At 45.0% G+C, this 57,671-nt stretch carries 49 protein-coding genes (2 of these 49 running past the window's edge); 29 read left to right on the forward strand and 20 right to left on the reverse strand.

The genetic code is table 11. From position 1 onward, the window contains the following. The 4 genes in view from K9J17_02000 to K9J17_02015 are tightly spaced (each overlapping or abutting the next) and all read right to left on the reverse strand, a layout consistent with a single transcriptional unit that may run on beyond the window. A protein-coding gene (locus K9J17_02000; GenBank protein ID MCF8275479.1) for a DUF3299 domain-containing protein crosses the window boundary here: on the reverse strand, nt 1–425 show its 5' portion. Its footprint begins 16 nt before the window's first position; only the first 425 of its 441 coding nucleotides appear in the window; it begins with the start codon at nt 423–425; its stop codon lies off the left edge, out of view. Then, nucleotides 422–862: a DUF3299 domain-containing protein gene (locus K9J17_02005; protein ID MCF8275480.1), complete on the reverse strand. Its 441-nt coding sequence runs from the start codon at nt 860–862 to the stop codon at nt 422–424. The genes K9J17_02000 and K9J17_02005 overlap by 4 nt, the downstream gene beginning before the upstream one ends. Beyond that, nucleotides 855–2,078, reverse strand: a complete 1,224-nt coding sequence (locus K9J17_02010) for an FtsX-like permease family protein (protein ID MCF8275481.1) — start codon at nt 2,076–2,078, stop codon at nt 855–857. The genes K9J17_02005 and K9J17_02010 overlap by 8 nt, the downstream gene beginning before the upstream one ends. Further along, nucleotides 2,075–2,701, reverse strand: a complete 627-nt coding sequence (locus K9J17_02015; protein MCF8275482.1) for an ATP-binding cassette domain-containing protein — start codon at nt 2,699–2,701, stop codon at nt 2,075–2,077. The genes K9J17_02010 and K9J17_02015 overlap by 4 nt, the downstream gene beginning before the upstream one ends. Before the next feature lie 65 nt (nt 2,702–2,766). On the opposite strand from K9J17_02015, the gene hemB reads away from it, so the two are divergent. The 18 genes from hemB (at nt 2,767) to K9J17_02105 (ending at nt 25,192) form a co-directional block, all read left to right on the forward strand. Further along, the gene (gene hemB, locus K9J17_02020; GenBank protein ID MCF8275483.1) at nt 2,767–3,750 is read left to right on the forward strand and encodes a porphobilinogen synthase; all 984 of its coding nucleotides are present in this window, start codon (nt 2,767–2,769) and stop codon (nt 3,748–3,750) included. Further along, nucleotides 3,743–4,750 (forward strand): amidohydrolase, encoded by a 1,008-nt coding sequence (locus K9J17_02025; GenBank protein MCF8275484.1) that lies wholly within the window; start codon nt 3,743–3,745, stop codon nt 4,748–4,750. The genes hemB and K9J17_02025 overlap by 8 nt, the downstream gene beginning before the upstream one ends. A gap of 8 nt (nt 4,751–4,758) precedes the next feature. Beyond that, the gene (locus tag K9J17_02030) at nt 4,759–5,685 is read left to right on the forward strand and encodes a glycosyltransferase family 2 protein (GenBank protein ID MCF8275485.1); all 927 of its coding nucleotides are present in this window, start codon (nt 4,759–4,761) and stop codon (nt 5,683–5,685) included. Then, the gene (locus K9J17_02035; GenBank protein ID MCF8275486.1) at nt 5,685–6,377 is read left to right on the forward strand and encodes a GNAT family N-acetyltransferase; all 693 of its coding nucleotides are present in this window, start codon (nt 5,685–5,687) and stop codon (nt 6,375–6,377) included. The genes K9J17_02030 and K9J17_02035 overlap by 1 nt, the downstream gene beginning before the upstream one ends. Continuing rightward, nucleotides 6,355–7,500, forward strand: a complete 1,146-nt coding sequence (gene rffA, locus K9J17_02040; GenBank protein ID MCF8275487.1) for a dTDP-4-amino-4,6-dideoxygalactose transaminase — start codon at nt 6,355–6,357, stop codon at nt 7,498–7,500. Before K9J17_02035 ends, rffA begins: the two co-directional genes overlap by 23 nt. After that, nucleotides 7,501–8,607 (forward strand): DegT/DnrJ/EryC1/StrS family aminotransferase, encoded by a 1,107-nt coding sequence (locus K9J17_02045; GenBank protein MCF8275488.1) that lies wholly within the window; start codon nt 7,501–7,503, stop codon nt 8,605–8,607. Then, nucleotides 8,600–9,346 (forward strand): glycosyltransferase family 2 protein, encoded by a 747-nt coding sequence (locus tag K9J17_02050; protein MCF8275489.1) that lies wholly within the window; start codon nt 8,600–8,602, stop codon nt 9,344–9,346. Before K9J17_02045 ends, K9J17_02050 begins: the two co-directional genes overlap by 8 nt. 21 nt (nt 9,347–9,367) lie before the next feature. After that, entirely contained in the window at nt 9,368–10,738 is a 1,371-nt protein-coding gene (locus K9J17_02055) for a hypothetical protein (protein ID MCF8275490.1), read from the forward strand. 123 nt (nt 10,739–10,861) lie between these two features. Then, on the forward strand, nt 10,862–12,730 hold the full coding sequence (locus tag K9J17_02060) for a hypothetical protein (protein MCF8275491.1): 1,869 nt from the start codon (nt 10,862–10,864) through the stop codon (nt 12,728–12,730). Between the two features lie 209 nt (nt 12,731–12,939). After that, nucleotides 12,940–13,647: a glycosyltransferase family 2 protein gene (locus tag K9J17_02065; protein MCF8275492.1), complete on the forward strand. Its 708-nt coding sequence runs from the start codon at nt 12,940–12,942 to the stop codon at nt 13,645–13,647. 4 nt (nt 13,648–13,651) lie between these two features. After that, the gene (locus K9J17_02070; GenBank protein ID MCF8275493.1) at nt 13,652–14,542 is read left to right on the forward strand and encodes a sugar nucleotide-binding protein; all 891 of its coding nucleotides are present in this window, start codon (nt 13,652–13,654) and stop codon (nt 14,540–14,542) included. Beyond that, nucleotides 14,526–16,661 carry a S9 family peptidase gene (locus tag K9J17_02075; GenBank protein ID MCF8275494.1) on the forward strand — a complete coding sequence of 712 codons (2,136 nt, stop codon included), beginning with the start codon at nt 14,526–14,528 and terminating at the stop codon, nt 16,659–16,661. Before K9J17_02070 ends, K9J17_02075 begins: the two co-directional genes overlap by 17 nt. Nucleotides 16,662–16,724: 63 nt before the next feature. Continuing rightward, nucleotides 16,725–18,632: a hypothetical protein gene (locus K9J17_02080; GenBank protein ID MCF8275495.1), complete on the forward strand. Its 1,908-nt coding sequence runs from the start codon at nt 16,725–16,727 to the stop codon at nt 18,630–18,632. Between the two features lie 16 nt (nt 18,633–18,648). Beyond that, nucleotides 18,649–20,511 (forward strand): M1 family metallopeptidase, encoded by a 1,863-nt coding sequence (locus K9J17_02085; protein MCF8275496.1) that lies wholly within the window; start codon nt 18,649–18,651, stop codon nt 20,509–20,511. Then, nucleotides 20,508–21,035, forward strand: a complete 528-nt coding sequence (locus K9J17_02090) for a DUF192 domain-containing protein (protein MCF8275497.1) — start codon at nt 20,508–20,510, stop codon at nt 21,033–21,035. The genes K9J17_02085 and K9J17_02090 overlap by 4 nt, the downstream gene beginning before the upstream one ends. Before the next feature lie 66 nt (nt 21,036–21,101). Then, complete coding sequence (locus tag K9J17_02095) at nt 21,102–22,292, forward strand: hypothetical protein (protein ID MCF8275498.1); 1,191 nt, start codon at nt 21,102–21,104, stop codon at nt 22,290–22,292. Next, nucleotides 22,292–22,852 carry a HupE/UreJ family protein gene (locus tag K9J17_02100; protein ID MCF8275499.1) on the forward strand — a complete coding sequence of 187 codons (561 nt, stop codon included), beginning with the start codon at nt 22,292–22,294 and terminating at the stop codon, nt 22,850–22,852. Before K9J17_02095 ends, K9J17_02100 begins: the two co-directional genes overlap by 1 nt. A gap of 30 nt (nt 22,853–22,882) precedes the next feature. Beyond that, a complete protein-coding gene (locus tag K9J17_02105) occupies nt 22,883–25,192 on the forward strand; it encodes a M1 family metallopeptidase (protein ID MCF8275500.1) in 2,310 nt (769 codons plus the stop codon). Here the strand turns inward: K9J17_02105 and K9J17_02110 are convergent, their stop codons facing one another. Both K9J17_02110 and K9J17_02115 read right to left on the reverse strand, forming a co-directional pair. After that, nucleotides 25,193–26,479 carry a type II toxin-antitoxin system HipA family toxin gene (locus K9J17_02110; protein ID MCF8275501.1) on the reverse strand — a complete coding sequence of 429 codons (1,287 nt, stop codon included), beginning with the start codon at nt 26,477–26,479 and terminating at the stop codon, nt 25,193–25,195. Further along, the gene (locus K9J17_02115; protein MCF8275502.1) at nt 26,473–26,793 is read right to left on the reverse strand and encodes a helix-turn-helix transcriptional regulator; all 321 of its coding nucleotides are present in this window, start codon (nt 26,791–26,793) and stop codon (nt 26,473–26,475) included. The genes K9J17_02110 and K9J17_02115 overlap by 7 nt, the downstream gene beginning before the upstream one ends. A 212-nt stretch (nt 26,794–27,005) precedes the next feature. Here K9J17_02115 and K9J17_02120 point away from each other — a divergent pair, with 212 nt between their 5' ends. Next, nucleotides 27,006–27,449 carry a GreA/GreB family elongation factor gene (locus K9J17_02120; GenBank protein MCF8275503.1) on the forward strand — a complete coding sequence of 148 codons (444 nt, stop codon included), beginning with the start codon at nt 27,006–27,008 and terminating at the stop codon, nt 27,447–27,449. A 111-nt stretch (nt 27,450–27,560) separates the two neighbouring features. Next, nucleotides 27,561–27,935 carry a hypothetical protein gene (locus K9J17_02125; GenBank protein MCF8275504.1) on the forward strand — a complete coding sequence of 125 codons (375 nt, stop codon included), beginning with the start codon at nt 27,561–27,563 and terminating at the stop codon, nt 27,933–27,935. Nucleotides 27,936–27,939: 4 nt separating this feature from the next. Here the strand turns inward: K9J17_02125 and K9J17_02130 are convergent, their stop codons facing one another. From K9J17_02130 to K9J17_02170, 9 genes are all read right to left on the reverse strand, one after another. Continuing rightward, nucleotides 27,940–28,542 carry an HAD-IB family hydrolase gene (locus K9J17_02130; GenBank protein ID MCF8275505.1) on the reverse strand — a complete coding sequence of 201 codons (603 nt, stop codon included), beginning with the start codon at nt 28,540–28,542 and terminating at the stop codon, nt 27,940–27,942. Further along, complete coding sequence (locus K9J17_02135; protein MCF8275506.1) at nt 28,542–29,234, reverse strand: SDR family NAD(P)-dependent oxidoreductase; 693 nt, start codon at nt 29,232–29,234, stop codon at nt 28,542–28,544. The genes K9J17_02130 and K9J17_02135 overlap by 1 nt, the downstream gene beginning before the upstream one ends. Next, a complete protein-coding gene (locus K9J17_02140) occupies nt 29,231–30,559 on the reverse strand; it encodes an FAD-binding oxidoreductase (GenBank protein MCF8275507.1) in 1,329 nt (442 codons plus the stop codon). The genes K9J17_02135 and K9J17_02140 overlap by 4 nt, the downstream gene beginning before the upstream one ends. Nucleotide 30,560: 1 nt before the next feature. Continuing rightward, complete coding sequence (locus tag K9J17_02145; GenBank protein ID MCF8275508.1) at nt 30,561–31,430, reverse strand: UbiA prenyltransferase family protein; 870 nt, start codon at nt 31,428–31,430, stop codon at nt 30,561–30,563. A gap of 49 nt (nt 31,431–31,479) precedes the next feature. Then, complete coding sequence (gene hppD, locus K9J17_02150) at nt 31,480–32,637, reverse strand: 4-hydroxyphenylpyruvate dioxygenase (GenBank protein ID MCF8275509.1); 1,158 nt, start codon at nt 32,635–32,637, stop codon at nt 31,480–31,482. Between the two features lie 44 nt (nt 32,638–32,681). Then, the gene (locus tag K9J17_02155; protein ID MCF8275510.1) at nt 32,682–33,107 is read right to left on the reverse strand and encodes a four helix bundle protein; all 426 of its coding nucleotides are present in this window, start codon (nt 33,105–33,107) and stop codon (nt 32,682–32,684) included. A gap of 56 nt (nt 33,108–33,163) precedes the next feature. Then, entirely contained in the window at nt 33,164–33,736 is a 573-nt protein-coding gene (locus K9J17_02160; protein ID MCF8275511.1) for a pentapeptide repeat-containing protein, read from the reverse strand. Next, the gene (locus K9J17_02165) at nt 33,736–34,893 is read right to left on the reverse strand and encodes a homogentisate 1,2-dioxygenase (protein MCF8275512.1); all 1,158 of its coding nucleotides are present in this window, start codon (nt 34,891–34,893) and stop codon (nt 33,736–33,738) included. Before K9J17_02165 ends, K9J17_02160 begins: the two co-directional genes overlap by 1 nt. 91 nt (nt 34,894–34,984) lie before the next feature. Further along, nucleotides 34,985–37,594 carry a lamin tail domain-containing protein gene (locus K9J17_02170; GenBank protein MCF8275513.1) on the reverse strand — a complete coding sequence of 870 codons (2,610 nt, stop codon included), beginning with the start codon at nt 37,592–37,594 and terminating at the stop codon, nt 34,985–34,987. A gap of 83 nt (nt 37,595–37,677) precedes the next feature. On the opposite strand from K9J17_02170, the gene K9J17_02175 reads away from it, so the two are divergent. From K9J17_02175 to K9J17_02185, 3 genes are all read left to right on the forward strand, one after another. Then, nucleotides 37,678–38,667, forward strand: a complete 990-nt coding sequence (locus K9J17_02175; GenBank protein ID MCF8275514.1) for an aspartate-semialdehyde dehydrogenase — start codon at nt 37,678–37,680, stop codon at nt 38,665–38,667. Beyond that, nucleotides 38,624–40,300: a hypothetical protein gene (locus K9J17_02180; protein ID MCF8275515.1), complete on the forward strand. Its 1,677-nt coding sequence runs from the start codon at nt 38,624–38,626 to the stop codon at nt 40,298–40,300. The genes K9J17_02175 and K9J17_02180 overlap by 44 nt, the downstream gene beginning before the upstream one ends. Before the next feature lie 79 nt (nt 40,301–40,379). Beyond that, complete coding sequence (locus K9J17_02185) at nt 40,380–42,194, forward strand: T9SS type A sorting domain-containing protein (GenBank protein MCF8275516.1); 1,815 nt, start codon at nt 40,380–40,382, stop codon at nt 42,192–42,194. A gap of 421 nt (nt 42,195–42,615) precedes the next feature. Here K9J17_02185 and K9J17_02190 read toward each other — a convergent pair whose 3' ends face one another. The 3 genes from K9J17_02190 to ileS all read right to left on the reverse strand — a co-directional run bounded on the left by K9J17_02190 (nt 42,616) and on the right by ileS (nt 47,069). Continuing rightward, entirely contained in the window at nt 42,616–43,203 is a 588-nt protein-coding gene (locus tag K9J17_02190; GenBank protein ID MCF8275517.1) for a lipoprotein signal peptidase, read from the reverse strand. Nucleotides 43,204–43,266: 63 nt separating this feature from the next. Next, entirely contained in the window at nt 43,267–43,644 is a 378-nt protein-coding gene (locus K9J17_02195; protein MCF8275518.1) for a TraR/DksA C4-type zinc finger protein, read from the reverse strand. A gap of 17 nt (nt 43,645–43,661) precedes the next feature. Beyond that, entirely contained in the window at nt 43,662–47,069 is a 3,408-nt protein-coding gene (gene ileS, locus K9J17_02200; protein ID MCF8275519.1) for an isoleucine--tRNA ligase, read from the reverse strand. Between the two features lie 150 nt (nt 47,070–47,219). On the opposite strand from ileS, the gene K9J17_02205 reads away from it, so the two are divergent. From K9J17_02205 to K9J17_02215, 3 genes are all read left to right on the forward strand, one after another. Then, nucleotides 47,220–48,491 carry a M28 family peptidase gene (locus K9J17_02205; protein MCF8275520.1) on the forward strand — a complete coding sequence of 424 codons (1,272 nt, stop codon included), beginning with the start codon at nt 47,220–47,222 and terminating at the stop codon, nt 48,489–48,491. Beyond that, entirely contained in the window at nt 48,488–49,159 is a 672-nt protein-coding gene (rsmI, locus tag K9J17_02210; GenBank protein MCF8275521.1) for a 16S rRNA (cytidine(1402)-2'-O)-methyltransferase, read from the forward strand. Before K9J17_02205 ends, rsmI begins: the two co-directional genes overlap by 4 nt. Nucleotides 49,160–49,227: 68 nt before the next feature. Next, nucleotides 49,228–50,220 carry an SPASM domain-containing protein gene (locus K9J17_02215; GenBank protein MCF8275522.1) on the forward strand — a complete coding sequence of 331 codons (993 nt, stop codon included), beginning with the start codon at nt 49,228–49,230 and terminating at the stop codon, nt 50,218–50,220. A 20-nt stretch (nt 50,221–50,240) separates the two neighbouring features. On the opposite strand, the gene K9J17_02220 is transcribed toward K9J17_02215, so the two are convergent. Together K9J17_02220 and K9J17_02225 are read right to left on the reverse strand one after the other, a co-directional pair. Next, a complete protein-coding gene (locus tag K9J17_02220; GenBank protein MCF8275523.1) occupies nt 50,241–52,490 on the reverse strand; it encodes a helix-turn-helix domain-containing protein in 2,250 nt (749 codons plus the stop codon). Nucleotides 52,491–52,529: 39 nt separating this feature from the next. Beyond that, nucleotides 52,530–55,325: a gliding motility-associated C-terminal domain-containing protein gene (locus tag K9J17_02225; protein ID MCF8275524.1), complete on the reverse strand. Its 2,796-nt coding sequence runs from the start codon at nt 55,323–55,325 to the stop codon at nt 52,530–52,532. Between the two features lie 105 nt (nt 55,326–55,430). Between K9J17_02225 and K9J17_02230 the strand changes: the two genes are divergently transcribed. The 3 genes in view from K9J17_02230 to K9J17_02240 are tightly spaced (each overlapping or abutting the next) and all read left to right on the forward strand, a layout consistent with a single transcriptional unit that may run on beyond the window. Next, nucleotides 55,431–56,738 (forward strand): DNA/RNA non-specific endonuclease, encoded by a 1,308-nt coding sequence (locus tag K9J17_02230; GenBank protein MCF8275525.1) that lies wholly within the window; start codon nt 55,431–55,433, stop codon nt 56,736–56,738. Next, complete coding sequence (locus K9J17_02235) at nt 56,735–57,625, forward strand: alkaline phosphatase family protein (GenBank protein ID MCF8275526.1); 891 nt, start codon at nt 56,735–56,737, stop codon at nt 57,623–57,625. The genes K9J17_02230 and K9J17_02235 overlap by 4 nt, the downstream gene beginning before the upstream one ends. After that, a protein-coding gene (locus tag K9J17_02240) for a DNA alkylation repair protein (protein ID MCF8275527.1) crosses the window boundary here: on the forward strand, nt 57,622–57,671 show its start. The gene runs 622 nt beyond the window's last position; 50 of the gene's 672 nt are visible here — the first part of the coding sequence; it begins with the start codon at nt 57,622–57,624; the stop codon falls past the right edge of the window. The genes K9J17_02235 and K9J17_02240 overlap by 4 nt, the downstream gene beginning before the upstream one ends.

Consider the following 57,671-nt stretch of genomic DNA (forward strand, 5'->3'; position numbering starts at 1 on the left):
GCCTGAAACATTTGGTAAGGCACAGCATTCATTTCGCCTTGCGTGTTGATCTGTAAGATTCCTTTGAATGTGACCATCTGATCGGTGCTGAAGCGAGGGAATTTACCGTTAGGAAAAAGCTCGACAACTGTTTCTGGCCCTGCGTTACCGCAGAAAAAGCAATTGGCAAACGGATTGGCAGAAACCATGTACATGCCCAATTCCACATCAACTGGAATCACGTAGCCCTTCACTTTGATTTCCTTCCCGTTCAAGGCCATTAGTTCCTTGGAAAACTCTGGTGGTTTCACATTTACTTCAAACCCGAATGTTTCAGAATATTGTCGATGGAATTTCACTTGGGCAAACGTGTTCCAGCCGACTAGGGTTTGTCCTGAAACGGAGAGAGAACCAACTATGAGAAAAAACGAAAGAAGAAACCTCACTTGGGCGTAGCGTTTTGAAGAATGTAATTGCAGTGTTCCAGATCATCCCAATTCAGCTTCAATCTTCCTCGGAACGTCAGAATCTCATCTGTTTTATAAGCGCCCTTATTTCCTTCGATAAATTGAAGCTCCATCACACTTTCCGGCCCTGCATTTCCACAGAAAAAGCATGAGGCGAATGGATTGGCTGAGAGAACATAGTAGCCCGATTCAACATCAACTGGAATAATGTAGCCTTCGAGTTCAACGAGCGCGCCATCCAGCGCCAACACCTCTTTACTGAAATCGGGATAATAGACCGTTTCGTCATATTCCTCGAAGTATTTTTCGCCCCATACAACCTTTGCCAGTAACGACCATTCAATCTTTTTGTGCTGCGCCCTTCCTTCGGAGAAAAGAGAAAAAGAGAAAAAGAGAAAAAAGACCAGCCTACTCATTGCGCAAAATGCTTGAAATATCTGAACGATAAGCACGAATGGCCGGAATAATGGCCGCAATCAATCCAACACCCAGCGTGAATGGCAACAACCACAGTTCAACAGTTGAGACACCGCTTTGCATCACACTAAAGTGAAATTGTTCTTCGCCAAAAGATGAAAGCATCATAATTCCAACACGCCCTAAGATGATGCCAAAAGCGTATCCGACCAAGCACAGCAGCAAACTTTCCTGCACGACCAGACCGAATAATTTAGAAGGTGAAGCACCGAGCGAACGCATAAGCGCCAATTCGTATTTCCGCTCTTTAAGCGAATTGAGCAACGAAATGAAAACGCTTAGCGCGGCAATTAACATCATCAGCATTCCAATGGCTTGCAATGTGCTGAAACCAATTCCCATCAACTCATATAGACGATTGATTTCGATGGCAGGGAGCCCAGCCTGCATTGAGGTTTTTTCGTTCACCATGCGTGGTATTTGCATGATTCCCATCGGACTTTTAAACTTGACCAATAGAGCGGTTATCTCGCCTTTTTCTTCATCCAAGTGGTGTTCGTGCTCGTCTTTATGAGCATGCTCTTCGTGTGCCGGCTCATCATGATTGTGGATATCCCAAACACTTTCTGTGGATGTAAGAATGAGCCGGTCGACCACCGTTCCTGTTGGATTTAGAATTCCAACCACGTTATAATGCGATTCTTCGTGCGCGTGGCCTTCTTCGTCAAATCCATGGTTTCCATGAAAATGAGAACCTATTTTGAGACCAAGTTTTTCGGCAGCAGCGCTTCCCAAAACCACATCCATACTGTGGTTCCAAATTGTTCCATCAGAAAAAGTTGCCTCATAGTGACGGAGGTAAAGCGAGTCGGTTCCTACAATCCGAATGCCCTTGTAACTATCGCCATACGAAAGCGGGATGCTGTATTTGATAAGTGGATGTCGCTTCAGTTTATTTGCCTCAGCAAGCGGAATATTTCCGGTTGGGTTATCAATTTGATAAACGGCCGAAAGAATGAGTTGCAGCGGACTTCCTTTTGCGCCCACAACCATGTCAATACCGCGAATGTCACGCGTAAATCGATCATTCAGTTGTTCGCTTACGGTAACGATGAATGAAACCATTCCCACACCGATGGAAAGCAGCATAATGCTAAGCGCAGTGGTGAGGAAATGTTCCTTCAGATTGGCGTATGCGAGCTGCAGCGTCTTCATATTTCCACCGAATTCAGAAAGCGGTTTTTCAATCGTTGATCGTGTGTGACGATGACGAGCGCTGCGCCATGACCAGTGACGGTTTTCTGTAGCAGGTCTGCTACTAACTCGCAGTTTTCATCATCCAAAGCGGAGGTCGGTTCATCTGCCAGAACAACTTTTGGTTGCGTGATCAAAGCCCGCGCAATTCCCGCACGTTGACGTTCCCCGATACTCAACTCATTTGGTCGATTTTTGGCTTTATCGGCAATACCGAGTTCAGAAAGAAGCTCATTGGCAAAAGCCTCGTCATTGGGAAGTCCAGCAAGCGAGCGCGCCAATTGCAAGTTTTGCATCACGCTGATGGAGCGGATAAACTGCGCCTGTTGGAAAACCATTCCGATGTTTTTCCCTCGGAAAGCATCACGCGCTTTTCCTTTCAGTTTGGTGATGGACTGTCCATCGATGGTCACAGAACCTGAATTCGGCTCCATCAATCCGGCCAACAGATGCAAAAGCGTTGTTTTTCCTTTTCCTGAGCGACCTAGAACCAAAAGAACCTCAGTAGGTTCAACTGAAAGGTCAGAGAACGAGAAGCTCGGTCCGTTCGCGTAGCTAAAAGAAAGGTCTTTTGTTTGCAGCATTTCTTAATGATGCAAAACTAATGGGTTGACCGTAGGTTCGTACTTTTAGCCGACATTCTAAGAACATGCTTGAACGACCTAGACGAAACCGCGCCACCGAAACCATCCGAAGTTTGGTTCGAGAGACGCGCCTCGACCTTTCCAATTTGATTTATCCACTTTTTATGGTGGATGGAAAAGGAATTAAGGATGAGATTGGTTCGCTGCCTGGCATTTATCGTTTTTCGGAAGACAAATTGCTGAAGGAGGTGGAAGAGTCGATGAACCTTGGATTGCGTTCGTTTGTGCTTTTTCCTGCTGTAGAAGATTCGCTTAAGGACAAGGTTGCGAGCTACGGTTATGATGAGAAGAATTTCTACTTGCGCATTATCGCGAAGCTGAAAAAAGAATTTCCAGAAAGCTGCTTGATCAGCGATGTAGCCATGGACCCGTACAGTTCTGACGGACATGATGGATTGGTGGAAGACGGAAGAATATTGAATGATGAAACGCTCGATATTCTTGGACAAATGGCGGTTGCCCAGGCCGAAGCGGGCATTGACATCATCGGTCCGTCTGATATGATGGACGGCCGCGTGCAACACATTCGAGAAGAATTGGACGATGCCGATTTTGAGAACGTGGGCATCATGAGTTATACCGCCAAATATGCGAGTGCTTACTACGGTCCGTTTCGCGATGCGTTGAGTAGCGCGCCAAAATCGGGGGACAAAAAGACATACCAAATGGATCCCGCCAATAAATGGGAAGCGCTTCGCGAAGCAGAACTGGACGCTTCGGAAGGAGCAGATTTTCTAATGGTGAAACCAGCACTTCTGTACTTGGACATCATCCATCTTCTGAAAGAAAAGTTTGAATTACCGATTGCCGCCTACAATGTGAGCGGAGAATATGCCATGCTGAAAGCAGCGGCACAGAACGGTTGGTTGGATTATGATAAGGCGATGCCCGAAATGCTGTTGAGTTTCAAGCGTGCTGGAGCTTCGGCAATCCTTACCTATTTTGCCAAGGAATACGCCCAAATGCTAAAAGATGGGAAGCTTGCTTAAGATTGACATGCATACGCATATCATGCCGCGCGAAATGCCCGATTTCGCACGCAAGTTCGGCTATGGCGATTTCATCATGCTCAACCATGTGGAGCCAGGTAAGGCAAACATGATGCAAGGAAGACGGTTTTTCCGCCAGATAACGGAGAATTGCTGGAACCCCGAAATACGCATTGCCGAGTACGAGCAATTCAATACGCAAGTGCAGGTGGTTTGTACCATTCCGGTGCTGTTTTCGTATTGGGCAAAGCCCGAAGATGGTGCGGAGGTTGCCCGTTTTCTGAATGATGATATTGCGAGATCCATCGAGCCATTCAAAAAGAATTACATCGGATTGGGAACGCTGCCGATGCAAGACACTGATCTGGCGATTAAAGAATTGCAGCGATGTAAAGAACTCGGTTTTCCTGGCGTTCAGATCGGCTCAAACATCAACGATAAGAATCTGGATGAACCTGAGTTCTATCCAATATTCGAAGCTTGCCAAGACCTTGGAATGGCTGTTTTTGTCCACCCTTGGAACATGATGGGAATGGACCAGATGCGTAAGTATTGGCTTCCGTGGTTGGTTGGAATGCCAGCCGAAACCTCGCGAGCTATTTGCTCCATGGTTTTTGCTGGAATTTTTGAAAAACTACCAAATCTGAGGGTTTGTTTCGCGCATGCAGGCGGATCTTTCATTCCAACAATTGGCAGAATTGAACACGGCTTCAATTGCCGACCGGATTTAGTGGCTATTGATAATGACGTGAGCCCTAGGGAATATCTCGGCAAATTCTGGGTCGATTGCATTACGCACGATGCAGATGCTCTCAAGTTTATTATCGACAAAGTCGGTTCTGAAAAAGTTTGTTTGGGAAGTGATTATCCGTTTCCGTTAGGTGACCTTGAAATCGGTAAATTCATTGAAGAAATGAACTTGCCTCAACAAGACATCGACAATATTTTCTGCCATAGTAGTTTGGATTGGTTGGGGCTTAACGAAAACGAATTCAATTGAGTAGCGAGATAGAAATTTCAGTTGTAAGCCCCGTTTATCGTGCTCAGGCACTTCTGCCAGAATTAGCGTCTAGACTGGACCAAGTGTTAGGTGCAATGGGTGTTGCGTATGAGATTGTGCTTGTAGATGACCGCAGCCCTGATGATTCTTGGGTTGTTTTGAAAGAATTGGCAGAAAAGAGACCATCCATTAAGGCACATAGGTTGAGTAGAAATTTTGGTCAGCATTATGCAATTACCGCAGGCCTTGGGTTAGCAAAAGGCAAATGGATAGTGGTAATGGATTGCGACCTACAGGACAGACCTGAGGAAATCCCAGCTTTATATGCCAAGGCTCTAGAAGGTCCAGATGCGGTTGTTGCTAGAAGAGTGCAGCGACAGGATAAGTGGTCAAAGCGTATGTCTTCCAAGTTGTATTATTCTACGTTCAGTTACCTTACTGACACTGTTCAAGACCCAGCAGTGGCCAACTTTGGAATTTACGACAGGAAAGTGGTGGACGCGATTCTTACCATGAAAGATGCAATTCGTTATTTCCCAACGATGCTGCAGTGGGTAGGTTTCGACCGGGTTTATTTGGATGTGACACATGACGCTAGAGCAGAAGGAGAATCATCATATAATTGGACAAGCCTGTTTGCTCTTGCGTTCAACAACATCTTAGCCTTTTCTGACAAACCGCTCAGGCTGACAGTGCGATTGGGTTTTTACATTTCGGCTATTTCAATGAGTATCGGAGTCTTTTATTTGGTGCAGTATATTTTGGGAGAAATAGACGTCCTCGGTTTCGCCAGCTTGATTATCTCCATCTCATTCTTTTCGGGAATGATTATTATGATTCTTGGGATTATCGGACTCTATCTCGGAAAAGTGTTCGAAAAAGTGAAAGATCGGCCCAATTATATCATTAGCGAAACCACCGAAAGAAGCTCATAATGAAGCTAACCAAGTTGGAATGGGATTCTGGTTTTTTCGGATACCCGGTTGGCAGTTTAATCCTCGAAAAAGAACCATTCGATGAACATCAATTCATCCAAATGACACAGGAATTCAGACTCGTGTATGTGAATAGTTCGGATCCGATTGAATCAAGTTGGCTTTGCTACGGAGACTCAAAAATTCTTTTTGCCAAAGAACCGACAGACAGACTTGCCGAAGTTGATGTTGTGGAAGCACCCATATTAAGCTTGTTGCAGATGAAGGATATCGGGCAGCAAAGTGGGCTTTATTCACGTTTCAGATTAGATCCTCATTTTAAGAATAATGAATTCGAACGACTTTATGAGGTTTGGGTGGAGCGGAGCATGAAGAAGGAAATTGCATATTCCACATTGACCATATTAGAGGAAGACCAACCCACTGGAATCGTTACGCTATCAGAAGATAAAGAGGGCAATTCAAGCATCGGACTTTTTGCTGTTTCAGAAGGCTTTAGAGGCAAGGGAATTGGAGGAAAGTTGCTTCGTGCAGCAGACCGAATGAGCTTTTCGAAAGGAAATTCGAGTTTAAGAGTCGCAACTCAAGGGAAAAACCAAGCGGCACGTGCGGTTTACGAACACTTTGGTTTCAGAAAGCACAGTCAATCGTACATTTATAATTACTGGAATGAAGGATTTACCATTCAATAAGCCTCACTTAACAGGTAAGGAGGTCGAGTATCTGAACGATGCTGTTGCCACGGGAAAAATTTCTGGCAATGGCATTTTTACTAAAAAGTGTCAAGCCATTTTGGAAGAGATAACGGCTACGCCCAAGGCACTGTTGACCACGTCTTGTACCGATGCATTGGAAATGTGTGCCATTCTTATGGACATTCAACCAGGAGATGAGGTCATCATGCCTTCGTTCACATTCGTATCCACGGCAAATGCCTTCATACTAAGAGGAGCAAAGGTTGTTTTTGTGGATAGTAGGCCCGATCATCCTGGCATGGACGAGAACTTGGTGGAAGAGCTGATTACCGAACGTACCAAGGCCATTGTTGCTGTACATTATGCTGGCGTGGCCTGCAATATGGAAATGCTTAGTGCCATTGCAAAAACACACAACATCTATTTGATTGAAGATGCAGCCCAGGCCATTGACGCAAAGTTCAAATGGTCTGATGGAAAGGAATCGTTCCTTGGTTCAATTGGGGAGCTGAGCGCTTTATCATTTCACGAAACCAAAAATATTCAGTGTGGTGAAGGTGGAGCCCTGCTGATAAACCAACGGGAATTCGAAAAACGGGCGGAGATCATTTGGGAGAAAGGCACTAATCGCACCGCTTTTTGGAGAGGTGAAGTGGACAAATATGGCTGGGTGGATATCGGGTCATCATTCCTTCCATCAGAATTGAGTTCGGCATTTCTATTTGCACAGTTGGAAGACCTGAAATCGATTCAAGAACGAAGGCTGGAAATATGGAATCGATATTACGATGGGCTGAAATCTATAATTGATGACAAACAGGCACGACTTCCAAGTATCCCGAACTACGCAACAAATAATGCGCATATGTTCTATACGGTCTGTGCTTCGGAGGATGAAAGAACAGAGCTGATCTCACATTTAAAATCCGAAGACATTCATTCGGTATTCCATTATCAATCACTTTATGCTTCGCCATATTTCAAAGGCAAGCATGATGGAAGGCATTTGCCATGGTCCGATTTGTATAGCTCATGTTTAGTCAGACTGCCTCTTCATTTGCATTTGACCAACGAGGATGTTGATCGGATTGTTGCTTCAGTAGTTGAGTTTTACAGCTAAATGAAGGTTCCGTTCATCGACCTTCGGTTCGTTAACGATTCATTGAGGCCCGAGATGGAGAACGCGATAAACAGCGTTTTCAAAACGAGTGCATTTATATTGGGGGAAAATGTAGACTCGTTTGAAAAGGAATACGCTACGTTCAATCACACGCGAGACGCCATAGGTGTCAGCAGTGGTTTAGATGCGTTGATGCTTTCACTTCGAGCACTCAATATTGGACCCACAGATGAAGTCATTGTTCCCTCAAACACCTACATAGCAACCGCATTAGCCGTGAGTAATGTAGGTGCAAGACCTGTCTTTGTTGAGCCGAAAATGGACACGTTCAATATTGATCAAGGCCGAATTTCAGCTGCAATTAATTCACGGACGAAGGCAATCATTCCTGTTCATCTTTACGGACAAGCGTGTGAAATGAGCGCAATAATGGCGATAGCAAATAGCCATGATTTGTTTGTGATTGAAGACAACGCCCAAGCGCATGGAGCCGCTTTTGAAGAAAGGCTAACCGGAAGTTGGGGTCACATTAACGCAACAAGTTTTTATCCGACAAAAAATTTAGGAGCATTGGGAGACGCTGGCGCAATAACTACCAATGACCAAATGCTTGCCGATTCGGTTCGGTCTCTAAGGAATTATGGAAGCCGAGTAAAAAACATTCACGACCACCTTGGGTTTAACAATCGATTGGATGAAATTCAAGCTGCAATTCTCCGGATCAAACTCAAACGTTTAGAAGCTTGGACCAAACAACGTCAGGATGCAGCAGCATATTACCATACGCAGCTTTCGGGAATAGGAGACGTCATTCTGCCTTTTGTTCATCCAGAGTCAACGCACGTTTATCATCTTTTTGTCATAAGAACGAACAGTCGGGACGATATCAAGCAATCTCTCTTAGAGCGCGGAATTGAAACGGCCATTCACTACCCAACACCACCACATATGCAGCCGGCCTATTCTCATTTAGAACTCAGGAAAGGGGCATTCATGTTGGCTGAAGAACTAGCCACAACAAGTTTGAGCCTGCCTCTTTATCCTGGAATTACAGAAGCACAGCAAGAAGTGGTTGTAAACGGGATAAAAGCGTTTTTTGATGCCTAAGATTTCGGTAGTAATTCCGTGCTATTTCAACGAGGACAACATTCCGGTCACTACGGCTGCTCTTATTGCAAACGAAAGCACGCTTCCTTCGGATACGACATTGGAATATGTTTTTGTTGATGATGGTTCCGGTGATGAAACATTGGATAGGTTGCTCAACTTCAAGCGAAGCCATCCCAAGAAAGTAACGGTGGTAAAACTTGCTTCGAACGTGGGCTCGTACAATGCGATTTACGCTGGTTTGAAGCACGCAACTGGAGACTGTGTTGTTGTGATGGCGGCTGACCTGCAAGACCCACCAGAACTGATTATAGAGATGTATCAATTTTGGCGTGATGGATCAAAACTGGTCCTAGCAACCGGAACAAAGCAACGGAATGCTTTCGCAAATATTTTTTATTGGTTCATGAGGTCATTCGCCTTACCAACATTGCCGGCAGGCGGATTCGATTTTTGTCTTTTCGACAAAAAGGCAAAAGACCGGTTACTGACGCAGATGCAAGCAGATATCAATTCGCTTTACTTGCTGCTCACTATGAATTTGCCCCACGAAATCGTTATGTATCAAAAACGACAAAGAGTGATTGGCACTTCGAAATGGACAACGAAAAAGAAATTTAGACTTGCGTGGAAAACACTCGGATTTTTTATGGCCGAGCGAAGTGTGATTCTCGCGTATTTTTGGAGAAGTACAAAACCCGAAAACCCAGAACCGTTTATTATCGATGAAGTTTTCTGATCGTTTCCTCACAACTTACAAATGAGTGAATTTAAATTAAAAGAGGGCGTCTTCTTGGCTGTGTTTACCTTGCTTTTTGGGACAACATTTTTGTTGTATCATCTAGGATTGGACCAATACTATTGTTTGAGCGCAGATGACTTCGCTGGTATTGACAACTCCATTCACGGAATTCCTGGATTGAGCCATGCATGGCATTTCTATTGGAATTGGGAGGGACCATTCCTTTCTCATTTCATAAATGGATTAATTCTATGGACTGTTTCTTTTGGTGCGGCGCCAATGATTGTTTTTATGTTGGTTAAGTTGGCATTATTAGGGTCTACCGCTCTGCTGATTCGTTCTGTGTTTATTCGATTTCAATGTTCGTTGTCGTGGTCAAAGAGTTGGCTTGTTGCAATAACGTTCAATATCATCCTATATCTCATTTCACCGAATAAATCTGAAATCTGGCATTGGTTAACGGGCACGCTTTATCTGGTGCCGCTCATTTGTTTGCAACTTGGTGCGGCTGCAATTATGAGAGATAAGTTACTGTTGTCAGTTGTTCCGTTTGCGGTGGTAATGCAGAGTAAGGTCACCTATGCTGTCTTGGTTTTTGGGTTTCTTGTGCTGTTAACTGCACTAACCTGGATTCTGAATTCTGATAATCGGAAACGGGCGCTTTTCTGCCTTACTGCCTTGTTTCTTTTTTTGGCTGCCTACATTGTCGCACCTGGCAATTATGTTAGGCTGACAGATCACGGTAAATCAAATGAGGAACTCTTATGGCAATTCATTATCGGCCTGTATAATCTTTTCATTTCTTTCAACCTGGCTAAACTAGACAGGGTGATTCTCGGTCTTTTGATCGGGATTCCAATACTTGGAACGAAAACGAAATTGCTCAGACCAAGTAAATTTTGGTATTGGCTCGTTCCTGTGTTTCTTTATTTGGGTTTTTCTGTAATGCATGAGGTGCTTTTTGTATCCATTACCGGCTGCAGAGAATGGACTCGTGTTCTATCATTACACTCATATCTTTTTCTGGTCATGGTCTTCGTTTATGGCGTTTGGCTATTTGGTCTAATTCCTGAAAAGTGGCAGTTAAAAATTTGGCCAGCCTCAGTTATAGGAGTCGTGGGGATGTGTTTGCACCTTTTTAATGGACATCATGTACAACTTCAAATGGGCGAAGAGCTTAAATCGAATTATGACTCTCGTATGGCAACGATAATGAAACATGAAGAAATTGGCGATACTCTTTATGTAGAACCAATGAACTACGAGGGCGTACTTTACTTTCAAGATTTTTCCGAAGACCCAGGAAATTGGATCAACAAGGATTTTACGAAAGCCCATGAGATAGATTTCGAAATTGCCCTGAAGGCGGGGGTGTGTCAACTTGAATAGTCTCTAATTGAATTCAATAATCTAGCGAAAGAGCGTCTCAGCTAAGGTTAATGCCATGCGGTTATTGTAAATTTGAAGGATGAATCATTTGCGCAATAGACTTAACTGAAAAGATATCACGGTATGATTTCAATTCCGCAAATTATTCAAATTTATTTTTCTGGGATTACGGTTTTGTTGGTTTTGGCATTGTTTAGCTTACTGCTTTGCCGCCATGTGGGAGAACAACAAAGGAAAGTGCTGCCAATATTTGCCTTTGTGACCCTTGGGTTTTTAACGGCTGTATGGTTTACTCGAGGAAATACTTCTTTATGGCCAGCATTCATATTGGTAATTGTTGGGCTTTGGCATGGCGAAAAGCACATAAATAGTAGTGTGTTGGGAAAAACACTTGTTGAGGTTGCATATCTGTTTTTCTTATTCACAGGCTTTTTTATTTTGATGTTCATTCTGTCATCAAATAGAGATGGAGACTTAATTATATCGAATTACGACACACCCTTCTATGTGCGGTTGGTGGAACACCTAATGTTGACTGGAAACGAATCTTTTTATTTAGAGCGTTTGTATCCGGAAGAGAACGGTGTACTGCTGTATCATTATTTAGAACATTGGTTGGCTGCTTTTATAAAAATCATTACTCCGAATATTCCAACCATCTATTCTTTTGACCTGGTTCTTAACCCTTTGCTGTTCAGTCTTGCTACGCTGGGTTTTTTCCATCTAGTTGGCGCTGTGACGAAAAGAACAGACGGATTTGTCTACATGTTGGCCCCTATCATAGTTTTCGGAATTGCAACTCCAGAAATCGTTGATGCGCTGCCAAGCGGTATTCCTTGCAACCTTAATAGGTCATGGTCTCCTTTTGAGCAACCAAAAGCTGCGGTCGCCTATATTTTTCTTTCTCCTCTTCTGCTGGCGGTGCACATACGCCATCTTAAACAGCTATGGATTATGTCTATGCTATTGGGTGTTTGTTTTATTCCTACCATTCCAACAGTTACGCTTAGTGCAATGCTTATTACTGTTTTATGGGTATTGTTGCTGGAGGTAAATTGGCAAAAAGCATTGATAAGCGCAGCCACGAGCGTTTTAATTGCCTCCTTAGGGCTGGGAATTTGGCTTGTGTTTAACTATAAAGCAAAGTCCTTTGGTGGTCAAATAACCGCGGATGAAATTCTTGCGTTTTATCATCATTATGCGGTTGGTATAATTGGGGTTTCCGTTATTTCGTCTGTTGTGATTTTTCTACCCGCACTTATTTTATTGACCGCCATAAGGAGGTTGAATTTGGAAATTGTCGTTTTTGTTTTGTCGCTTTACGGTTTCGGCCTAATTTGCTATGCTTCACTGGGCTTTGAATTTGAATCATTTCAACTTTTTCAGACCATTTCTCTACCGGCTTTAACCAGCCTATTGCTTCTTTTGGCCGCTGTCATTTTGATTAAAAGCAATCACATTTTGTTAAGGGCCGTGGTTTTCGTCTTTTTAGTTCTGGTGGCGAACACACGAATAGTTAATTATGGGTTTATTATTGCCAAAGGACAGGAAATAATCGACCTTAAATCTTTTGTAACACAAGAGGATGTTCAGACAGCGTTTATTAGAAACCCTAAAGAGTATGAAGGCGCTGTGCAGGGAAAACAACCGTATTTGCATTTTCCTATAGAACAGTTGCACTCGACTTCATCAAGTTATCATTCGTTTAGTCTCAATGAATTGTCGTGGCAAGTTGTTTCCCCACTTTACCAAGAAGAATATCGATTTAAGGAATTTTCTAGTTTTTGCAGGTTTGTCAACCATGAAGGGGTTCAAGATTCTTCCCTAGAATCTCAGCAAAGGACTTTTTTAGTTAAGAATAATATTCATTATCTGGAGGCTTCAGCAATGTCGGACATTAGCGCGTTGAACCTTACAATTGTTGATAGCTTGGTGTTCCAAAATGGTTCTAGGCTCTACAGGTTAGATTACGATTCCCGTCAGTATAAGTAAGGGTCTAGCAATAATTATTAGGGCGTTAGGCCAGCAATTTTCTTATTAATTGATAGGAGTTGCACCCTCGATAAGTGACCATCAGTTTTTAGCAAATAGAACTTGTTGGTTTCCAGGTTGGACAGGCTGGTCAAAAACGGTAGCGCATCTAAATTTTAAGTTGAATTCGGAACAAGCTCGGATATCACCAATTATCATAGATTTGTTGTATGTCTCAGTCCATAGAGTTATCAGTCGTCATCCTCTGTTATCGTTCAGAAGCAACGGTTGTAGATTTCGTTAAAAAAGCAGAGGAATTAATAAAAACGCTTACCGATAGTTATGAGTTAGTGCTTGTTGCCAACTATATCGAGGGTTCTGATGACCGGACACGCGATTATGTAGTTAAAATAGAACAAGAGAATACACATTGCAAAGTAATATGCAAGCCCAAGCAAGGGATGATGGGCTGGGACATGCGCTCGGGTCTGGACGCGGCTAGCGGGGACTACATTTGTGTCATTGATGGTGACGGACAATTCCCAATAGAAAGCATCTCTGCATGTTTCGAGCAGGTTAGAACAGGAAAGTTTGATCTTGTGAAAACGTACAGGGTCAAGAGGGGAGATGGGGTTTATCGAAGGTTCATCAGTAAAGGCTACAACGCTTTGTTTTCCTTGCTTTTTCCGGGAATAGCTTCTCATGATGCAAATTCAAAGCCAAAGATTCTGAAACGAGAAGCATATCAGAAGATGAAGCTCCGTTCTGATGATTGGTTTATTGACGCTGAAATTATGTTAAATGTTCGTGATCTTGGGATGACATATCATGAAATTCCGGTTGAGTTTTATGAATTGGAAGGAAGAGCCTCATTCGTTAAGCTTCCCGCTATCGTTGAATTCGTTAAGAACCTACTTCAATACCGGTTTGGCCGATAGCCGAATGGCAGAGCGAAAAAAGGTATTTATTACAGGGGCCTCTTCTGCACTTCTTAAAGAGGTGGTTTCGTTGGTCAATCTATCAGAGTATGAGATAGTTGGCCTGACCAGAACGCATTTTGCACTCGTTACTGGCAACATAAGATGGGTAGTGGGAGACCTTTTGAACCCATTAAGCTATAGGGAAGAGCTTCTAACCGCTCATATTGTTATTCATGCTGCAGCGCTGACCCATACAAGTGAGGCGTTTGAATATTTTCGGATAAACGTTGATGGTACTCTGGCAATACTTAATCACATTCCTAGTTCAAATCAACCTCTTTTTGTTCTGATTAGCTCTAGGGTTGCGGGAGAAAACAGTGGTGCTTATGGTGAAAGCAAGCTACTCGCGGAAGAGTTAGTACAGCAGATGTCAAAAAAATGGCTCATTATACGACCGGCAGAGGTTTATGGTGGTGCTAAGAACGAAGGAATTGACAGCGTGATCAGCTCCTGCTTAAAGGGGGGCATTAAACCATGTCCAATTGGGCTGAAGAGTAAAATGTACCCGATTCACCAAATAGATGCTGCCAAAGCCATTCATAACAGCATATTTGTGGAGCCATGTGTAATGGATACTATGTATGTAAATGGCCCACAGGGCTATTCTTATTTACAGCTTTTGAAATTCATTGAAGGAATCTCTAGCAATAGAATCATTCCTTTCGTTGCACCAAAATTCGTACTGAAGCTTGCAGCATTTTTTGGGGCTTCACTCGGTCTAAAAATAGGTTTTGTTCCCGACCAAATTGCTCGGCTTTACTCAGAAAAAAATCACGGACCAGCACCCGAAATATCTGTAACATTAGAGGCCTATATTACTGAAATCATCAAACGAAATGATACCATCACGTAAAGTAATTCTCTCGGCGATAACGCTCATTATGCTTGCGTCATGTGGAGCTAGTAAGAGCAACAAACAAGGATTGAGCATGAAACCACCCATCGCGGCCATTGAGCCGTACGAAATGACCATTCATGATCACACACGAACAGACAACTATTTCTGGCTGAACGACCGCGAAAATCCGGAGGTCATTAAGTATCTGGAAGAAGAGAATGCGTATACCGAAAACGCGCTAGCCGATACCAAACAGTTACAAGAAGACCTTTACAAGGAAATGCGTGCTCGGATTAAGGAAGATGACGAAAGCGTTCCTTACAAAGACAATGGCTATTTCTATTACACGCGCTTCGAAGAAGGGAAGGAATACCGACTGCATTGCAGAAGAAAAGACTCGATAGAATCGCCAGAAGAGGTTTTCATTGACGAGAATGAATTGGCGGAAGGCCACGACTATTTTTCGCTTGGCGGAATTGAAATCAGCGATGATAATAAGATTGCGGCTTTCGGAATTGACACCGTAAGCCGCAGACTTTACACCATCCATTTCAAGAACCTCGAAACAGGCGAAATGTATTACGAGACCATCCCCAACTGTTCGGGTGGAGGCGCTTGGGCCAAGGACAATAAGACCTTTTTCTACATCGCTAAAGACACTGAAACACTACGTACCAATCGTATCCTGCGGCACGAATTAGGTTCTGACGTTCACACGGATGTGGAGGTTTTCAAGGAAAATGACGAGACGTTCACCTGTTATGCTTGGAGAACCAAGAGCAAGGACTACGTGATGATCGGGTCGTTCCAAACGGTTTCGTCTGAATTTCAAATGCTTGATGCGGGAAACCCGACAGGTAAGTTCAAGATGATTCAACCTCGCGAAAGAGACCACGAGTACAGCGTTTCGCATTTCGAGGATAAGTTTTACATCGTCACCAACTGGAATGCAAAGAATTTTCGTCTGATGGAGACTTCCGTGGATAAACCAAGTAAGGAAAACTGGAAAGAAGTGATTGCCCATCGACCTGAAACCATGTTGGAGGAAGTGGAGATATTCAAAAACTTCATGGTGGTTGCAGAACGGACAAATGGGCTTCCAGAATTGCGTGTGATTAACCAGAAAACGGGCGATGAACACTATCTCAATTTTGGCGAAGAAGCCTACACCAGCTATTTGGGCACCAATATGGATTTCGATACCGAGGTTCTTCGCTACGGATACTCATCACTCACAACCCCTTGGTCCACGTTGGATTATAACATGAGCACCAAGGAGAAAACCCTTCTCAAAGAGCAAGAAGTTTTAGGTGATTTTGATAGGACCAATTACCAGACCGAGCGCGTTATGGTAAAGGCTGATGACGGAACGCAGGTTCCAATGTCAATCGTGTATCGAAAGGGTCTCAAAATGGATGGCTCAAACCCGACTTTGCTTTATGCTTACGGTTCGTATGGTTCTAGCACAGACCCGTATTTCAGTTCCGTTAGGTTGAGTTTGCTCGACAGAGGCTTTGTCTATGCCATCGCCCATATTCGAGGGGGACAGGAAATGGGCCGCAGCTGGTACGAGGATGGAAAATTGCTAAAGAAGAAGAACACATTTACCGATTTCATCAATTGCGGAGAATACCTGATCGAGAACAAATACACGACAAACAACGATCTGTTTGCCATGGGGGGAAGTGCCGGTGGATTGCTGATGGGAGCTATTGTTAACATGCGCCCCGACCTTTGGAAAGGCGTTGTGGCGGCAGTTCCGTTTGTGGATGTGGTCACTACCATGCTCGATGAATCTATTCCACTGACAACAGGCGAATATGATGAATGGGGAAATCCGAACGAGAAGGAATATTACGATTACATACTTAGCTATTCGCCATACGATAATGTTGAGGCGCACGATTACCCGAATATGCTGGTAACAACCGGTTTGCATGACAGCCAAGTACAGTATTGGGAACCGGCAAAATGGGTGGCAAAACTTCGCGTAAACAAAACAGATTATAACTTGCTACTGTTACATACAAACATGGAAGCTGGTCATGGAGGCGCCAGCGGCCGTTTTGAGGCATTGAAAGAAACCGCGATGGAATATGTGTTCATGTTCAAATTATCAGGGATTAGAAAATGACATGGTCGCGAGTGACTGTCGAACGAAGAATCGGAACAACATTAAACCACACTGAACAATGTTATGAGCGCTATCAGCCCATTTAGCATAGAAATCTACGGTGCGCTGTCGTTCAGCCTTGTTGCCTTCTATTTTCTTGGTTCAATATTGGCAGGTGGGGCTGAGAACCCAATAGAAAGTATTGGTATCAAACTTTCTATTGGGGCATTATTTTTCATCTCAATGGTTGCAACGATTCATGCCGGGCTTGGTACTGGAATGGTATTCTTTTTTTTGTTGTTTATCATTTTTGGGTTCTCTAATAGATTTAGACCAGATTTTTCTGATCTTATTGAGTTAGGATTACCCAAAATGGGATTAATCATCTTGGTATTCTTCGTGTTAACTAGTATTGAGTCTTGGAGATCCAATCTTGTCTCAGGAGAAAATATTTACATTGGTAATTCCGATGTGTCGTATTATGGAGCTAACGGTCACCTTTTATTTGTTCAAGGTGTTGAAACGTTCCCAGAGAATCTATCTCCCAATATCAAGCCGAACATTTATCATTATGGCGATCTATGGTTTTCAGGATTTTACTCATATTATTTTAACGTGTTACCGTACTATGCCTATAATGTGCTTTTCCGTTCATTATGCATCGGGTTTATATTTCTATCGGTTTTTGGGTGGATTCAACAAAACTCAAAACGATTGTTGCCACTTGTCGGGTCGCTGGTTGTTTTCGGGTCAGTATACCTCGAGATTTTCCCGATCAACTGGCCTGATTCGGATATTTTTCAATTGTTCAGTTCTCTTTACCCTATGTACGGACTTGGAAGTCATATGATTGTTGCTTTGGCTGGAATTGCGTTCGCAAAGTTCGGGTTAGAAAAAAACTGGGTGTTAGGAACCATAGGCCTTTTGTTTCTACCGTTCTTGAATGGAGGGCTGTTGATTACCCCAATTTTAATGATGATGTGCTTTTGCGTTCTTGTTTTTACCGTTTGGTTGTTCCGTAAAGAATTTACATACTGTCGCATTAGCGAGTTGATTCTTTTAACGCTAACATCATTTTTACCCCTTATCTATTATAAGCTAGGCGGCCGCATGGATCCCCCGGGGAGTAGTCTGTTTTCTGGAGAATCGGTCTATTTGATGGTCCATACCATGGTTCGTCTGCTGTTGTCGCAATTCATGGTTATTCCATTCTTGTTCGGGGCGTTGTTTTTTTGGAATAAACGAACGGTTGCTCATGACCGGTTTCTTCTTTTGCAGTTTTCTCTGTACGTAGGTGCGTTGACTTCATTCGCCATCATCTTTCCTCAGGTAAGAGGAAACTCGATCCAAATAGTATCGATACACTTTCAGGGTTTTTTAGTTCCACTTGGTATAGTCGGACTAATGGGGTTGGCCACGACTACCAACATCTTCTGGCAAAAGTGGTGCGCGATTTTGTCTTTGAGCCTGATTTTATTTCAGTCTGCGCGCGTTTGGGTCAGTACGGAAGGAATTAGGGCCACATTTGATTGGGAGTCGTACTTACCAGGATACAAGAAAACCCATTTACTTAGTCAGTCCGAATGGAGGACGTTAAGTGAAATTTGGGACAAATCAGAGAATCGAATAGGTTATTTTATAGATTCCAAAACAGAAGGTGACCTGATACGCTATACTCGATTTAACCATTACAAAGGAATCTTCCCAGGAACGATTTTTTTAAGAATGAACACCGTTGCTTCCGATTTTACGATGTCTAAAGAAGAAACAGGGTACTTCAAAAGAACAGGACTTGGTTATTTTTCTGATCGTAGTTCAGGTGACGAAGCATTGACTTCTGAAGAGTTTATGGAATTCCTTGAACCGGATTTTCTGATGGTGGCTAAAAACGGCCAAAGTATCCTACCTGAGGAATTCCAGATGTCTTTTACGAATGAAATTGAGACGGAGTCGTTTATTGTTTACAGGAACTCAAAAAAGCGAGTAAACTAATTTTGACTTAAAAACGATGCTGATGTTGTTATTGAAAGGACCGCTTGCAACTTTTACAATTGCGTTCATTGTTTTAAATTCCCCTACGATAGCCCAGCGTGGCTACTGGCAGCAGCACGCCTCCTACCAAATGGAAATTGACATGGATGCCGCTAAGCACCAGTTTACGGGAAGGCAGAAGCTGGTTTACGAGAACAATTCTCCCGATACGCTCACAAAGGTTTTCTATCATTTGTATTTCAATGCGTTTCAGCCAGGAAGCATGATGGATGTCCGTTCTCGAAACATCCCGGACGCGGATCCACGGGTTGCGGACAGAATCTCTAAATTGACACCAGAAGAGATCGGTTATCACAACATTGACAAGCTGACGCAAGACGGTTCAGTCCTGAAATATCATGTGCAAGGAACGGTTCTGGAGGTTGATTTGGCTAAACCGATTCTGCCTGGGGGCAAGTCAGAATTCGTGATGGATTTCAATTCGCAAGTACCATTACAAGTACGCAGAAGTGGGCGGGACAATTCTCAAGGTGTTGATTATTCCATGACGCAGTGGTATCCGAAAATTGCCGAGTATGATTACGAAGGATGGCATTCTGACCCTTACGTTGGCCGCGAATTCTATGGTGTTTGGGGCGATTTTGATGTAAAGATTTCCATCGATAAAAACTATGCTCTTGGAGGTACGGGTTATCTACAAAACCCGAATGAGATCGGCCACGGTTATCAAGCACCAGGCGTGGAGGTGAAGGAGCCATTGGGCGAAAAACTCACATGGCATTTCGTGGCGCCACAAGTGCACGATTTCGCTTGGGCGGCCGATCCAGATTACGTTCACCATACGACACAAGTACCTGATGGCCCAACGTTGCACTTCCTTTATCTACCAGATACAACTGGTAATTGGCTCCGATTACAAAATGAATTTACGGGAGCTTTTTCGTTGATGATGGAAACGTTCGGAAAGTACCCGTACAAGCAATTCTCCGTCATTCAGGGAGGCGATGGCGGCATGGAGTACCCAATGGCCACGTTGATCACCGCAGGTAGAACATACGGAGGCCTTTTAAGTGTCACGGTTCATGAAGCGTTCCACAACTGGTACTATGGCGCGCTAGCCACCAACGAGAGCAAATATCCTTGGATGGATGAAGGCTTCACATCATACGCGCAGGACTATGTGCTGAACGCAATCGGGAAAAACCCGGTTGAAAATCCGCATGCAAACGATATAAAGCGTTTGGCCGACCTGTACGCAAATGGACTTCAAGAGCCATTGACCACGCATGCTGATCACTTCCAGACAAACTACTGTTACGGAATTTCTTCGTACGTAAAAGGTTCCGTTTTCCTCATGCAATTGGAATACATCGTAGGGAAAGACGCCTTTTGGAAAGGGATGAAACGCTACTTCAACGAGTGGAAATTCAAGCACCCGACTCCCAACGATTTTCTACGTGTTATGGAAAAAACCTCTGGATTGGAACTTAATTGGTTCATGGATCTTTGGGTCGGCACCACGCAGCATATCGATTACAGCATTGAAGAATTAGAGAAGGAGCAACAGGGCCGCACAGAAATTGAGTTGAAACGCCTCGGACAGATTCCAATGCCACTCGACATCAAAATTGTTGACAAGGATGGAAACGCCACGTGGTACTATATTCCAGTTGGGCTGATGCGTGGAGAAAAACCAGCCGAGCAAGCTCAAGCGGGTCGCGTTATTCTTCCCGATTGGGAATGGACAAATCCAAGCTATACTTTTGAGGTGGACCTGAAAAAGCGGAAGATTGAAAGTGTCGTTATCGACCCATCCAACCGCTTGGCAGATCTGAATAATTTGAATGGGGTTTACCCATTTCCGAAGGAGAGAAAATGAATAGAGTGAAGTATTTGATAGTTGCGCTTATTGCTGTGGGATTAACGGCCTGCGAAAGCGATTCTGGCAGTTCTACAGGTTCTGACAGAAAGGAGTCGGGCAGGAGCGAAGTAAGACCTACGGGGCCTCAGTTCAAGAAAGAAGGTGAGTTGTATTTGGTGAAGGCCGCTGGCGACACCATTCGCAAGATTGACATCGAAATTGCAGACATCGAAAGCGAACGCACTATCGGCTTGATGCATCGCTGGAGTATGCCTGATACGCAAGGAATGTTGTTCATTTTCGAGGAAGAAGAACCCCGCTCGTTTTGGATGCACAACACGCTGATGGGCCTCGATATTCTTTATATCCAGCAAGACGGCACCATCGAAAGCATTGCTAAATACTGTGTGCCAAAATCGGATAAATCCATTCCATCCAAAGGACCAGCAACCTACGTGCTCGAACTCATTGATGGCTTCTGTGACATTCACGGAGTTGAGGTAGGGGACAAGATTGATTTCAAACGAACTGATGGCAAATAATTAACCTCGTTATTGCGAGGAACCAAGCAACTTAACGAAGCGATTTCATTGCAAAGCAATAATTTCATGACCAGAATCACCACGTTTTTCCTTTTCTCAATTTTCTTGTTTCTGAATGTGTCTGCACAAGAAACACTGAAGGTCAATTCCTTTAAAACAATTCCGGAGCAATGGCTTTTGCTTACAAAAGACCACCATTTTATTGCCGATAACGACAGTTTGAATGAAGAGTTGGTTGACTTGGTTTCAGCCTTTTCGGTGGATAGTGTACTACCTTCAAAAAGCCAGCGTCATAGGGTGGCTGCTGCGGGTTGGGTCATCAGCATTTTCGGCTACAAATGGAAAGCCTTGGATATGACCAAACAGAAGTTTGTGGGAACGGAAAGGGACGGCATTCGGGTTCCCGGCCACGGCCCTCGCTTCACGGAGTATGACGTCAATTTCAACCTCATTCCGCGCATCAAAAAGTACATCGACCTTACGTGGGTCGGCATTAAGCAGCAGCGCGACAAGAACCGGTTCAATCGCATCAAGAACTTTGATGAGGCGCCTTGGATCTATCCCGAAACGCTGGAGAACATCAAGCGTTACCGAATGCATTGCGAGATTACTCCGCCTCAAGGGTTTTTGGGAATGATCAATGAAAAGTTTTATCCCGTGATGCAACCTAATTCATCGAAAGAACATCCGAATATCGGCACCGATCAAGCCACATTTGGAATGTATGGAGCATACGTAGCTGATTATAATCACACAGGCCATCCCGAAATTCATCCATACGAATGGCTGTGGTGGTACGACACGCATCCTGACCGTTTGAATGAGAAAAGTCAGACTTGGTTTTTTGGATATATGAAGGAAGCCAGCAACCGATTCCGTGGTTGGTATAAGAAAAAGGAGCCAAGAGTTGGGCAAATTTCCGTACCCTTTGTCTTTGATTTGAAAAACGACACTCTAAAGATTACACTAGAACATTTGGTTCATGACCTGTTTAATGCTGAAGGATTGACTAAGCTTGAAGGAGTGCCTGAAAGCGCTTCAGACCTGTACTTTTCTATCAAGGAATTTACTTTTGAAAATGGCGAGTTGAAAGAAAAGGTTATTCAGTACACCACGTCAAATCCAATCCGTAGAGAAGGAATGAAAACATGGTTTTCGGAACTCAATTTGGATAAAGAAGCTAACCTACTTTCAGGCTACTTGAACTTTGGAGTTTCGGTAGATCAGCTTTACAGCGCGAAGCTTTCGTTCGAATAGTGCTGGTAACTTATCTACAACTCGGCTTTGAGCACATAACCGACCTGCGGGGATATGATCATATGCTCTTCCTTTTGGCGTTGTGTGCGGCCTATCAGTATTTCGAATGGAAAAAGATTCTCGTGCTTGTCACGGCTTTTACGGTAGGGCATTCGGTAACGCTCGCCTTGGCTGTTCTCAACATCATTCCTGTAAATGCTGCATGGATTGAGTTTCTCATTCCTGTTACGATTGCGGCAACGGCAGCCAAAAACCTCATAGCCAAGCAGGAAAAAGCTGCCATGGCCACATATCTTATGGCGCTCGGTTTCGGTCTCATACACGGAATGGGCTTTTCAAACTATCTCCGTTCGCTTTTGGGTAATGAATTGCTGATGCCACTTTTTGCCTTCAACATAGGCATTGAGCTGGGTCAATTGCTGGTGGTTTCCATCATTTTCCTCGTGCAATTTGCGCTCGAAAAGACAATAAGTGTTAAACACCACCATTGGAACGTATTGATTTCCATAGTCTCGGGAGGCATTTCCTTACTTTTGGCCGCCCAGCGAATTCCGCTATAAGTGAATTCTGTAAGCTCTATTCAAAACCGTATGAAACGAATTTTCATTTTTCTTTTTCTTCTTTCTCCATTTTTCCTCTTCTCACAGGAGAACAACAGCGCGAGCAAGTTTGCACAACTAGGACAAGAATTACCGACACCGAATGTTTATCGAACAGCAAGTGGCGCTCCTGGGCATGAGTATTATCAGCAGCAGGTAGATTATGACATGGACATTGAATTGGACGATGCCACACAGCGTTTGTACGGCACCAGCACCATCACGTACTGGAATAATTCTCCAGACGAACTGACCTATCTGTGGCTGCAATTGGATCAAAATATGCGTGCAAAAGACAGCGACACAAAAAAGATCAGCACCGCATCAATGAAGGATAAAATGGGATTTGGTGACCTCGCCAGATTGCACAATGATTTCGATGGCGGCTTTAAGATGGAATTTGTGAAAGACGCTGCTGGAAGCGAGCTTCCTTACACAATTGTGAACACTATGATGCGAATTGACCTTCCGAAACCGTTGAAGGCAAAAGGCAAGACAACCGTTAAACTGAAGTGGTGGTACAACATCAACGACCGCATGGAAATTGGTGGACGTTCTGGCTATGAGTTTTTCCCAGAAGATGGAAATTACCTCTACACGATTGCGCAGTTTTTCCCACGACTTTGCGTGTACAACGAAGTAGAAGGCTGGCAGCACAAGCAGTTTTTGGGAAGCGGTGAGTTTGCGCTTCCTTTCGGTGATTACAAGGTGAATATCACTGTTCCTGCCGATCACATTGTAGGAGCAACAGGCTTCTGTCAAAACTACAGCCAGGTGTTGACAGCAACGCAAATGGAGAAGTTCAATCAAGCGAAAACTGCCACCGAACCGGTAATTATCGTTACGCAGAAAGACGCGGAAGAGAACGAGAAGGAAGGAACGAAAGAGAAGAAAACATGGACGTATAAAGCCACAAATGTTCGAGATTTCGCTTTTGCGTCTTCACGTAAGTTCATTTGGGATGCCATGGGAGTTGATATCGCTGGTAAAAAGGTGATGGCCATGAGTTATTATCCGAAGGAAGGAAATCCGCTTTGGGAGCAATATTCTACAAGAGTTGTAGCGCACACACTCAGAACCTACAGCAAATACACCATCGATTATCCTTATCCAGTGGCGATTTCGGTTCATGCAGACCAGATTGGAATGGAGTATCCGATGATCTGTTTCAACTTCGGAAGACCCGAGAAAGATGGAACCTACACCGACAACACCAAGAATCGAATGATCGGTGTGATCACGCACGAAGTAGGTCATAACTTCTTCCCGATGATCATCAATTCGGACGAGCGCCAATGGACATGGATGGACGAAGGCTTGAATTCGTTTGTGGAATATCTTACCGAAATTGAATGGGACAAGGATTTCCCAGCACGTAGAGGCCCAGCACCGAATATTGTCGATTACATGAAAGGCGATAAGAATGGAATGGTGCCGATCATGACCAATAGCGAAAGCATTCTTCAGTTCGGGAATAACGCTTACGGAAAGCCAGCTACCGCTTTGAATATTCTTCGTGAGACCGTTCTTGGCCGTGAATTGTTCGATTATGCTTTCAAGGAATATGCAAGACGTTGGGCGTTCAAACACCCATCACCAGCAGACCTTTTTCGCACAATGGAAGATGCTTCGGGCGTTGATCTCGATTGGTTCTGGAGAGGTTGGTTCTATACTACCGATCATGTAGACCAAAGTTTGGATGCGGTGAAATGGTATAAGCCTGACACACAGAATCCAAGCGTTGAGAAGCCTATCGCCAAGAAGAAAGATGAGGCTAAAGAGCAATATATTAGCGATATCCGCAACAAGGATGCCTATAAAAGCGTGGTGGAAAAAGACGCGAAAGCACGCGATTTCTACAATAATGAGTATGACCCGTTCAAATGGACGATTCTTGACAGTGAAGATTACGACCGCTACGTGGCTCGGTTGGATGATGAGGAAAAGGCGCTCGTCAACTCAAATCTGAATTATTACCAGATTGATATTTCATCTCCAGGTGAATTGCTGATGCCTGTAATTCTTGAATTGGAATTCACTGACGGAACGAAGGAAACACACCGAATTCCTGCCGAGATCTGGAAGACCAACGATAAGAATGTGAGCAAGGTTTTCTTCTCGGAGAAAGAACTCGTTCGTGTGGTGCTTGACCCAACTTTGGAAACAGCAGATATCGATAGAAGCAATAACTATTGGCCGCCAAAGCAAGAGCCAACACGATTTGAGCTTTTCAAAGGCAGCGATCGCCCTTCGGAGAATCCAATGCAACGGGCCAAACGTGCTGCCGCAAAGGGTAAGTAATTAGGGGTTGATCAAGTTACCGATGGCGGAAGCCTGATTTTCTGGAATTCCTGCTTGTTCTGCAAATCCGTTCCACTTGGCCGCGGCTTCGTGAACAGCCGATATGATCTCCAGCGGTTTCTTGATGTTCATTTCGCTGGCCACTTTCAATAGGTCTCCTCGATAGATGTTCTCGCGTTTTCCGTTCACGGCCATTTGATGCTGTTTTAGCCAACGATTTTCCGGATGGTAAGCGTAGGTCACATCATACGCTGGCGAAAGCCGCCATTCGCCACGCTTGTCCATCAGGAATGAAATGTTCTTCGTGTGGTCATCACAATTAAAAGAGATGACGTTGAACGCCATTCTACGGAACAATTCTTCTGCATCAGGATAGGGCAATCGTAGCTGTCGCATTACCTGAAATGCCTGTTCGTATGAATACACATTGGGCATATTGTAATCGAAATGCGCGATGCCGCACAGCGTCTGCATGTGTAGTTTTTCGTTACCTACGCGGTCAAATCGTTTCGTCATAAAATGTGCTCGACCATGTTCTTCAAGCAATCGGCATTCCATCATCTTGATGCCACTTTCTTTTGCCATGAGGTGATACGCAAATTCAATGCGTCCGTAACCTTGCGGGTCGCCTAATAGATCATTGTTCACACCATCGAATTTGATGATCCAATAATCGAAGCCTTCGGAATGCTGCGCCTGACCAGAACGAACATCTCCCGTTTCTGGATTGAAAGCAATCACGGCCTTTGCGCGTGCACCGCCAGCGGAAGTTCCTACACGGATAATGTCTTCGATGCCGTGATTTTCTGGCTTCTCCAAATTGGTTTCGAGGGAATTCCGTTGATGAAGGATGTCGCTTGCCAATCGCACCAGTTCGTCTACTTGAAGCGGTTCTGAAGGTTTATCGTAACGCGCTAAAGATGGCTTGAACTCCAATGCGCCCATTCCGCGCGCACCGATGTAGCACAGCTTTTCTATCGGGTTCATGCTTTGAACCGTGCGACCTTTTCGGGCCAACCATTCTTCAATCAGTCGGTTACCGAACTTATCGGGAAGACTATCGGCCAAAAGCCCAGGCAAACCCTGGAATGTTTCGGTATTGAGCCTAGGGAATGAGAAGATTCGCTTACCGTTCTGTGCCTCAGCCAAAGGCATTTTTAGCGGGGAAATGTCGAGATCCAATTTCAGGAAATCGGGCTCGAATTCGAAAACACCATGATTGGTGAGTTCATTCCATGCCACGGCTCCAACACGGATACCCCAAAGATTTACCTCGGCTACTACCATTCTGAAGTTCCTTTATCGGAGGTATGACGTTTGCCTGAAGCGCGGTAGCGTTGAGGTTTTTGTTCCTTCAATAATTGAAGCGGACTGATTTCTGGCGTTACCTGTTGAAATGTCTCAAGCAGGTCCAATCGGTTCAGCGCACGAAGCAATTGCACCAAGGTGAGCAGCGAAATAGCTTGCCCTTTTTCGATGCGACTGATGGTGGCACGACCTAGCCCCGAACGCTCCGCGAGTTGTTCTTGCGTGATGTTTTGGTTGAGACGTAGTTGGCGCAACTGTGAACAGATGTGGTTCACAATAGCATTGTCACTCATCGATGACCAATCATTTATGTGCTTATTTTGATACATAAAGGCTGTTTTTGGTGATTAACGCATCTAATTTGAAACAAAGATATATTAATTTATCTGTGTGTCAATAACATCACGATAAAGCCTATTAGCGACAATAAAGTATCATAAACGTCACAAAAAGAACAAAAGATTCCTTTCGACATGAAAAACTGCAAAGCGATTAACTTCGGTGCGTGAAACAGGGAATCTACAATCGTTGTTGGGAAATAGCTTCTGAAAAGGCGAACTCCTTGGAAGCGGAAATGGCATCCATGCGCCAAGCCGTGCAGACAGAAAGCAAAAGCACTGCTGGAGATAAGCACGAAACGGGTCGTGCTATGATTCATTTGGAACAGGAAAAACTGCACCAGCAATTAGCAGAAGCACAGCAATTGCTTGCGGAACTCGAACAGATAAAACCAGATCAACCTTGCGAAACCGTTCAGAAAGGAGCGTTAGTGAAAACCAATCGCACCACATTTTATATTGCTATAGGTTTGGGTAAGATCAACACGGACGAAAAGGACATTTTCGTGGTTTCTTCGCAATCGCCCATCGGAAAACAGATGTTGGGAAAACGTTTGGGAGAAAGCTTCAACATGAATGGAACGGAATATGTAATCACTTCTGTAGAATAAATGAAAACGGGCTTCCTTTCCATAATGTTTCTGTTGTTCTCTGCGCACGAGTTCCACCTGTCATTAACGGAAATCAATCATAATTCGGATAAAAAATCACTAGAAATCGCAGTGAAATTATTTACCGATGATCTGACGATTGCATTGAAACAAGCTGGCGCTCCGGCCAAGATGGAGCTGGGAACAGAGGCAGAACCACCTCAAGCCAATGAGTTGATTGAGAATTACCTGAAGCAGCATTTTCAACTAACAGTAAACGGGAAACAAGCAGTGATCCTTTACCTCGGTAAAGAAGCCGAATTGGACGCCACTTGGTGCTATTTGGAAGTTAAGAACGTAGCAAAAGTCGAGTCGTTAGAAGTACAGAATTCGTGCATGATTGAGGCATTTGATGATGAGACCAACATGATCAACCTCAACATCAACGGGCGGAAGAAAAGTGGGCTCGCAAGAAAAGGAAGCACGAAGTTGAAATTCGAGTTTTAAGCAATCAATCTTCAAACTCCCGGAAGTGCGGATGCGTGGCAATGGCAAGCATTTGATTGTCGCCATGATCGTTTCCGTAAGCATAGACTTCCGAATATGTTTCCAGTTCCAAGTGCTGCTTGATTCGATTCACTTTTTCTTTCCCTCGGCAGTTAGGTTTTGAAAGCTGTCCAGTGTAAACACCGTTTTTCAATTCCATTTCCGTGCAGAGTATTTCCAAACCCATTTCTCTGGCCCAATCACCAAGCCAAGCATCGCAACTGGCCGTTACCACAATAATTCGGTGACCATTTTCTTTGTGCCATTCGACCTTTTCAATTGCCTTTGGGAATAGGATTGTGGGAATCACTTCTTTGGTGAATCGCTTTCGTGCATCTGTCATCTGAGCTTCAGTCCAACCCTTATAGAAACCTCTTAATGCTTTCACTTTGGTGAAGTGGCTTTTCACCAGCCCCAATTTCCAACCAGCAAACGTTGCAAACCCCATCACCATTCGGAACATGAAAACAGGCGTTCCATGTGTGAATTTCATAAAAGCCACGAACGAATCTTTGCGCGAAATGGTACCGTCAAAATCGAACAACGCAAGTGTTTTGCTTTCGCTCATCACAGGCTCATTTTCTTAAATATGAACTCGGGGATATTTCGAATAATGAGCATGATCCATCGCCACATCCACAGTACATAAATGGTGTTCTTGTGAGATTTGTAGCCTCTAAAAATGGCCTTGGCTACTTGCTCAGGCGAAGCCGTAACAATTCCCGGTGTTGGCTTGTGTGCCTTCATTTTGGTATCCACGTAACCGGGTTTCACCGTCATGACATGCACGCCTTTATCTGCCAAATAATTCCGAAGTCCGTCCAAATAAGCGGTCACACCAGCCTTGGCGCTTCCGTAAACGTAGTTTGAACCTCGTCCGCGCTCGCCCGCAACGGACGAAATACCGATGATGGTTCCTGTACCACGTTCAGCCATGGCTTTGCTCAGGTGCCCAAGAATGGAAACCACTCCTGAATAGTTGACCAACGTGCTTTGCAGTGATTCTTGAGGCGAATTGAACGATTCATCACCTTCAATCAATGAACCAAATGCGACAACAACCACATCCGGAATCGTCTTCAGGTTTTTCACGAATGCGAGGTGCGAGTCAAAATCGATTGCATCAAAGGCCAATTCAGATTCATTCGTGGGTTTGCGAACAGCCAACATTAAATCAAAACCATTTGCTTTGAACTCGGCAGCAATTGCCTTGGCCATATCGCTGTTAGCACCTAAAATCAGTATTGTTTTGTTGCTCATGTAATTCCTAATCTGTCGGATTGTAAAGAACGGAATTTGCCATTCGGGTCTATTTCTGATAACAATTGCTTGAACTGCGGGAGTTTCGGATAACTCGATTCAAAGAATTCCCGCTTCATTCGTGAATCCTTCGCTAGGTAGGAACGGCCGTTCATGTCCATCACCATATCGTCCAGTCGGTTCATCAATTCAAGCGACTTCCTATTTATAGGAAAGTCAAGCGCCAGTTGCAGTCCTCGTTTTGGGAATGAAAGCCAACCTTCGTTCTGTTCCCCGAAGAGTTTGAGCACAGCCAAAAACGAGCTCTCTCCCGACTTCACGATCTCCTGCATGATGCGGTTCATTCCTTCTCGAGCCCCTTCCATCGGTATCACAAATTGGTACTGGGCAAAGCCGTTTGAGCCATAGAGTCGGTTCCACTTGTTGGCAATGTCCAAGGGATAGAAATAAGGCTCAAAACCAACAATGGCTGTGCTGTCTTTCCTTCGAACCTTGCCATAATACAAGGCATTGAAGGCCTTCACGGTCCATTTATTCAAAGTCCAATTCGGAAGGTTGAATGGGAGCCCAATGATCGGGCTGGGAGTTTTATAACGGGATAGATCATCCGCGACCTCTGCCTTGTTTGCGTGTTCTCCGAGATACAGAAGTGATCGCCCGAGGTTCTTGCCACTCGTTCCGCAATCGATCCAAGCCACTGAATAGGTGTAGTTTTCGTGTTCTAGCAAATTCGTGATAACCTTATCCAGATTTTCGCACTTAATGGTGCGGTTCACAATTTTGGATGTTTCAATCTTCTTCAGTTGAAATGATGCTTCAAGGATGAAGCCAGTCAAACCCATTCCGCCACAGGTCGCCCAGAAAAGTTCGGGATTCTCGGTTCGGCTGCATTTCTTCACCGAGCCATCGGCCATCATCAAATTGAACCACAGCAAATGCTGCGAAAAACATCCATCAACATGATGATTCTTGCCATGAATATCAGCGGCAATGGCGCCTCCGACCGTGATGAATTTAGTGCCTGGAGTAACCGGCAGAAAATAACCTCTCGGCACAATCTCATCCAAAATTACATTCAGCATTTTGCCCGACTGGCACGTGTATATGCCGTTCTCAGAATCAAAGATCAGCGTTTGGTTAAGTTTTGCGGATTCTAGAATTGTGGAACTCAGCGATGAATCGCCATAGCTCCTACCAGCGCCTCTTGGGATGTGAATGCCAACGGATTTTTGGAGGCTTCTGACCTCATTTTCTGAGTCTGGTTTTTCTACTTCGGCTTTCGTTTTTGGGAAATTTCCCCAACCGGCCATTTCACGCTTCATCATTTTAGAAATAGAGGAGGTAACCAAAAGCGAGCAACCACAAAAGCACGATGAGTCCGGTCGGTCGGTCTTTCAAAAGAATGAGCGTTGGGCTGCCCGTATTTTCGTAAACCAAGGCCAATTGCAGGTAGCGCATCACTCCAAGAAAAACGAATAGCGAGGTCACATAAACATATGGGCTTCCAACTCTGGCAACAACATCTGTAGAAAGCGTGTACATTATATACGCAACGATGGTGATCGCACTGAGCATCACTGTCATCACATTCACAAATTCCAAGGTGTAGCCACGAACGGCTTTCCGAACTTCAGTGCCTTCATTTTTAAGAATGAGCAGGTCATCTCTGCGTTTTCCTAACGCTAGCAACATGGCCAAAAGGAATGCCATGATATACATCCAATTTGAAATTGGAATATTAGCAATTACACCTCCTGCAAATAAGCGAATTAGGAAGCCAAGCGAAATAATAGTGATGTCGATGAGAGCAAATTGCTTGAGCCAAAGGGTGTAGAACATGTTCTGAATAAGATACAAGGCACAGGCACAGAAGAATAGTTGTCCGATGAAATGCGCACCGATCAAAGAGCCAGTGGCCAAGATTACTGCTAGCACGTACGCGTTCGAAACGCTGATTGCTCCGGATGCAATGGGGCGATGTTGTTTTTCCTTGTGAAGACGATCGGATTCCACATCCTTCAGGTCGTTAATGATATAGACCGAAGACGCTAGAAGCGAAAAGCACAGAAAACCCAAACTGAGTCCAATGGCAGAATCTCCATTCAGCGCCTGACCGAAAAATGCTGGCAAAAAGATGAAGAGATTCTTCACCCACTGATGCACACGCATCGTCCTTAATAGATTGCTGACGGACATGGCTGCAATTTACGCCATTATCCAAGCATGAAAACCGCGAAGTATCGCCTTATAACGTTCCTCTAGCTTCCTGTTCTCTTTCAATACTTTCGAAAAGGGCTTTGAAGTTTCCTGCTCCGAAGCCACGTGCGCCCATTCGTTGAATGATTTCGAAGAAAAGTGTAGGTCGGTCTTCCACTGGTTTGGTGAAAATCTGAAGCAGGTAACCTTCTTCATCCGCATCAATCATGATACCGAGTTTAGCTAGTTCGCCAATGTCTTCCTTCATCATTTTCATGTGCACTCCCAAGCGTTCTGGAATTGCATCGTAATAAGATTGTGGCGGAGTGGAAAGGAATTCGATTCCACGGCTTCTCAAATCGGCTACCGTTTTCAGAATATCATCTGTTGCAACTGCTATGTGCTGCACGCCTGAGCTTTCATAGAAATCCAAATACTCTTCAATCTGTGATTTCTTTTTGCCTTCAGCAGGTTCGTTAATTGGGAATTTGATACGGCCGTTTCCGTTGCTCATCACCTTGCTCATGAGCGCTGAATACTCAGTATGAATCTGCTTGTCATCGAATGATAGGAAGTTCACAAAACCCATCACGTCCTCATACCATTTCACCCACGTGTTCATCTCGCCCCAACCAACATTTCCAACCATGTGGTCGATGAACTTCAAACCCGTTGGTGCTGGATTGTAATCAGATTTCCACTCACGGTAGCCCGGAAGAAACGCGCCATTGTAGTTCTTTCGTTCCACAAACATGTGAATAGTCTCTCCATACGTGTAGACACCCGCACGAACCACTTCACCATATTCGTCCTTTTCTACTTTAGGCTCCATATAACTTTTCGCTCCGCGAGAAGTTGTTTCTTCCCAAGCTTTGTGAGCGTCATCTACCCAAAGAGCAATTACTTTCACGCCATCGCCATGCTTTTTCACATGCTCGCCAATTGGAGATTCGCTGTTCAGCGCAGTGGTCAACACCAATCGAATCTTATCCTGCTTGAGCACATACGAAGCGCGGTCTTTCACACCCGTTTCCAATCCAGCGTAAGCCAAACTCTGGAAACCGAAAGCGGTCTTGTAAAAATGAGCCGCTTGCTTAGCATTGCCCACATAAAACTCAACGTAATCTGTTCCAAGAAGTGGAAGGAAATCCTGCGCTCCTTCAAAGATCTTCTCCAATCCGTACTCCACATTTTTTATCTCTGACATTTCTTTTCAATTAGTGCAATGAGCGAATGAGTGTAATCTGCGAATTACGACTTTCGCTGTTTGCTCGTTTGTATAATCTTATTTAAAATTTTTAGGATTGGTTGTAGTTGTTCTGTAAGCTCAGAGGTATTTGGGTAGTTTTCCGATGCTTGACACAACAACAGCCAATATTCCGTTTCGTCTGCTTCTTTAAGCGCAAGTTTAATTTTATGAATGAAATCTGCACGACTTTCAGCATTCTGCGCTTCCCTAACATTGGCCCCAATCGAAGGTCCCGACCTTAGAACCTGGTTTCCGATGGCGAATTTTCGTTGTTCCTGAAGTGTTTCTGCAAAGGCAACGATGGACACAGCAAAATCAAATGTTTTAACAACTATCGGGTTTTGAGAATATCGAACGCTACTTGAATATCGAGGCTGATTCTCCTCAGCCGTCAAATGTTCACCCGTATATTCATCCAACCAATTCATTTCATTCGCTTATTACTCTCATTGCCCGTATTCGCACATTATTCAGATTATCCGAGTCACTCAATCACCAAATTGTACTTCGTCAACAATCCCCTTAATCCGTCTTGCGAAAATCGAGCTTTGGCAACTCGATTGTTCTCAAGGTTGATGTTGTGATTCTCGGATGTTCTAAAATCGACCATTTCTAGATTTGTGTTTTCGAATACCGACCCGCTAAGGTCGCAATTCGAAAAGTCTGAACCAGAAAGATCTGCTTCGGTAAAATCAACGTCTTTCAAGGAGCAGTTCTTGAAAAGCGTTTTTGGCAATTTAAGCTGATAAAAGGTCGAGTAGTCTATTTGGCATCCCTCAAAGCGGAACTCCAAAAGGAATTTGTTACAACTTTCGAATTTGACTCCGAGCAATTTCGAATCTTTGAAAAACGCTTGCTTAAAGGATGTGTTCGCGATTTTGGCTGAACTGAAGTTGCATGCTTCAAACTCGCATTCGGAGAATGATGTGTCCGTTAGATCAACGCCAGAAAAAGAACAGTTTTTGAATTGGCAGTTCTCAAAATCTACTCCTTTCGTAGCTTTTTGTTTGAAGTCAACTGCACGGAACAGCTCGTCACAGATCAGCGTTTTTTCCATTACTCTACCCAGCTGTTCCAGTATTTTCCGTCATCAATTTTCAAGGCCTCTTCGGTTACCATCAGCGGCTTGAAAGTATCGACCATTACGGCCAACTCGTCTGTTTCCTTTTTGCCAATGCTTCGCTCCATTGCACCAGGATGCGGACCATGCGGAATTCCTGCCGGATGGACTGAAATGTGTCCGGGACCAATGTCGTTTCGGCTCATGAAGTCACCATCAACGTAATAAAGGACTTCATCGCTATCGATGTTACTATGATTATATGGCGCTGGAATTGCTTCTGGGTGATAATCGTACAATCTTGGCACGAACGAGCACACTACGAATGCATCGGTTTCAAAGGTCTGATGAACCGGTGGCGGCTGATGCACGCGTCCAGTTATCGGTTCAAAATCGTGGATGCTGAAGGCATACGGATAATTGTAACCATCCCATCCAACCACATCGAAAGGATGCGTGGCATACACCATTTCGTGCATCATTCCTTGTTTTTTCACCTTCATAAGAAAGTCGCCTTTCTCATCATGTGTTTCCAAATCGGAAGGCCTGCGGATGTCACGCTCGCAGAAAGGAGAATGTTCAAGCAACTGCCCAAACCAATTCCTGTATCGTTTTGGCGTGTACATCGGTCGGTGGCTTTCCACAATGAATAGTCGATTATCTTCCGAATCGAACTCAATCTGGTAAATCATTCCACGCGGAATGAGCAGGTAATCGCCATAAGAAAACGTGAGATTTCCGACCAACGTGCGCAGCGTTCCTGATCCTTTATGGATGAAGATCATCTCATCCGCATCGGCATTCTTATAGAAGTATTCAGTCAGGCTCTTTCGCGGAGCGGCCAATACAATCGTGCAATCTGAATTGGTGAGAATCGCCTTACGACTGTCTAGATAATCATCTTCAGGAGTGGTTTTGAAACCATGCAAACGCAATGAGCGCATGTTGTGCTCTAAGGCAATTTTCGGTTTTACCGAATACGGTTTCTTAATGCTTTTTACTTGAGTTGGCCGATGAAGGTGGTAGAGCAAGCTCGACATACCATCAAAGCCAACAGTTCCGAATAACTGTTCGTACTGATGCTCACCATTGTCGTTTTTGAACACGGTGTGCCGCTTGTGCGGTACCTTTCCTAATTGATGATAGATTGGCATTTGGCGCGCTTAATATGCTTCAAAACTAAGCATTCGGAGGCGGTGCTTGAAATGACCGTTGTCAGCCGTGCGTTGATGTAAAAATCGCTACCTAAAGTTTGCCTCCGAGAACGGTGCTCAACTTATAGGTGTTCGAATTTCCGCTGGTGCTGAAGGCTTCAAAAAGAATGACGTACATCCCGATTCTAGCCTTTTCGCCTTTGTCCGTGGTGCCATCCCACGTGAACGTACCAGAAGTTGCCAGCAGCTCGTTGGAAGCTAACTTACGAGTAGGTCGACCGTTTGAATCATAGATATGGATAGTTCCAACAAAACCCGGAGAGGTAAAACTATAGTTGATATTCAGCACATCATTGTAACCATCATTATCGGGCGAAAAGATCTCGGGATCCATGCTTACTTCACCATCAGCTCCAGATGTTGGATAGTATTGAGAATTTTCAAGCCCGGGAGTACCGAAGCCCACTGTTTGTGCTGCCGAATGCCAATTTCCCATATCGTTCACTGGCCGATTCACATCCAAGCGTTCTAACGAAACGCCATCAACCGAACTGAGTAACGGAAAGTGCATTTCTTCGGTGTAAGAGAATGACTCTGATACAATCGAATCGATGTTCAACAGATAAACTGTTCCAGAATCGTTGTTGTACGAAGGCATGTCTGCCTCAATAAAATTGTTGAGCCCGTGCTGAATGTAATTTGTCATCACATCCGTGGTGTCTTCCGTTATTAAGACAAATCCACCGGGCTCCACAGCGTAGTTTTCCTGCGTGATTATTCGATGACCGCTAATGCCGTCTTCCGTATCAAAACTGGCCAAAAGCCAACCTCTCAGGTTTAATGGCCGATCTGTTACGTTAACTATTTCAACATAGTCAGAACCGCCAGTGTAAGGGTTGAAAAGCACTTCATTGATCACAAAATCGCCAGAATTGGCGTTGTACGGAAGCAAGAAGGTTTCTACTGAATCGGCTTCTTGAATATTCCCCTCGCAATCGGCAATGCCAGAAACCGTCAGCGTATAAACAACACCGGTATCTATTGGAGCGGAAAGTGTGACAAGAATGGCGCTGTTGCTAGGCGCGATGGCCGAACCAGCGGTTACGTTAATGCTTGGCTCAATGTGGATGTTAGCTGCTGAAATGCCCCCAGAATTTAAGGCTTCGTTGAAGTTCAATTGCAGGCTTTGAGCCCCAAGAATTCCGATGCTTAGCAACGATGGACCAACGGTATCCGGTGTGTCATCGAAAACAGAGTTTTGTGTGGCTGGCGTTCCTCCAAGAGGATGCTCGGAACCGCTCCAGTTGCTTGGATTACTGCAAGCGGCAAACGGGTTTATTTGTTCGAGAGAATAACCACCATCTTCCTTGTTTGGGTCGCGATACCAGCTGAGGTCATATTGAATCTGATCAATTGTTATCTCATTGGCATCTTGCAAAATGATGTCATCGCCAGTGTTGTTCAATGAAGGGAAAGACGTGACCAGCACTACATTCGGATAAAATGCAAACAGTGGAGCGCTTGCACTAGCGACAAGCAGGGCATAATCGCCTGGTCCAATAATGTGCGGGCCGACTGTTCCAAACCCTGTTGCATCTCCCAGTTTCCATCCTGCAAGGTCGATGTAATTGCTGCTCGCGTTAAAAAGCTCTACATATTCGGCATCTGCCAAACCAACAAATGGCGTTGGATCGCACATGAATTCATTGATCACTACATCCCTAAAACCCGCGGGGGAAGGAATTACATACACAAACGATTCTGTTATGGTGATAATGGTGTTTCCTGAAAGATCCTGAATGTTCGAAACGGTGAGGCCATAAGTGGTTCCGTTTGTAAAACTTGAACCAAACGTCAGATGCACTATCGCAGAATTGACACCATCCATAACTGCGCTAGTAGGAGACCCCAGCCCACCATCTGCTAAATAGTTAGCGGAGTTTTGGGCTGAGCTAACATTTATAGGCTCGCTGAACAGTATATCAATTTCAGAGGCAGAAAGGACGGATAAGGAAGTAATGGTCGGAGCTTCGCTATCAATGAATGGAGTTCCGGTAACGTTGAAATCATCGAAGTAGAATTTATCTGATCGAGTGCTTGTGTATTTGCAATAAACACCAGCATATAAGCTTTGAAAATAGGTTGTGTCGTTGGCCGTTCCCAAAGAAACGAATGAAGTTCCACCTGAGGTGTCCACGAATAATTCCCAGTCAGAATTAGCGTTGCGCGTAACCTTGATTCTAGAATTTACTGGATCGGTATTTACCAAGCCATCCGTGGAAGTGATGAGCTGAATGGTTGAAGATCCATCTTGCCGATATAGACTTATCCTGTCTTCTGTTTCGCCACCAATTCGAACGAAATATCCATTCAGGTTGCCTCGGAGATTTGCGTTATTCGAAACAAGATAAACTCGCGCCAAGTTGCTCGAAGAAGGATTGAATTCTAAGCCCACCGAAAACTCCCAAGAAGCATCGTCAATTGCCTGACTAGCAACAGATAAATATGATGTGTCGGATTGAACCGGAGCATTCAGATGAAGCTTTTGATTACCGTCAACCTCAAAATTAGTGGTCTCTCCTCCCCAGGTTGGATTTGCTGTAAAATCCCCGTCAGAAAAATCATCCGAAAACTGCCCAAAGCTCCAAGAGGGAATCAATACAAGCAGACAACCAAAAAAACGGCACAAATGAGCAGACATGGACGACAATTTCACCCGAAGGCAAGGAGGGTAAATATAGTACTTTTGGTTCCCGATCAAGTTTAACCTTTTGTTAGATAATCATGAGAATTGCCGTTGTTGGAGCAACAGGTCTTGTTGGCCGAGAAATGCTGACCGTTTTAGAAGAAAGAAATGTGAACGTAACGGAGCTTTTGCCTGTTGCATCTGAAAGTTCTATTGGCAAAACAGTCCTTTTTAAAGGCAAGCAAGTAAAGGTGATCGGAATTCGACAAGCAATTTCACTTAGGCCTGATTTTGCTCTTTTTTCAGCAGGAGGTAGCACTTCCTTGGAGTGGGCTCCAAAATTCGCGGAGGCAGGCACTACCGTCATCGACAACTCGTCTGCTTGGAGAATGGACCCGAATGTACCGCTGGTTGTTCCTGAAGTTAATTTGGCATCTATTGAGTCGGGCTCCAAGATCATTGCTAATCCCAATTGTTCTACCATACAATTAGTGGTGGCATTGGCGCCCTTGCATCACGCCTTCGGTTTGAAGAGAGTTGTGATAAGCACCTATCAATCAGTCAGCGGAACAGGAAAAGCTGCGGTCCAGCAGTTAGAAGAAGAGGAAAGTGGGTTAGAAGCTTCTGCGCCTGCTTACAATTACCCGATTCATCGGAACTGCATTCCACACTGCGATGTTTTTTTGGAGAACGGTTACACCAAAGAGGAAATGAAATTGGTGCATGAATCGCGCAAGATCTTAGGTCTTCCCGATTTGCGGGTAACGGCTACTGCCGTTCGTGTTCCAGTAAATGGTGGTCATTCGGAATCCGTTAACGTGACCTTTGAAAAACCAGCAAGCGTTGCTGAAATACGCGAAATATTATCTCAAGCTGATGGTGTTGTTCTTCAAGACAACCCCGCAACAAACACTTATCCAATGCCCATCAAGGCTCACCAAAAAGATGAGGTGTTTGTAGGAAGAATCCGAAAAGATGAAAGTGAGGATAACGCATTCAATCTTTGGATCGTTGCTGACAACCTTAGAAAGGGTGCCGCCACGAATGCGGTTCAAATTCTGGAAAAACTATCCGAAAGATCCAAATAATGTGATGAAGCGACTGGTCGCTATAATATTGGTCATTGTAAGTTTAAGCGCATCTGCGCAAGCACCTTTTTGGTATCCAGATAATTTGCATTGGTCAAATGAAGCTGAAATAGGAATGTATCCGTGCATGGATACAATGAAGGTCTTCGGCTTCAAATACATCGCTGATATTGGTTTGATCCTCCCTTCTTGGAGACCTGTTGCTAATCACGATTCGGTGACTGTTCTCGAGGGACAGATCATGCCGATTGATGGTCATGAAGCGTATAAGTTTGGAGTACCCCATGTCAGTTTTGAAGACCTTCCTCTTTTTCATTATACACATGACTTTTCGTTCAATGTTTTTCCTGACAGAGACTATCGAAATGTGCTTTCACGCTACATTCAACTATCTAAGGATGATGATGGAAACGAAATCAGAGACACCATTGTCCGCGATTGGGTTCATTGCGAATGGGAGAGTGGGTTAGCAGCAGGAAACAGAGGAAATAAATACGCGGATGTTTGTCGAGCAGGTGGAAGTGCGGGTTTTTCTACGGCTGGTCATGAGCGCTATGACATTATTTGGAATTGGCCAACTGCTGGAGATTGGGTTCATGTCGAAGGGCTTTGGATTTGGGACCGAGGACATCCACCAGCGAAAACTGAAATCCATCCGATGCGTTTCATGGCCACTAGGAGGAACCTACCAGATAAAATCCTTTCGGAAAAAGGAGACAGTGTATTTGCTACCCGAGTTGACCTTTATGCCAGCGGTGATGGAAGCGCATTTTACAATAACCAAGACACGAATACTTGGACTCGCTCGGTAAAAATGAGTTCGAAAGACTATATTTTCCTTGTGAAACATACGCTGCCAAGACCATCATCGAACGCAGTAATGAAATGGCAGCTGATGACCCAAAAAGGGAATACGTTCAGCGAGGAAATACATATCAAATTGATTCTAAAGGGGGATACAGGCTTTGCTCAGGTCAGTATACCTTGGAAATCAAATGGAGTCAGTGACACTGCCGTTCTCGGCCAAACGCTTTTTCTGTATTGGGATGAAGGAAACGGGGTTCCTGAAACCTACCGCATTCATTCGTACAAAGTGAATCTTGAAAAGCTTAAGATCAGGCGACTATCGGAGATTTTCTTCCTCACTCCAGCGGAACTTAGAATGTTTGCTGACGTTGGTGGACAGTATATATTTCTGAATGAGCATGTTAGTGAAGCAAAAGACATCCTCCGAAAGGGGATTGGAAGGACAATTAAAAAGAATTGGAAAATTAATAAATCATTCATGGTGCATGTTCCCGAAGACCGCCAGTTTAGAGTGTACGTTGGAGGTTGGGAGGCAGATGGTACAGATAAGGTTTTAGGACATATTGTAGATCAAAACGCCCCGTGTTCTTCGGCACTTAAGAATCGAATCAATGACCTCATGTTAGACCCGACTCCTGTTGGATATGGCGGCTGTGAGGATGATAACATGGGAGAGTCCATTGTTTTTCACTCGCCTTTATCTCTGCAGCAAAAGGAACATTTTATGTCATCTGGAGACGGCAATCCATACAAGGAAAACTGCCCTTTAGGACATCGAACACCTGTTGATTTTCACAGGTTGGAATATTCAATTACTGAGAAATAGCAATTGTCTCATTCCGTTGTGCTTATGTTGTCTTCTGGATTTATTTTTAACTTAGCACCTCTTTGAATAAAATTTAGCCATGAAGAAATCAATATTAATAACATTTGGATTGCTTGGATGCGTTTTTGCAAGCACGTTTGGGCAGGGATTGGTTAGCTCTTCAACTCTTCAGGTTGAGAGTGGTGCTGTTCTGTACGTGAAGGGTGACATGAAAAATAATGCCGGAGGAACGGTGTCGAATGCTGGGGAGATTAGAATAAGTGGGAATTTTGACAATTCAGGCACGAGTACGATTAACTCCTTGGTTGTGCTAGACGGAACGGGAAACCAATCAGTTTCGGGCACTACCGATTTTCGTGATGTTTTGCAGGTAAGCAAGACAGGTGGTGTTGCTACAGTTTCAAGTGGAACAACTAAAGTGCACGGAATTCTACGTCTTGACGAAGGGCAAATGAATGCAAATGGTAATTTGGTTATAGCTTCTACAGCGTCTGGTACTGGTTTGGTTGATGACTTTTCAGACTTATCTTATGATGGTCAATTAATTGGAAACCTTCGGGTTCAAAGACTCATTCAAGGAGTGGAGGGATTTCATTATGTTGGAACCCCGGTCAACACCGCGAACGTTGCGGAACTCTCTGAAATTGGTTTGTATGGACCAGATGGAGGTCAGATAATCCCGCAATCGAATTGTGATCCGCTCAACATAGATATAGGTTCACCTTATGGCGCAATGATGGAATGGAGGGAGAACGGCCCTTGGTTGGTTGCTGGCTGTCAACAATCTGGGTGGTTTGTGCGAAGTTCTGGAACGATGACCAATGGAAGGGGGTACGGAATCATAACAGGTGGAGGGTTTACGGTTGAAATCGGCGGGGCTGTTGGAAACACAGCTGAAACGCCTTCTCAAGCATCTTCGGTATCGTATAATGGTCTTGCAAACACTAATGCAACGGGAAATGGTTGGCACATGGTGAGTAACCCGTTCCCCTCGCCAATACAGTGGTACGCTGCCCCTGTTGGTTTTGATGGCCAAGCCCAAAAGTGGATAACTTCTGGTTCATATTCTGGAACATATCAGGCAATTTTACCGAGTGGTTCTCCAGGGGCTTCAATGCTTGGTTCGATGCAGGGGTTCTTCATTCGTGCTCAAGGTGGGCCGGTCAACTTTGCATTAGATCAGAGCTACCGAAGATTAGGAGATCCAGTTTTCTATAAAGAAGAGTTGTCCAACACCTTTGACATTGTGGTTCGGACAGCTGGTTTTGCTGATAAAACTAGAGTTCGATTTGGTGATTTAGATGAATCCAATGATTTCGATCCGATGCTTGATGCTAATAAGTTGAAGGCTCGAGGAGCACAACCGACTCTTCAAACCCGCATTGGAGATGTTGACTACTCCATTAATTCCTTACCGATTGAGGGTCATCCAATGACAATTCCGATGGATTTGTTTCCTGGAGTGAGCGGAGATTTCACCTTTACAGCAGAGTATCTTGATCAATTTACAGTTGAAGCTCACGTTTATTTGGAGGATTTGAAGGAGGGAGTGATTCAAGAGCTTACCGTCAACCCATTGTATGCATTTACCGCAGATGAATCAGATGATCCAGAGCGGTTTTTGCTACACTTCAGGTTGAATGGTGAAGATCCATTGTACACCGGAGATGATATGATGATGTACGCAAATGATCATACAGCCTATGTATTTCTTCCTGAATTTGAAGGAAAAGCAAGTCTTGAGGTGTTCAATGCTCTAGGCGAAGTGGTTTATCAAACCTCTACCTTGTATGAGGGAAAAAATTCGTTTGACCTTAACTTTTTGGCTACTGGACCATACATCATGAGAGTCCTTGTTGATGGTAAACCAACAACCAAGAAGGTCGTTCTGTAAGAAGGACAATTATATTACTAAACTGAAAAACCACGGACTAGTTCGTGGTTTTTCTTTTTATAATAGCCCTATGGATATTGGTTCGGGACATTGGATTTTTGCTGGACTGTTTGCCTTCAGTTTTGTAGTTGCTACCGTTTACGCCTACCGGGATGACCTCAAGCGAACACCAAGTTTGTTTCAAGGTTCGTGGAAGTTTTTACTGGGCGTGGTGCTGGTAGTAATGATTTTGATTGTAGTCAAAATCTTATTCCGGTTTAGTCATTGAAGGACAGGCCTGCCAGAACAGACTCAGACAGTTCTTGGTTTGGCCGTATTTGAAAACCCTCAGTGGCATTATAAATAAATAGGCAACCGACCAAGCCCGTGACGGATGTTTCGGAAGAGTCTGATGCGGTTGCTAAACCGTGAAAGAGATGCGTTAACCGAAAAATGATTTTTGAAATAAGATTATCAGTCCCATTCCAACCGTAATAGCAGAATCAGCTACATTGAAAATTGCATTGAAGAACAAGAAGTGTTGGTCTCCAATAATTGGCAACCAAGATGGAAATTGCCCTTCGAATAACGGAAAGTAGAACATGTCGACCACACGACCGTGCAGCATGCCTGCGTAGCCTCCGTCAGCAGGGAAAAGACTAGCCACGTGTCCGTAACTGTCCGAAAATATGAGGCCATAAAAAGTACTATCTATGATGTTTCCGAGTGCCCCTGCGAAGACCAGCGACAGAGAAATCACAACAATTGGAGAAGCATCTTTCTTGCAAACCTTGTACAAGTAATAGCCAATTCCTGCAACAGCAAGAATTCTAAAAATGCTCAGGGCCAGTTTCCCATATTCACCTCCGAATTCCATTCCGAAGGCCATTCCAACATTTTCAGTGAAATGTAGTATGAACCAATCTGCAATGTGGTGCTCTTGACCGAGGGTCATTGTGGTTTTGACCCAGATCTTGGAACCTTGATCCAAGGCCAAGACGCTTAAGATTATTGCTATTGCCTTTTTCAATTTGGTTTAAACTAAAAGAGGCCAAAAAACTGGCCCCTTCATGTAACTGTTTTAACAAAAAAATTATCCTTGTGCGTTTTTAGCCTCAATGCTCAAGGTGGCATGTGGAACGATTCTAAGTCTTTCCTTCGCAATCAACTTACCAGTAGCACGGCAGATACCATACGTTCCGTTGGATATTCTGATCAAGGCATTTTCAAGGCTTTGAACGAATTTTTGCTGGCGCGAAGCAAGTTGGTTTATCTCTTCCCGCGAAAGAACCTCAGAGCCCTCATCCATCAACTTAAACGTTGGCGATGTATCGTCTGTACCATGATCGTCTTTATGCGAAAGCTGATCAACCAATAGCTGAAGGTCTTCTTTGGCCTTTTCCAGTTTATCGTTGATTATTGTTTTGAACTCTTCCAGTTCGTCTTTAGAATATCTTGTTTTCTCTGCCATAATTCTGTCTTTACTCGTTAATTCAATGTACTAATATTTATCTGTGTTTTTAATTCCCCGATCAATTCTACTTCAACAGATTCAGGAGAAGAAAGAACAGGAACCAGGTCCAACGATTCCGCAAGGGTTTCTGCGCAAATATATTTAAGATTGTTAGTTACCGCCTTGTTAATTGCACCGTCTTCAAGAATGGCGATTCGGATGTGGTCCGTAACCTCAAATCCTTTGTCTTTTCGCAGGTTTTGAATACGATTTATCAGCTCACGCGCTAAGCCTTCTTCTTCTAAAGCTTCGGTGAGGGTTAAATCCAATGCAACCGTTATTCCCCCTTCAGAAGCAACGGCCCAACCAGGAATATCTTTGGATGTAATTTCCACATCTTCCAAGGTCAATGAAATAGAACCACCATAAACGGTAATTGTATGGTTTCCTGTAGCCTCCAAGGCACTGATATCCTCCTGATTCATATTGCCAACCTCAGTAGCAATTTGCTTCATCTGCTTGCCGTACTTCGGGCCAAGTGTCTTAAAATTGGCTTTGATGGTCTTTTCAATTACCCCCGCGGTTTCCTTCAAATACTCCAACTCTTTTACGTTGACCTCGGAAAGAATCAGGCTTTCAACAGCACGTAACTGACGCTCAAACTTTTCGTCCAAAATAGGAATCATGGCTTTGGCCAACGGCTGACGCACACGATGCTTTTCCTTTTTGCGAATGCTTAGAATAAGTGAAGTGACTTTCTGAGCGATTTTCATGCGTTCTTCCAGATCAATGTCAATCGCAGAGGCGTTTGAAACAGGCATCTCCGAAAGGTGAACAGACTGCGAAACGTCTCTTCCGGTGACCGCATTCAGATCTAGGAACAGTTTCTCCGCATAGAACGGGGCAATCGGGCTCATTAGCTTCGCAACCACATCTAAACACGTATAAAGCGTTTGATAAGCAGATGATTTGTCTTTGGATTGCTCTCCTTTCCAGAATCTTCTTCGGCAAAGTCGTACGTACCAATTGCTCAGATCTTCATTTACGAAGTCTTGAATGACGCGACCGGCCTTTTTGGGCTCGAAAGCAAGGTAATGCTCGTCAACCTCAGCAATCAGCGAATTGAGTTTTGAAATAACCCAACGATCAATTTCTGGTCGTTCTTCAATTGGAACTTCTACTTCGCTGAAATCATAGCCATCAATGTTGGCATACAGCGCATAGAAACCGTAGGTATTGTAAAGCGTGCCGAAGAACTTGCGTTGAACTTCTGCAATGCCCTCAAGATCGAATTTAAGATTGTCCCAAGGTTCTGCGTTGGTGATCATGTACCAGCGCGTAGCATCTGGTCCATATTTGGTCAACGTTTCAAATGGATCTACAGCGTTGCCCAATCGCTTAGACATCTTCTGTCCATTCTTATCGAGGACAAGTCCATTGGAAACCACATTTTTGAACGCTACAGAATCGAAACACATCGTTCCTATAGCGTGTAGCGTAAAGAACCAACCGCGTGTTTGATCTACGCCTTCAGCGATGAAATCGGCAGGGAAATAACTTTTCTCGTCAATCAGTTCCTTGTTCTCAAATGGATAATGCAACTGCGCATAAGGCATTGCGCCCGAATCGAACCAGACATCAATCAGATCCATTTCACGATTCATAGGCTTGCCCGAATCGGAAAACAACACAATCTCATCCATGTACGGACGGTGCAGGTCGAAGAAACTGTAGTTTGCTTTATCCATGTTGCCAGAAGCAAAATCGGCCAACGGATTTGACGCCATTACACCAGCGGCAACCGCTTTCTCGCATTCTGCTTTCAGTTCTTCAACCGAACCAATGCACTTTCGTTCAGTTTTATCTTCTGTTGACCAGATCGGCAATGGAATTCCCCAGAAACGTGAACGCGAAAGGTTCCAATCCTGAAGATTTTCCAGCCAATTTCCGAAACGGCCTGTTCCGGTGCTTTCCGGTTTCCAGTTGATGGTCTTGTTCAGTTCAATCAAACGGTCTTTAGCTGCTGTGGTTTTAATGAACCACGAATCCAAGGGATAGTACAGAATCGGTTTGTCCGTTCTCCAGCAATGCGGATAACTGTGCTCGTATTTCTCTACTCGGAAGGCTTTGTTCTCTTCCTTGAGTTTGATGGCAATCCGCTCATCTACCGAAAGGTAATTATCGCGGCCTTGCTTCTTGGCCTGCTCCGCAATCTCTTCTTCCGTGTAATACTCAGCCTTCACGTATTCGCCAGCAAAGTCAGTTACTTCCGGGCGGAAACGACCTTGAAGATCTACCAACGGAACTTGGTTTCCTTCGCCATCATCAACCAGCATGGCTCCCATTCCAGCAATCTTGGCAACGCGTGCATCATCTGCACCGAAGGTTGGCGCAATATGAACGATTCCCGTACCGTCTTCGGTAGAAACGAAATCACCCGCAATTACCTTGAATCCTTCGCCATCTGGCTGCGCGTATCGCATCAGTTGCTCATAAGCAGTTCCGACCAATTCAGCGCCTTTGAATGTTGCTACAACCTGAAACGGGATGTGCTTATCGCCAGCGTTGTAATCTTCGAACGATAACTCAGCATTTTCTGGTTTGAACCATTTTCCTACCAGCTCCTTTGCCATAATGACAACGGTTGGCTCAAACGTGTACTGATTGAATGACTTTACGGCCACGTAATCAATCTTTTCTCCAACCGCCAAAGCCGTGTTTGAAGGAAGCGTCCAAGGCGTAGTCGTCCAAGCAACGAAGTAGGCTTTGCCTCCTAACTTTTCATCCAACGATTGTGCACGGAACTGCGCCACCACAGTCGTGTCCTTCACATCACGGTAAGTTCCCGGTTGATTGAGTTCGTGCGAGCTCAACCCCGTTCCTGCCTTTGGCGAATAGGGCTGAATGGTGTAGCCTTTGTAAAGAAGGCCTTTATCGTAAAGGTTCTTTAAAAGCCACCAAACAGACTCAATGTATTTGTTGTCGTAGGTAACGTACGGATGTTCCATATCCACCCAATACCCGATCTTGCGGGTTAGGTCGTTCCAAACGTCTGTGTACTTCATTACCGCCTTGCGGCAGGCATCGTTGTACTCAGCAATGGTGATGGTCTTACCGATGTCTTCCTTCGTAATTCCCAGTTCCTTCTCTACACCAAGTTCTATGGGAAGTCCGTGCGTATCCCAACCAGCCTTTCGCTTTACTTGGTAGCCTTTCAGCGTACGGTAGCGGCAGAAAATATCCTTGATGGTTCGGGCCATGACGTGATGAATGCCGGGCATTCCGTTGGCCGATGGCGGCCCTTCGTAAAACACGAATGGCTCGTTACCTTCTCGCGTTTCGATACTCTTCCTGAATATGTCGTTCTGTTCCCAGAACGCAAGTATCTCGTCTGCCACCTCTGGCAGGTTCAATTGCTTGTATTCCGTGTACTTTTTCGCCATCGTTTTTTCCAAAAGGAGCGCGAAGATACAAAAGCCTATTTGTTCAGAAACCTAATGACTTTTGGCATTAGGATAAATTAGGAATCATTTGTGCTAGAACGGGAGGAAAGTCGGGGAAACCCAAATCAATTCAGGTAAATTAGCAGCCGAATGAAAAACGCGTTGATCGTAGCCCTTTTAATCTCATCTGTGTCCTCGGTTTGGGCGCAAGACATGGAGTATGCACGGGCAACATTGGATAAACTGTGTTCGGATGAGATGGCCGGAAGAGGCTATGTGGACGATGGCGATAATGCCGCTGCCTTTTATATCGAACAGGAATTTAAGGCGATGGATCTTCCCACATGGGACTACCACTATTATCAACCCTTCACATTTCCGGTTAACACATTTCCTGGGAAAATGCAGGTGGAGGTGGATGGCAAACCACTTGAAGCAGGAAAAGCATTCATTGTGGAAGCTGATGCGCCATCCATCAAGGGTACGTACGAATTGATGTACCTGACGAAGTTGCCTGCGGTAGCGCCTTCTGGTCGTGTGGTGGATAGCACGGCCTCGTACAAAGGGATTGTGGTGTTGGCAGATAGTCTGCTGAGCAAATTGCCGCCTCCTATCCGAGCAGCTGTTTTATCAGGAATGAAGAAAGCAGGAGCCAAAGGAATTGTGCGGATTGCCGAAGAAAAATTGACCTGGAGTGTATCGAAACAGCAGGCGCCATTGGCGCAGATCGCTGTGCTGAAAGACAAATGGCCAAGTGGCGCCAAAGAGATCACCTTCAATATTCAGGCTGATTTTGAAAAGCGGCACCGTACGCAGAATGTGATCGCTTACGTAGAGGGCACAGAATTCCCCGATAGCTTCCTTGTGTTCACCGCACACTACGACCACTTGGGTAAAATGGGCGAGAGCGTGATTTTCCGCGGGGCAAATGACAATGCCAGTGGTGTTTCCATGCTCCTGAATTTGGCAAAGCATTATTCCTTGCGCGAAAATGCCCCGAAATACTCCATTGCCTTTATTGCCTTTGCTGCTGAAGAAACAGGCTTAGAAGGTTCGTTCTATTATGTGCAGCACCCGATATTTCCGCTTAGCAGCATCCGGTTTCTCGTAAACATGGATATTCTAGGAACGGGCGATGAAGGAATTACGGTAGTGAATGGATCGGTACACACGAAAGAATTCGATCTGCTTACGAAGATCAATGAAGACCGCGGTTACCTGACAAAGGTGAAAAAGCGCGGAAAGGCGGCCATTTCTGATCATTATCCGTTTTCGGAGGCAGGCGTTCCGTGCTTTTACATCTATACGATGGGCGGCATTCAGGCCTATCATGATGTGTATGACGTGCCAGAGACGTTGCCGCTAACGGAGTTTGAAGATGTATTCCGCCTGCTCACTGATTTTGTAGCCACCATCAAATGAGCATACTTTACATTGTCCCCACTCCGATCGGCAACTTGGACGACATGACATTCCGAGCCATTCAGGTGCTGAAAGATGTAGATCACATTCTGGCTGAGGACACGCGCACATCTGGAAAGCTGATGAAGCATTTCGAGATAGGCACGCCAATGAGCGCATTTCACTTGAATAACGAGCACAAAGTGGTTGGGCGTTGGGTGAACGAATTGGTATCAGGAAAGAGTCTTGCGTTGATCAGTGATGCAGGAACTCCGGCCATTTCTGACCCAGGTTTTCTGCTTGTTCGCGAAGCGATAAAAGAAGGAGTAAGGGTGATCACTTTGCCTGGGGCAACTGCGTTTGTACCAGCGTTGGTGAATAGCGGATTGCCTTGCGAAAAGTTCCATTACGAAGGATTTCTTCCTCATAAGAAGGGAAGAGCCACACGCATTGCCGAATTGGTTGGAAAGGATGTGACGAGCGTTCTCTACGAAAGTCCGCACCGCATTCTGAAGACACTTTCTCAATTGCTTGAAGCGGCTGGTCCAGAACGGATCGTGTCCATTTCGCGCGAGATCAGCAAGCTGCACGAAGAGACCGTTCGGGGTACCATTCCTGAGGTGATCGAGTACTACGAGAACAATCCGATCAAAGGCGAGTTTGTATTGGTGCTTCAGGGCCGCTCCTGAAACGTACCTTTGCGCGCTACCATCATCTCTTGGAACTCAACGGAAGTATAAAAGACGGGCTCAATTTTATGCGGAAGGTCACCTTTCGCAGAGCTTGGAATGCGCTGAAAGTGCTCTTCAGTTTCTATTACACGAAATACACGGGTAAACCCACACAATGGGGTGTGCCGATCAGTATTTCGTTTGAGCCGACCACTAGTTGCAACCTGCGTTGTCCTGAATGCCCAAGTGGTTTGCGGCAGTTTACGCGCCCAACCGGTATGTTGGATAATGGCTTCTTCCGCGATACGGTGGAGCAATTGAAGGATGATTTGCTTTACCTCATCTTCTACTTTCAAGGCGAACCGTACCTCAATCCTGACTTTTTGGATATGGTGAAGTACGCTTCCGAACGCGGAATTTACACCGCCACAAGCACAAACGCTCATTATCTAAAGGATGAAAACGCCCGAAGAACTGTGGAAAGCGGTTTGGACCGCATGATCATTTCCATTGATGGCACCACGCAGGAAACCTATCAGAATTACCGCATTGGTGGCAATTTGGAAAAGGTGATTGAGGGCGCAAAGAACGTGGTGAAATGGAAGAAGGAACTGAATTCGCAGACGCCTCATCTCATCTTTCAATTTCTAGTGGTTAAACCGAACGAACACCAGTTGGAGGATGTGAAGAAGTTAGGGAAAGAAGTGGGGGTTGACGAAGTGCGTTTCAAAACCGCGCAGATCTACGATTACGAGAACGACCCGAACAAGCTCATTCCTGATAACCAGAAATACAGCCGATACAAGAAAACGGCTGACGGCCACACATCACTCAAAAACCCGCTACTGAACCATTGCTGGAAACTCTGGCATTCGTGCGTGCTTACATGGGACGGATTGGTGGTTCCGTGTTGCTTTGATAAAGACGCCACACATCAGCTAGGCGACCTCAAAAAGAACTCTTTTGACGAGATCTGGCAAGGCGAGAAATATCAGGAATTCCGAAAATCCATTCTCCGCAGTAGAAGCGAAATTGACATCTGCGCCAATTGCACCGAGGGCACGAAGGTTTGGGCGTAGAGACGCCACGCATGGCGTCTCTACGATTTCGCCAAATGCGCCTGCACCATCCTTATCTGACTATAGCTGTACTGTCCGTTGAGCTTGGTGTAGATCTCTCCCGAATTAGCGCCCTTGTTAGATTTTAGGGTCTGCTCAATCGTTTCGCGGTCGTCTTCATCCAGGTACTTATCAATGGCCAGCTCGCCTGCTTCAATGCCTTTGGCAATATGGCCTTCGATGGTGGTATTGGCCAATCCCCGTTTTTCTGCAATTTCTGCAATCGATAAACCGTCTTTGGCCAAGTCATAAGTCACCTGATAAGTGGCACCTTTCTCTGGTTTCGTTCCGCCTTTTTTCTTGCGCGTTTTTCCCGATTTGGTTTTCGTGTTCTTCGGATGTTCTTCAACAAAAGAGACGATCTGGCCAACCAATTCTTTTCTCTTGGCAATGCGCGCTTCGTCTTTTTTGGGCTGAGGCGTCACCTCTTTTCCTTCGATGATGCAGCGGGCGATGTGCTCGGCCATATCCATTTGCTCCCATTTTTTCATGAAGAGAAGATCAATCTCCGCCAAAGCCGTCTGGTAGGTCTTGGTGCGCGAAAACTGTTTCACTTCCTCCAAGTGCTTGACGAGGATGAACAGGTTTTTCTGAACGAATTCGATGTAGTAAGCGCTTCCCTTTGCAATGCGGTCCAATAGCTTTTCGTATTCGCGATGGTGGAGACAATAGCGGATCTGCTGTCTGAATTTGTCCGTGTTTCCAGCCTCTCGTGCGATATTATTTGAAAGAATGGACAGTGCCGATTTCATCTCTTCATCTTCAAATTCACCGCTCGAATCGTGTTTCTGTTCAATCTGAGCAATCAGTTTTTGAATCTCGCTGAGATCAAACGTTTCCGCCATCAGCGAAGCGAGGTAATTGGCCTGTTCCTGCTGAAGGATGGTGTTCAACGGTTCTTGGGCATCTTTCACTTTCCCGAATTCCACCACCTGATCATCGGTAGAAACCACGCTTGAATCGATCTTGGTTCTCAGGATCAGTCCGTTCAAAGATGTCAATCGCGAAAGCGCCACATAAACCTGTCCGGGCGCAAAAGCGTACCCCACATCGATCACGGCCCGTTCAAATGTCAACCCTTGCGATTTATGTACGGTAATGGCCCACGCCAATTTGATGGGATACTGGCTGAATTTCCCCACCACTTCCTCCTCCAGATCTTTGGTGGTCTCGTTAACCGAATATTTCTTGTTCTCCCAAGTTTCGCGTTTCAGCACGTAAGGCTCGTTGGTGCCGGCCATCAGTACCTCAATGCTATTATTCTTGATGGATTTCACCTTGGCCAACTTGCCGTTGAAGTAAATGCCATCCACCGTGTCGTTCTTCACAAACATCACTTGGGCACCTTCTTTCAGTTCTAAACTGTGCAGAACCGGATAGATGTTCTCGGGAAAATCGTCCTCAATTTCCGCTTCAAAATAGTGCGTTTCGGCTTCTAGCTTGTCCAACTCTTGGCGGTTCAATTCGTCTGCCTTGTAGTTGTGCGTGGTAATGGTAATGGTGTCTTTGGGAATAGAACCACCTTCGTGAAAATGCGCATTCAGCTCATCAATATCCGCTTGCGTAACGATGTTGTTCCGTAGGTTATTCAGAATGGAAATGAAGGTGTCATCCTGCTGACGGAAGATCTTATCCAATTCGATGTATACAAAACCAGCCTGCCGCAAACCGACTGATTCGAAAAAATGCGGACTGCGATAATACTGGCTCATTTTGCTCCATTCCCGATCTTTTACAATCGGAGGAAGCTGATACATATCCCCGATCATCAGCAACTGAACACCACCGAAAGGCTGCGAATAATTGCGTTTTACGCTGCGCATCCGCGAATCGATGGCGTCCAGCAGATCGGCACGGAGCATACTCACTTCATCAATAATGATAAGGTCGATATTTCGTAGCACATCGCGCCTTTTAGCGTTCAGCGGATGGCGCCTCACCAAGCTTCGTTGCGTATAAAAACTCGCACCGTCTGGAACCTCATCCGGAAGGTTTCTATCTGGTAGAAACGTGCCTAACGGTAAGAGGAATTGTGAGTGGATGGTTGTTCCGTTGGCGTTCAGGGCCGCAATACCCGTGGGAGCAAGTATCACATGCTTCTTGTGGGTGGATGCCGAAAGCTGACGAAGAAAAGTGGTTTTTCCTGTTCCTGCCTTTCCAGTAAGAAAAACATGACGGTTTGTGCTATTCACAAACTGTGCGGCCAAAGCGGCCATTTCGGTTACTTCCATTGTTGCCATGGGAGTTCGAAGATGGGAAAAACTAAATTACTATCGGATAAGTGTTACCGTTCCCAGCTTTTCAAACGAAGTATTGTTGTAAAAATCAGCCTTCACTTTGTAGGTATAAACGCCTTGAGGCGCAGGTTTTCCTTTGTAGTTGCCGTCCCAACCAACAAGTGTAATGTCTCGCACATTGGCAGATCGGTACACTTGTGTTCCCCACCTATCGTGTATCGTAAGTTCTGCGGAAAGAACACCAATTCCGTACCCTTTGAATCGGGAATTTTCCTCTGTTCCAGCGGGAATGAAGGCGTTTGGGAGGTAGATCACGGGTTGTAGCAACACTTCAATGGTCTGCGAAGCGGAATCGGAGCAACCATGCACATCCATTGCAATGAGCGACACATCATAAAATCCTTCAATGCCGAATAGATGGGAGGTGGGCATTTCCGTGTTTGATTCACCATCTCCAAAATCCCACAGGAACGAAGACCCACCTGTTCCAGAATAAGAGAATGTGCCAGCAACAAGCGTGGTTAAAATCTCTGGATCAATAGAAAATGTTGCCGTTGGCGGAGCGTAAACCTCTACGGTCTGAACAACAGTGTCGATCATGCAACCACCCTCGAGGATCAGCGTTACTGTAAACGCTCCACTTCCTGAGTAAGTGTGCGAAATGCTATCAGATGTGGCTGTGTTTCCGTCTCCCAGTTCCCAGCTGAACGAGGTTGCGCCAGAATTGGTGGTTGCCTCCAAGACCATCTCATCACCTTCGCAAACGTTGGTAAACGTAAAATTCGACTCCGGTGGAAGTTGCTGTAGCATGACGGTTTCAGTATCAACACAACCGATGCTATCGGTAACTGTAACGGAATAAACACCTTCAGCCAAATTGGTTTCGATGTTGTTCGTGTTACCTGAAGGAGGCCACAGAAATGAGTATGGAGGAGTTCCGTCTGTTACTGTTGTTGCTATTTCTCCATTAGCCGCTCCACAATCTGGTTGGGTAAGGTTTAGCGAAACCTGAGGAGGCGGAATACTATCAATCTTCACGTTGATGATCTGCACGCAATTGTTAGCATCTGTTATAGTGACAAAATAATCGCCTACCGCAAGGTTAGAAGCCGTAGCCGTATTTTGTGGTGGAAATGTGTTCCATGAATAGGCATAAGGAGCAGTACCAGAACTTGGAACAGCTGTGGCTGCGCCAACTCCTTGTCCGCAATCGGAAACGCGATTTTCTATCGTTGCATTAGGGGCGAAGTCATTCGTCAAGATGATTTGGTTGGTTGCTGTGCAACCAGCCTGATCAGTTACAGTAACCGAATATACACCTGCGTAGAGGTCAATTGCGTTAGGTGTCGATTGAATAGGGCTTGTGTTCCATGCGTAAGTGAATCCACCAGCTCCACCTGTGGCAACAACGCTTATAGACCCGTTGTTAAAACCACAATCTGGACGAACTGTAGTGATGGAATTGTTTATAGAAGTCGGTTGGGGAATGGTGATTGAAATGGTTTCCTGGCAGCCCGTTGCATCCGTTATGCTGACACTGATAGGCCCTCCAGAAAGTCCTGTAGCGTTCTGCCCAGTCTGTGCGGGTGACGTTTGCCAAGTGATTGTGTAGGGCGAGACTCCACCCGCAGGAATTATCTGTGCAGTACCATCTGAATAACCATTGCAACTCACGCCTGTGGTGGTACGATTGGTCAGGTCAAATGGACTATTGTTTTGGATGGTGATACTGCGGTATTCCTGACAACCGTTGGCATCGGTAACCCTTGTTAGATATGTTCCAGGAGTAAGCCCCGAGGCAATGGCTGTGATCTGAGCTGGGCTTGTATTCCACCAATAGGTATAAGGTTCGGTTCCAAGTGTGGCGACCGCTTCTGCCGATCCGTTATTTTGACCACAGCTGGCTGCAACTACATTCGTCACGACCACGTCTGGGCCAATGAAATCTACGCTGAATGAAAAAGTAGTTCCAGCAGGAGTTTCGTTTCCGCAGTTGTCTTGATAAGAGTTGCCATCGCTTCCAGAACCGATGGTGATAGTATAGGTTCCTGTTGTCATAATTTTATTTGCAAACCGAATCCGCAACTGATCTGAACGCCCACCCGTGCAACCCATGGCCGTAACATTGGTTACCACAACATTTTCCGGACCAGTAACGGTTATTTCTGATCCGTTTCCTGCAACACTGGAACAGTTGAATGCTTCGCTGAAAAATAAAAAGACCTCCTTCGGGTTACAGCGTCTCTTTAGGCTGATCGAATCGGGAACCGCAGGTTGATTATCAACGATTGATGCATTTCCTGAAAAAGTTAAGGTGTATCCGTTTTGCGAAGCAGTGAAATTGCTTACCATCAGTGCATACGATTCTCCTGCTTGAACGGCCACGGGAGCGTTCTGATTGGAGCCGCTTGAACCATTATTGTTTCCCGACCCTGAATTGCTCAAACCTGTGGAACCAGCATCCGCTGAATAATTGCAGCTCAATGGTAAATTGGTTCCGGCCAGAATTCCCGTACATGAATCATTCGACAAATTGTACAGCGCGAAATCATAATCGTCACTTGCGTTGTTTGGTGCCAGTTGAAATTGAAGATTTCCGGATGTATTTGCAGTAAATGTGTACCACACCGAATTCACTTCCCCGTTTCCAAGACAGGTGGTTGCCGGTGCCACTTCTTGCTCCGCACCAACCCCGCTGTAAGCCACATTCTGCGTGTAGCTGCTACTGCACACATAAATGGCATCAAAGCAATCTTGCTGCGCCTGCACCACCGATAGTGTGCTCAAGCATAGCAAAAGGGCAAGAAAACCTTTTTGGATAATGTGCATTTAGGTTGAATAGGAATTAGCAGTACGCTTGCGCAGGGCCTTGGTTGCTGAATTTTGGTTTTATCGAACGGGCAAGCTACCAAAATCACGTAACGGTTATTTTAAATGATGTTTCAATTCCCATATACTGATATTGCGATATTTGGCGCCATGCGCCACCTTCTTACTTTCCTGCTGCTCGCAGTTTCTCTAAGTAGCTTCTCCCAGTCTGTTGATGAATCGATAAGCAAGAAGACGCAGCGCTTGAATGAGATCAGCAAGGAATCGGAGCAAATTCTGGATGAACTGGAAGCACTGCGCTTAAAATGGATCCGCGAACAATTGGACGAAATGGGTTATCCGAAATCATCCAATGCATTTGAGGTGATCAGACATTTAGCCTTAACATTGGGATATTCTGAAAAAGATGAGCAGGCCGCTTGGGTGCAACATATCGTTATTCCAGAAGTGGAATTCGCCAATGTTTCCAGAACGAACGACTTTAGGATTGATTCATTGGTTTCCACCGGTTCAGCCAAAGAAGAAGACTATTTTCTGAAGAAGATCGGTGAAGATGGAACGATGGAATTTGATGGTTTCGGTTACGACCGAGGCCACTTGGCGCCTTCCGCTGATTTCCGTTGGAGCCAAAAGGCATTGAGCGAAAGTTATTACTACAGCAACATGAGCCCTCAGAAACCGGAATTCAATCGCGAGCGTTGGGCAGAACTCGAATCGTGGGTGCGCACCTATGTCATCGACTTCGATGAACCTGTGTTTGTCGTCACAGGACCGATACTGAAGGACGGACTCAAACAGCAAGGCGAAGACCACGTTTCCATCCCCCAGCAGTTCTATAAGATCATACTGGATGTGGAAGGAGCGGAGCACAAGGCAGTGGCATTTCTAATGCCCAATGAGCACTGCGCGTATCCTGTTTCCGGTTACGTAACGAGTATTGATACAATTGAGAAACTAACTGGATTAGACTTTTTCAGTTCCTTGGATGATGCGGAAGAAAACAAGCTCGAAGCAATGAATTCCTTGGACGGCTGGGTGCACGAGGACAACTCCGAATTCGGGGAAGTTGCCCCACTGAAAGCACCTCTTCCCAAAGGCTATTTCAATACGCTTCAGGCAAAGTATAAAGTGGGAGAAAAGACCAAGATCTGCGGTACCGTGGTGGCAGCAAAACGGAGCAGAAAAGACGCAGTTTATCTCAATTTTGACCAGAAATATCCGCGGAATGTATTCTACGCCAGCATCTGGAAGAACAATCAGAACAACTTCAGTTATGATCCAGAGAAGGAATTCTTAGGCAAGATCATCTGTGTAGAAGGCAAGGTGGAACTGTACAACGACCAAGCTCGCATCAGCGTCAATCGCGAAGAGCAGGTGAGTTATTGGGAAGATGTGATCGGGGAAAAGGATTGAAAAAAATCGTAATCATATTGTTTGTGCTACTGGTTGCGGGTTGCCAAACGGACCCACTGCCCTGCCGATATGATTGTGCTGATGACCCAACACTTTCCGATAAGCGCGTGCTTATTATCGGATTAGACGGTTGCCGAACAGATGCCTTTTTACAGGCAAACACGCCTGTAATGGATTCACTTTCTGCTGCCGGCAATCTCTACACTGATGTGAACCGTGGTCCGCACACAGTAAGTGCTCCAGGTTGGAGCGCTTTGCTTACGGGAGTTTGGAGCGACAAACATGGCGTCATCAGCAACGATTATTCAAATTCCCATTTTGACTTATATCCAGATCTGTTTACGCGGTTGAAGGAACGCTTCCCCTGTAAACGGATGTATTACGTTAACAGTCACCCGATCGTATCGGAAGGAATGTTGGCCATGGCCGATTTTGGAAAGGTGACGGGCGATGATGCCGAAGCTGCTTCTGATGCCGCGCAACTCATGCAAATGTGCCAGCCCGATGTCATGTTCATTCATCTGGACGACATTGATGGTGAGGGGCACGATACGGATTTCGACCCTCAGAATGAACGTTACATTGCTGAAATAGAGGACTGCGACCGTCAGATCGGGGCTATTCTTCGCGCCTTCAAAACAGCGTTTCCCACACAGGAGCATCTTGTGTTTGTAACCACCGATCACGGAGGCGAAGGAGGCGGCCATGGAAATGGTGATGACAACCTGAATATCACACACGTATTCATGATCGGAAGTTCTAATCTTGGTGAAATCTGGAAAGACACGATTGCCGAGCAGGTGGATCTATATCCAAGCGTGCTTCAGTTTTTGGAAGTGGAGATTGATTCCACCTGGGGCTTGGATGGAAAGACGTTGATAAAATGATCGCCTATCTCGAACCCTTAAAGCAGCTTTTTGAGGCAAATGCCAA

This window comes from Flavobacteriales bacterium (assembly GCA_021739695.1).
Taxonomy (GTDB): Bacteria; Bacteroidota; Bacteroidia; order UBA10329; family UBA10329; genus UBA10329.

Coding starts and splice junctions, on each gene's coding strand:
- K9J17_02145 (MCF8275508.1), bottom strand. CDS start 31,430: ATGTCCGTCAGCAATCTATTAAGGACGATGCGTGTGCATCAGTGGGTG.
- K9J17_02140 (MCF8275507.1), bottom strand. CDS start 30,559: ATGATGAAGCGTGAAATGGCCGGTTGGGGAAATTTCCCAAAAACGAAA.
- K9J17_02115 (MCF8275502.1), bottom strand. CDS start 26,793: ATGAGTGACAATGCTATTGTGAACCACATCTGTTCACAGTTGCGCCAA.
- K9J17_02075 (MCF8275494.1), top strand. CDS start 14,526: ATGATACCATCACGTAAAGTAATTCTCTCGGCGATAACGCTCATTATG.
- K9J17_02065 (MCF8275492.1), top strand. CDS start 12,940: ATGTCTCAGTCCATAGAGTTATCAGTCGTCATCCTCTGTTATCGTTCA.
- K9J17_02160 (MCF8275511.1), bottom strand. CDS start 33,736: ATGGAAAAAACGCTGATCTGTGACGAGCTGTTCCGTGCAGTTGACTTC.
- K9J17_02205 (MCF8275520.1), top strand. CDS start 47,220: ATGAAAAACGCGTTGATCGTAGCCCTTTTAATCTCATCTGTGTCCTCG.
- K9J17_02105 (MCF8275500.1), top strand. CDS start 22,883: ATGAAACGAATTTTCATTTTTCTTTTTCTTCTTTCTCCATTTTTCCTC.
- K9J17_02055 (MCF8275490.1), top strand. CDS start 9,368: ATGAGTGAATTTAAATTAAAAGAGGGCGTCTTCTTGGCTGTGTTTACC.
- K9J17_02090 (MCF8275497.1), top strand. CDS start 20,508: ATGAATAGAGTGAAGTATTTGATAGTTGCGCTTATTGCTGTGGGATTA.
- K9J17_02175 (MCF8275514.1), top strand. CDS start 37,678: ATGAGAATTGCCGTTGTTGGAGCAACAGGTCTTGTTGGCCGAGAAATG.
- K9J17_02010 (MCF8275481.1), bottom strand. CDS start 2,078: ATGAAGACGCTGCAGCTCGCATACGCCAATCTGAAGGAACATTTCCTC.
- K9J17_02110 (MCF8275501.1), bottom strand. CDS start 26,479: ATGGTAGTAGCCGAGGTAAATCTTTGGGGTATCCGTGTTGGAGCCGTG.
- K9J17_02220 (MCF8275523.1), bottom strand. CDS start 52,490: ATGGAAGTAACCGAAATGGCCGCTTTGGCCGCACAGTTTGTGAATAGC.
- K9J17_02215 (MCF8275522.1), top strand. CDS start 49,228: ATGCGGAAGGTCACCTTTCGCAGAGCTTGGAATGCGCTGAAAGTGCTC.
- hemB (MCF8275483.1), top strand. CDS start 2,767: ATGCTTGAACGACCTAGACGAAACCGCGCCACCGAAACCATCCGAAGT.
- K9J17_02230 (MCF8275525.1), top strand. CDS start 55,431: ATGATGTTTCAATTCCCATATACTGATATTGCGATATTTGGCGCCATG.
- K9J17_02045 (MCF8275488.1), top strand. CDS start 7,501: ATGAAGGTTCCGTTCATCGACCTTCGGTTCGTTAACGATTCATTGAGG.
- K9J17_02080 (MCF8275495.1), top strand. CDS start 16,725: ATGAGCGCTATCAGCCCATTTAGCATAGAAATCTACGGTGCGCTGTCG.
- K9J17_02095 (MCF8275498.1), top strand. CDS start 21,102: ATGACCAGAATCACCACGTTTTTCCTTTTCTCAATTTTCTTGTTTCTG.
- K9J17_02070 (MCF8275493.1), top strand. CDS start 13,652: ATGGCAGAGCGAAAAAAGGTATTTATTACAGGGGCCTCTTCTGCACTT.
- K9J17_02060 (MCF8275491.1), top strand. CDS start 10,862: ATGATTTCAATTCCGCAAATTATTCAAATTTATTTTTCTGGGATTACG.
- K9J17_02155 (MCF8275510.1), bottom strand. CDS start 33,107: ATGAATTGGTTGGATGAATATACGGGTGAACATTTGACGGCTGAGGAG.
- K9J17_02135 (MCF8275506.1), bottom strand. CDS start 29,234: ATGAGCAACAAAACAATACTGATTTTAGGTGCTAACAGCGATATGGCC.
- rffA (MCF8275487.1), top strand. CDS start 6,355: ATGAAGGATTTACCATTCAATAAGCCTCACTTAACAGGTAAGGAGGTC.
- K9J17_02195 (MCF8275518.1), bottom strand. CDS start 43,644: ATGGCAGAGAAAACAAGATATTCTAAAGACGAACTGGAAGAGTTCAAA.
- K9J17_02180 (MCF8275515.1), top strand. CDS start 38,624: ATGCGGTTCAAATTCTGGAAAAACTATCCGAAAGATCCAAATAATGTG.
- K9J17_02130 (MCF8275505.1), bottom strand. CDS start 28,542: ATGAGCGAAAGCAAAACACTTGCGTTGTTCGATTTTGACGGTACCATT.
- K9J17_02050 (MCF8275489.1), top strand. CDS start 8,600: ATGCCTAAGATTTCGGTAGTAATTCCGTGCTATTTCAACGAGGACAAC.
- ileS (MCF8275519.1), bottom strand. CDS start 47,069: ATGGCGAAAAAGTACACGGAATACAAGCAATTGAACCTGCCAGAGGTG.
- K9J17_02085 (MCF8275496.1), top strand. CDS start 18,649: ATGCTGATGTTGTTATTGAAAGGACCGCTTGCAACTTTTACAATTGCG.
- K9J17_02170 (MCF8275513.1), bottom strand. CDS start 37,594: ATGTCTGCTCATTTGTGCCGTTTTTTTGGTTGTCTGCTTGTATTGATT.
- K9J17_02165 (MCF8275512.1), bottom strand. CDS start 34,893: ATGCCAATCTATCATCAATTAGGAAAGGTACCGCACAAGCGGCACACC.
- hppD (MCF8275509.1), bottom strand. CDS start 32,637: ATGTCAGAGATAAAAAATGTGGAGTACGGATTGGAGAAGATCTTTGAA.
- K9J17_02185 (MCF8275516.1), top strand. CDS start 40,380: ATGAAGAAATCAATATTAATAACATTTGGATTGCTTGGATGCGTTTTT.
- K9J17_02015 (MCF8275482.1), bottom strand. CDS start 2,701: ATGCTGCAAACAAAAGACCTTTCTTTTAGCTACGCGAACGGACCGAGC.
- K9J17_02035 (MCF8275486.1), top strand. CDS start 5,685: ATGAAGCTAACCAAGTTGGAATGGGATTCTGGTTTTTTCGGATACCCG.
- K9J17_02225 (MCF8275524.1), bottom strand. CDS start 55,325: ATGCACATTATCCAAAAAGGTTTTCTTGCCCTTTTGCTATGCTTGAGC.
- rsmI (MCF8275521.1), top strand. CDS start 48,488: ATGAGCATACTTTACATTGTCCCCACTCCGATCGGCAACTTGGACGAC.
- K9J17_02005 (MCF8275480.1), bottom strand. CDS start 862: ATGAGTAGGCTGGTCTTTTTTCTCTTTTTCTCTTTTTCTCTTTTCTCC.